At 71.8% G+C, this 57,671-nt stretch carries 41 protein-coding genes and 2 pseudogenes (2 of these 43 cut by a window edge); 25 read left to right on the plus strand and 18 right to left on the minus strand.

Going from position 1 to position 57,671, the window contains the following annotated elements:
- Both fxsT and QF037_RS12410 read left to right on the plus strand, forming a co-directional pair.
- Positions 1-2,114, plus strand: partial view of an FxSxx-COOH system tetratricopeptide repeat protein gene (gene fxsT, locus QF037_RS12405; RefSeq protein WP_307024569.1) — the 3' portion only. 1,216 nt of this gene lie to the left of the window's left edge; only the last 2,114 of its 3,330 coding nucleotides appear in the window; its start codon lies beyond the left edge, outside the window; the stop codon is at positions 2,112-2,114.
- Positions 2,115-2,293: 179 nt separating this feature from the next.
- Positions 2,294-4,378: an ArnT family glycosyltransferase gene (locus QF037_RS12410; protein WP_307024571.1), complete on the plus strand. Its 2,085-nt coding sequence runs from the start codon at positions 2,294-2,296 to the stop codon at positions 4,376-4,378.
- A 15-nt stretch (positions 4,379-4,393) separates the two neighbouring features.
- Here the strand turns inward: QF037_RS12410 and QF037_RS12415 are convergent, their stop codons facing one another.
- From QF037_RS12415 to QF037_RS12435, 5 genes are read right to left on the minus strand one after another with little or no spacing between them, the layout of a single operon-like run.
- Positions 4,394-4,936, minus strand: coding sequence for a hypothetical protein (locus QF037_RS12415; RefSeq protein WP_307024573.1), 543 nt, complete (start codon positions 4,934-4,936; stop codon positions 4,394-4,396).
- Positions 4,933-6,117, minus strand: a complete 1,185-nt coding sequence (locus QF037_RS12420) for a hypothetical protein (RefSeq protein WP_307024575.1) — start codon at positions 6,115-6,117, stop codon at positions 4,933-4,935. The genes QF037_RS12415 and QF037_RS12420 overlap by 4 nt, the downstream gene beginning before the upstream one ends.
- A gap of 57 nt (positions 6,118-6,174) precedes the next feature.
- Positions 6,175-8,157, minus strand: a complete 1,983-nt coding sequence (locus QF037_RS12425; RefSeq protein WP_307024577.1) for a hypothetical protein — start codon at positions 8,155-8,157, stop codon at positions 6,175-6,177.
- Positions 8,154-9,230: a hypothetical protein gene (locus tag QF037_RS12430; protein WP_307024579.1), complete on the minus strand. Its 1,077-nt coding sequence runs from the start codon at positions 9,228-9,230 to the stop codon at positions 8,154-8,156. The genes QF037_RS12425 and QF037_RS12430 overlap by 4 nt, the downstream gene beginning before the upstream one ends.
- A 10-nt stretch (positions 9,231-9,240) precedes the next feature.
- Positions 9,241-10,266, minus strand: coding sequence for a protein kinase domain-containing protein (locus tag QF037_RS12435; protein WP_307024580.1), 1,026 nt, complete (start codon positions 10,264-10,266; stop codon positions 9,241-9,243).
- A 204-nt stretch (positions 10,267-10,470) separates the two neighbouring features.
- Here QF037_RS12435 and QF037_RS12440 point away from each other — a divergent pair, with 204 nt between their 5' ends.
- The 13 genes and pseudogenes from QF037_RS12440 to QF037_RS12500 all read left to right on the plus strand — a co-directional run bounded on the left by QF037_RS12440 (position 10,471) and on the right by QF037_RS12500 (position 26,019).
- Positions 10,471-11,256: a CHAT domain-containing protein gene (locus QF037_RS12440; protein WP_307024582.1), complete on the plus strand. Its 786-nt coding sequence runs from the start codon at positions 10,471-10,473 to the stop codon at positions 11,254-11,256.
- Positions 11,253-11,906 (plus strand): hypothetical protein, encoded by a 654-nt coding sequence (locus QF037_RS12445; RefSeq protein ID WP_307024584.1) that lies wholly within the window; start codon positions 11,253-11,255, stop codon positions 11,904-11,906. Before QF037_RS12440 ends, QF037_RS12445 begins: the two co-directional genes overlap by 4 nt.
- A gap of 1 nt (position 11,907) precedes the next feature.
- On the plus strand, positions 11,908-12,921 hold the full coding sequence (locus tag QF037_RS12450; protein WP_307024586.1) for a ThiF family adenylyltransferase: 1,014 nt from the start codon (positions 11,908-11,910) through the stop codon (positions 12,919-12,921).
- Entirely contained in the window at positions 12,918-14,426 is a 1,509-nt protein-coding gene (locus QF037_RS12455; RefSeq protein ID WP_307024588.1) for an effector-associated domain EAD1-containing protein, read from the plus strand. Before QF037_RS12450 ends, QF037_RS12455 begins: the two co-directional genes overlap by 4 nt.
- Positions 14,416-15,495: a JAB N-terminal domain-containing protein gene (locus QF037_RS12460; RefSeq protein WP_307024590.1), complete on the plus strand. Its 1,080-nt coding sequence runs from the start codon at positions 14,416-14,418 to the stop codon at positions 15,493-15,495. The genes QF037_RS12455 and QF037_RS12460 overlap by 11 nt, the downstream gene beginning before the upstream one ends.
- A complete protein-coding gene (locus tag QF037_RS12465) occupies positions 15,443-16,300 on the plus strand; it encodes a hypothetical protein (protein ID WP_307024592.1) in 858 nt (285 codons plus the stop codon). Before QF037_RS12460 ends, QF037_RS12465 begins: the two co-directional genes overlap by 53 nt.
- Positions 16,297-18,225, plus strand: a complete 1,929-nt coding sequence (locus QF037_RS12470) for an ATP-binding protein (RefSeq protein ID WP_307024594.1) — start codon at positions 16,297-16,299, stop codon at positions 18,223-18,225. Before QF037_RS12465 ends, QF037_RS12470 begins: the two co-directional genes overlap by 4 nt.
- A 39-nt stretch (positions 18,226-18,264) precedes the next feature.
- Positions 18,265-19,155 (plus strand): annotated as a pseudogene (locus QF037_RS12475) (AAA family ATPase); the annotation flags it as partial.
- A gap of 352 nt (positions 19,156-19,507) precedes the next feature.
- Positions 19,508-20,251, plus strand: coding sequence for a hypothetical protein (locus QF037_RS12480; protein ID WP_307024596.1), 744 nt, complete (start codon positions 19,508-19,510; stop codon positions 20,249-20,251).
- Positions 20,252-20,512, plus strand: coding sequence for a hypothetical protein (locus QF037_RS12485; protein ID WP_307024598.1), 261 nt, complete (start codon positions 20,252-20,254; stop codon positions 20,510-20,512).
- Positions 20,509-21,177: a hypothetical protein gene (locus QF037_RS12490; protein WP_307024600.1), complete on the plus strand. Its 669-nt coding sequence runs from the start codon at positions 20,509-20,511 to the stop codon at positions 21,175-21,177. The genes QF037_RS12485 and QF037_RS12490 overlap by 4 nt, the downstream gene beginning before the upstream one ends.
- Positions 21,178-21,325: 148 nt before the next feature.
- On the plus strand, positions 21,326-22,858 hold the full coding sequence (locus tag QF037_RS12495; protein WP_307024601.1) for a hypothetical protein: 1,533 nt from the start codon (positions 21,326-21,328) through the stop codon (positions 22,856-22,858).
- Positions 22,855-26,019: a WD40 repeat domain-containing protein gene (locus tag QF037_RS12500; protein WP_307024603.1), complete on the plus strand. Its 3,165-nt coding sequence runs from the start codon at positions 22,855-22,857 to the stop codon at positions 26,017-26,019. Before QF037_RS12495 ends, QF037_RS12500 begins: the two co-directional genes overlap by 4 nt.
- 9 nt (positions 26,020-26,028) lie before the next feature.
- Here QF037_RS12500 and QF037_RS12505 read toward each other — a convergent pair whose 3' ends face one another.
- From QF037_RS12505 to QF037_RS12535, 7 genes are all read right to left on the minus strand, one after another.
- Positions 26,029-26,250 carry a radical SAM-modified peptide, FtsH ternary system-associated gene (locus QF037_RS12505; protein ID WP_266821138.1) on the minus strand — a complete coding sequence of 74 codons (222 nt, stop codon included), beginning with the start codon at positions 26,248-26,250 and terminating at the stop codon, positions 26,029-26,031.
- A 4-nt stretch (positions 26,251-26,254) separates the two neighbouring features.
- Positions 26,255-27,328 (minus strand): AmmeMemoRadiSam system radical SAM enzyme, encoded by a 1,074-nt coding sequence (gene amrS / locus QF037_RS12510; protein WP_307024606.1) that lies wholly within the window; start codon positions 27,326-27,328, stop codon positions 26,255-26,257.
- A complete protein-coding gene (locus tag QF037_RS12515; protein ID WP_307024608.1) occupies positions 27,325-28,587 on the minus strand; it encodes a hypothetical protein in 1,263 nt (420 codons plus the stop codon). The genes amrS and QF037_RS12515 overlap by 4 nt, the downstream gene beginning before the upstream one ends.
- Before the next feature lie 41 nt (positions 28,588-28,628).
- Positions 28,629-29,495, minus strand: coding sequence for a hypothetical protein (locus tag QF037_RS12520; RefSeq protein WP_307024611.1), 867 nt, complete (start codon positions 29,493-29,495; stop codon positions 28,629-28,631).
- A gap of 130 nt (positions 29,496-29,625) precedes the next feature.
- A complete protein-coding gene (locus QF037_RS12525; protein WP_307024613.1) occupies positions 29,626-30,369 on the minus strand; it encodes an FAD:protein FMN transferase in 744 nt (247 codons plus the stop codon).
- A 2-nt stretch (positions 30,370-30,371) separates the two neighbouring features.
- On the minus strand, positions 30,372-31,088 hold the full coding sequence (locus QF037_RS12530; protein WP_307024616.1) for an FMN-binding protein: 717 nt from the start codon (positions 31,086-31,088) through the stop codon (positions 30,372-30,374).
- A gap of 10 nt (positions 31,089-31,098) precedes the next feature.
- Entirely contained in the window at positions 31,099-32,439 is a 1,341-nt protein-coding gene (locus QF037_RS12535; protein ID WP_307024618.1) for a ferredoxin reductase family protein, read from the minus strand.
- Between the two features lie 150 nt (positions 32,440-32,589).
- Between QF037_RS12535 and QF037_RS12540 the strand changes: the two genes are divergently transcribed.
- The 3 genes from QF037_RS12540 (at position 32,590) to QF037_RS12550 (ending at position 37,432) form a co-directional block, all read left to right on the plus strand.
- Positions 32,590-33,279 carry a response regulator transcription factor gene (locus QF037_RS12540; protein ID WP_307024620.1) on the plus strand — a complete coding sequence of 230 codons (690 nt, stop codon included), beginning with the start codon at positions 32,590-32,592 and terminating at the stop codon, positions 33,277-33,279.
- Positions 33,276-34,733 carry a sensor histidine kinase gene (locus tag QF037_RS12545; protein ID WP_307024622.1) on the plus strand — a complete coding sequence of 486 codons (1,458 nt, stop codon included), beginning with the start codon at positions 33,276-33,278 and terminating at the stop codon, positions 34,731-34,733. Before QF037_RS12540 ends, QF037_RS12545 begins: the two co-directional genes overlap by 4 nt.
- 800 nt (positions 34,734-35,533) lie before the next feature.
- On the plus strand, positions 35,534-37,432 hold the full coding sequence (locus QF037_RS12550) for an ATP-binding SpoIIE family protein phosphatase (RefSeq protein WP_373463953.1): 1,899 nt from the start codon (positions 35,534-35,536) through the stop codon (positions 37,430-37,432).
- A gap of 79 nt (positions 37,433-37,511) precedes the next feature.
- Here QF037_RS12550 and QF037_RS12555 read toward each other — a convergent pair.
- From QF037_RS12555 to QF037_RS12575, 5 genes and pseudogenes are all read right to left on the minus strand, one after another.
- Positions 37,512-37,850 (minus strand): annotated as a pseudogene (locus QF037_RS12555) (MFS transporter); the annotation flags it as partial.
- A gap of 65 nt (positions 37,851-37,915) precedes the next feature.
- Complete coding sequence (locus tag QF037_RS12560) at positions 37,916-38,983, minus strand: LacI family DNA-binding transcriptional regulator (protein ID WP_307024624.1); 1,068 nt, start codon at positions 38,981-38,983, stop codon at positions 37,916-37,918.
- A gap of 153 nt (positions 38,984-39,136) precedes the next feature.
- Positions 39,137-41,464 (minus strand): beta-galactosidase, encoded by a 2,328-nt coding sequence (locus QF037_RS12565; protein WP_307024626.1) that lies wholly within the window; start codon positions 41,462-41,464, stop codon positions 39,137-39,139.
- Positions 41,464-43,227, minus strand: a complete 1,764-nt coding sequence (locus QF037_RS12570) for a glycoside hydrolase family 35 protein (RefSeq protein ID WP_307024628.1) — start codon at positions 43,225-43,227, stop codon at positions 41,464-41,466. The genes QF037_RS12565 and QF037_RS12570 overlap by 1 nt, the downstream gene beginning before the upstream one ends.
- Positions 43,228-43,241: 14 nt before the next feature.
- Positions 43,242-44,414: an MFS transporter gene (locus QF037_RS12575; RefSeq protein ID WP_307024630.1), complete on the minus strand. Its 1,173-nt coding sequence runs from the start codon at positions 44,412-44,414 to the stop codon at positions 43,242-43,244.
- A 91-nt stretch (positions 44,415-44,505) separates the two neighbouring features.
- Here QF037_RS12575 and QF037_RS12580 point away from each other — a divergent pair, with 91 nt between their 5' ends.
- Positions 44,506-47,592, plus strand: a complete 3,087-nt coding sequence (locus QF037_RS12580; RefSeq protein ID WP_444972113.1) for a beta-N-acetylglucosaminidase domain-containing protein — start codon at positions 44,506-44,508, stop codon at positions 47,590-47,592.
- Positions 47,593-47,695: 103 nt separating this feature from the next.
- Here the strand turns inward: QF037_RS12580 and QF037_RS12585 are convergent, their stop codons facing one another.
- Entirely contained in the window at positions 47,696-48,460 is a 765-nt protein-coding gene (locus QF037_RS12585; RefSeq protein WP_307024632.1) for an SIS domain-containing protein, read from the minus strand.
- A 186-nt stretch (positions 48,461-48,646) separates the two neighbouring features.
- On the opposite strand from QF037_RS12585, the gene QF037_RS12590 reads away from it, so the two are divergent.
- From QF037_RS12590 to QF037_RS12615, 6 genes are all read left to right on the plus strand, one after another.
- A complete protein-coding gene (locus QF037_RS12590; protein WP_307024634.1) occupies positions 48,647-49,528 on the plus strand; it encodes a MurR/RpiR family transcriptional regulator in 882 nt (293 codons plus the stop codon).
- A gap of 109 nt (positions 49,529-49,637) precedes the next feature.
- Positions 49,638-53,864: a glycoside hydrolase family 38 N-terminal domain-containing protein gene (locus QF037_RS12595; RefSeq protein WP_307024637.1), complete on the plus strand. Its 4,227-nt coding sequence runs from the start codon at positions 49,638-49,640 to the stop codon at positions 53,862-53,864.
- Positions 53,861-54,523: a peptidyl-prolyl cis-trans isomerase gene (locus QF037_RS12600; RefSeq protein WP_307024640.1), complete on the plus strand. Its 663-nt coding sequence runs from the start codon at positions 53,861-53,863 to the stop codon at positions 54,521-54,523. The genes QF037_RS12595 and QF037_RS12600 overlap by 4 nt, the downstream gene beginning before the upstream one ends.
- A gap of 164 nt (positions 54,524-54,687) precedes the next feature.
- Positions 54,688-56,064: an extracellular solute-binding protein gene (locus QF037_RS12605; protein ID WP_307024641.1), complete on the plus strand. Its 1,377-nt coding sequence runs from the start codon at positions 54,688-54,690 to the stop codon at positions 56,062-56,064.
- A 2-nt stretch (positions 56,065-56,066) separates the two neighbouring features.
- On the plus strand, positions 56,067-57,074 hold the full coding sequence (locus tag QF037_RS12610) for a carbohydrate ABC transporter permease (protein ID WP_307024643.1): 1,008 nt from the start codon (positions 56,067-56,069) through the stop codon (positions 57,072-57,074).
- Positions 57,071-57,671: the 5' portion of a carbohydrate ABC transporter permease gene (locus QF037_RS12615; protein WP_307024645.1), read on the plus strand. Its footprint extends 281 nt past the window's final position; only the first 601 of its 882 coding nucleotides appear in the window; the start codon lies at positions 57,071-57,073; its stop codon lies off the right edge, out of view. The genes QF037_RS12610 and QF037_RS12615 overlap by 4 nt, the downstream gene beginning before the upstream one ends.

Here is a 57,671-nt window from a genome sequence, read left to right on the forward strand (position 1 = left end):
GGGCGCTGGGCGAGCGGGTGCGCGCGGTGCGCGAGGCCTTGCGCACCGGTCGCCGGCGCTGGCTGCTCATCGTGGACAGCGCCGACGACATGGAACAGGTCGACGACCTGCTCCCGGAGAGCGGCGGCCATGTCGCGATCACCACCCTCACCCGCGGCTGGGCGGCCTCGGGCGGGGTCGCGGAGATCCAGGTGGACCGGTTCACCCGGGCGGAGAGCATCAGCTACGCCCGCCGGCACGTGGAGCGGCTCACCGAGGAGGAGGCCGACCAACTCGCCGAGGCGGTGGAGGACTTCCCGCTGCTGCTCGGGCAGACCGCGGCCTGGCTGGAGGCCAACAGCCCGGTGCCGGCCGCCGATTACATCGCCCGGCTGCGCGGGGCCGACGCGGACGTCATCGGCATCCAGGTCTCCTCCGACTACCCGATCGGCTTCAGGACCAGCTGGGCCATCACCCTCGACTCCCTGGAGCAGGACAACCCCAAGACGACGGAACTGCTGCGCCTGTTCGCCATGTTCTCGCCCGGCTCGATCCCGGTGCGCCAGCTCCAGCACGCCCGCCCCGGCGACCTGCCGCCCCATCTGGCGGAGCTGGCCGCGGACCCGGTGCGCTGGCAGAACGCGCTGGCCCGGCTGGCCGAGTCCACCGCCGTCCGCAGGGACTTCGTGCAGACCTCGGACGGCGAGACCTACGTCGACAGCGTGGAGATGCACCGCCTCTACCACCGCTTCCTGCGCCGTACGCTCTCCCCCGCCGACCGGGACGAACTGTCCGCGGTCGCCTGCCGGGTGCTGGTCTCGGCCGATCCGCAGCGCCCCTCGGACGTGCGCGCCTGGCCGACGTACGCCGGACTGCTGCCGCATCTGTATCCGTCCGGGGCGCTGGAGAGCGCCGAGGACTCGGTGCGCGAACTCGTCCTGAACTGCATCGAGTACCTGCGGCTGCGGGACGAGGAGAGCACCGGGCTCACGCTGTGCGAACAGGTGCTGGCGCGCTGGCGGGTACGGCTGGCGCCGACCCATCCGTCGATGCTGGTACTGGTCCACCAGCACGCCAACATGCTGCGGCGCTGCGGGCGTTACCGGGAGGCGGAGGCCGTCGGGCGGGCCGTCGTGGAGCAGCTGGAGTACGAGCGGGCGCCCGACGACGCGGACCTGCTGCGGGCGCAGGTCGGACTCGGCGGGACCTTGATGGCGCTGGGCCTGTTCGAGGAGGCGCACCAGCTCTGCGACCGGGTGTGGCGCGCGTACGACGCCCTGGAGGGGCCGGAGGCGCCGCACACCCAGGGGTCGCTGCACAATCTCGGGGTGGCCCTCGGGCTGCTGGGCCGCTATCTGGAGGCGGCCGCCGTCCATCGCGAACTGCTGGCCCTGCGGGAGCGGTTGCTGCCCCGCAACCATCGGCTGACCCTGCTCACCGGTCTCACCTACGCCCGTTCCCTCAGGCTCCTGGGACGCCACCAAGAGGCCGCCGCGCTCCAGGACGCCAACACCCGGCTGCACCGCGAGGCCATGGGCGAGTACCACACCCAGACCTTGCTGGCCCTGCACAACCAGGCTCTGTGCCTGCGCCGTTCGGGCGACTACCGGAGCGCCGGTGATTTGTTGCGCGGTCTCGTGGAGCAGTGCCGCCAGTTGCAGGGCGCACGGCATCCGATGACGTTGATGATCCAGTCGGACCGCGCGTCCTTCCTGCGCTCCCACGGTGACCCGGTCGAGTCCGCCGATCTCACGCTCCAGGTCTGCGAGGACTACCGGCACCTGCTCGGTGACGACCATCCGAACACGCTGGGCGTGCTGGGCAATCTGGGGTTGGTGTACTGGCGTCTGGGCAACCACGACGACGCCCGGAGCCTGATCGAGCAGGCCCTGCGCGGAATGCGGACGGCGGTGGGCGCCGACCACCCCTGGTTCTTGGGCTGTGCCCTGAACGTGGCGGCGGTGCGCCATCTCTCGGGCCGGCAGGAGGAGGCCGCCGCGCTGCGCGAGGACACCCTGCGGCGGGCCCGGCAGGTCGTGGACGAGGGGCATCCGCTGCTGCTGGCGTGCACGCAGGCGCTGACGACGGCGGCCGACGATCCCCCGGACTCCGACTTCGAACCGCAGCCCATCTGAACCGCCGTTCCGGAGTTGAGCCTTGGGCTCGGGCGTGGGCCTTCTTTGAGCAACCTGTGAGTCCGCTGATTCTCACTCTTCCCTCAGCAACGGCTCAGGGTTCCCCCAGACACCGCCCCGATCGTCACTGCCAGGGCGCCCGCCCCACACCTCGCCCCGGACCACCTGGAGTACGCGTCATGACGACTCTCGCCCCGCCGCCCGTCCAGGAGGCCCGGCACCGGGCCGAACCGCCCGCCGCGCGCGGCCGTGTGCGCCGGCTGTTCACCGGTGCCCCCGGGGACCCCCGCTGGGCCCGGCCCGCCCTGTGGGCGATCCTGGTGCTGGCCACGGCCCTGTACGCCTGGAACCTGTCCTCGGTCACCGGCAACACCTTCTACAACGCGGCCGTCTACTCCGGCACCAAGAGCTGGAAGGCGTTCTTCTTCGGCGCGTTGGACTCCGGCAGCTTCATCACCGTCGACAAACCGCCGTTCGCCCTGTGGGTGATGGGGCTCTCGGCCCGCGTCCTCGGTTACGGCACCTGGCAGTTGGCGCTGCCGATGGTCGCGCTCGGCACCGGGTCGGTGGCTCTGCTGTACCGCATGGTGAAGCGGGACTTCGGCGCGGTGGCGGCGACGATCGCCGCGCTGGCACTGACGCTGACCCCGATCACCGTCGCCATCAACCGGGACACCAACCCGGACCCGGTCCTCGTCTTCCTGATGCTGCTCGGCGCGGCCGCCCTGATGCGGGCCGTGCGCACGGGCCGGCTGATGCCGCTGGTGTGGTCCGGGGTCGCGATCGGTTTCGCGTTCAACACGAAGATGATGCAGGCGTACGTGGTGCTGCCGGCGTTCTTCCTGGTCTATCTGTGGGCCGCGAACACGCCGCTGGGCCGTCGTGTCCGCAATCTCGCCGTCGGCACGGTCGCCCTGGTGGCCAGTTCGGCGTGGTGGATGGTGGTCGTCGACCTCATCCCCGCCTCCTCCCGCCCCTACATCGGTGGCTCCACGGACAACACCGTCTGGGACCTCGTCATCGGCTACAACGGCTTCGGCCGGATCTTCGGGGCGAGTTCGTCGGTGGGTTCGCAGGGCAACGGGGCGAGCTTCGGCGGCGAGGCGGGCCTGTACCGGTTGTTCAACAGCATCATGGGCGGCCAGATCTCCTGGCTGATCCCGTTCGCGCTGATCGCCCTCGTCGGCGGGCTGGTGCTGCGGGGCCGGGCGCCGCGGACCGACGCCAAGCGGGCGGCGCTGCTGCTGTGGGGCGGCTGGTTCGTCCTGCACTATCTGACGTTCGCGCTCGCCGAGGGCACGTTCCACCCGTACTACGTCACCGCCATGGCGCCCGGTGTCGCGGCGCTGGCCGGTATCGGCGCAGTGGTGCTGTACCGGGCCTTCGTGGAGGGTTCGGCGGCGGTGGGGGTCCCCCCGCGTGAGCGTATTCGAGCGTGGGGGAGGGGCTGGGTGCTGCCGGCGGCGGTCGCGGTGAGCACGGTGTGGGCGGTCGTGCTGCTCCAGCGGGTGTCGGGTTCGGGGACGCTGTACACGGTGGCGGAGGTCGTGGCCGGCGTGGCCGGTGCGGTCGCGGTGATCGGGCTGCTGCTGGGGCGGTTCACCAGGCGCCAGCGGCTGACCGGGCTGGCGGCGCTGGCGGCCGTGGTCGCCCTGCTGGCCGGTCCCGCGGCGTACTCGGTGTCGGCGGCCGCTTCCAGCACGAACGGCACCAACCCGACGGCAGGCCCGAGCACCGGTGGCGGCATGGGCGGCGGTGGACAGCGGCCCAGCGGCGGCCCTGGCGGCAGCACCAGCCAGAGCGGGACCGGCCAGAGCGGTTCGGACGGGCAGTCCGCGGGGCAGCCGACGTCCGGCACGGAAAGCGGCGGCACCGAGTCCGACAGCGCGTCCCGGACCGGTGGGTCCGCTGGAGGCATGGGCGGCGGCACTCAGGTCTCGTCCGCGATGATCACGTATCTGAAGAAGAACCAGGACGGTGCCACCTGGCTGGTCGCGGTGGCCACCGACCAGACGGCTTCCTCGATCATCCTGGAGTCCGGTGAGCCGGTCATCTCGATGGGCGGCTGGTCCGGCAGCGACGACGCGATGACGCTCGCCAAGCTCAAGAGCCTGGTCAAGGCGGGCAAGCTGCACTACATCGTGATCAGCGACAGCGGCCAGGGTTCCTCGAACACCGAGATCTCCACCTGGGTCAAGAAGAACGGCACGGCGGTCTCCGACTACAGCGGCCTCTACCGCCTGGACGCGGCGGACGTCGGCTGACGTCGGCTGACGGTCTCAGTCGTCCGAGGAACGGCAGCCCTTCGGGAACTCGGTGTCACCGTCAGGAGTGGCCAGGAAGAACACGTCGATCCTGACGTTCCCGGAGGGGCCGCCCTTCCAGTAGCCCCGCTTCGGAGCAACTCTGAAGCGGGGCATCTCCTTGGTGATGACGGAGTTGACCCGCTCGGCGGCCGCCTGCCCCGGGCCCGGCTCCGGTGCCGTGCCGAAGGAGAGCACAAAGCCCGCCGTACGGCCGTCGACGCCGGCCGCGCGGAGCTGCTTGGCGAACTGGCCGCGCACGGAGGCGGCACTGCCCGTCTTCACGGTGAAGCTGCAGGGCTTGAGCACCAGCCCCTGCTCCGCGACCTGGGCGCTCTGGGAGGGGCTCGCCGTCGCCGTATCGGACGGTGTCGGGGAGGGGTTCGGAGGCTTGTGCCGTTCCTCCTTGGGCAGGGAGCCGAGCGCGATGACGAGCAACAGCAGCAGGAGGTCGGCGAAGAGCCAGCCCGCGAGCAGGACGGTACGCCCCACTCCGGCCCGCCCAGGTCGGTAGGTCATGGCCGGCCCCCGCCCGGAGGCGGTCCATAGCCCCCTCCGCGCGGCGGGTCGGCGTTACGCCGGTGGCCGTTGGAGCTCTCCAGCCGGTCGACGACCTGCCACATGCTGTGTGTGGAGTCCACCAGGTTCTCCGCCCGTTCGGTGAACACCATCAGCGAGTCCCCGAGGCGTTGGGCCAGTTCACGGACCGCGGCGACGGCGAGGTCGTGCCGGTGGATCTCCTGGCCGGTGGTCTCCTGGACGCGCCGCAGATCGGTGACGAGCGCGTCGAGAGCGGACCTCAGCTGCTCCCCCTCCCGGGCTGTCTGTTCCCTGATCGTGATCAGTTCCCGTGCCAGCTCGCTCGGCGGGATCAGCGACCTGACCAGTTGTGTGAGCTCGGCGACCGTCTGCGTCCAGCCGTCCAGCGACGTCTGGATCCGACTGCCGGGTCCGGTCTCCAGGACCGTCACGATCTCTTCCGACGTGCGACGCAACGCGGTTTCCAGATTGACGCTGCTGGCCAGCAATTGGGCGGCCAGGCGGTCGGCGCTGCTGTTGTCCAGCGGTTTGCCCGCCGGGCGGGCGGCGGGCGCCGCCAGCAGGAGCGTCGCCAGGGCGAGCTGTGTGCCCAGCCGCCCGCGGTCGGCCTCGCGCGAGAGCTGCTTCTCCCGGATGTTCTGCAGGATGTGCAGCCCGAGTGTCAGCGCCACGACCAGGACGATGAACAGGGTGACATGGATCGCGGACGTCCCCAGCGTCACGGTGGTCGGCTCGGGCGGGGTGCCGTGCGGGAAGCCGCGGGCCCAGCCGAGCAGGAAGGGGTCGGTGCTCTGTTGCGCGTCATAGGCGTCGAGGGCGTCCTGCAGCCGCCACCAGGTGAGCGCGATGGGCGCGAACACCAGCACGTCGCGCAGCACCCCGAGCCACCCCTCCACGCTCGACCACCGCTTCGGCGGCGCGTCGGGGAGCAGCACCTCGGGCGGGTAGGCCACGACCAGGTCCGTGCCGGCGAGCGTGACACCACCGGTGTCCAGGTCGTCCGCAATGAGGTCCAGGACCAAGGGGTCCGTGCCGTCGGCCCGGGCCACGGCGGCGAATGCTCTGATCTCGCGGGCGACATCACCCAGTCCCGTGCCGGGTGCGGACCTGGGTGCCGGGACGGTCGCGTTCACGCTCATGGTCTCTTCACTCGATGTCATGCGGAGTCATTCGATGTCATTCGGTGTCATCCGGTCGGGGTCGGGCGCGAGCAGGGATCAGACGGACGTCCAGACGATGTAGCCCATTGCGGCGGCGATGACGGTGAGGATGATGATCACGAAGGCCGTGTTCACGGGGTCCAGTCCGCCGAGCCAGGACCGCTCCGCCGACTGCGGGTCGGCTCGCCGCTCAGGGTCGTGCCCTCGCTCGTCCGGCCGGGCATGCGGTGGCCAGGGCTCCGGAGGGCGGGCCTGAGGATCGGTGACGGGCCTCGGCGGGGCCCATGCGGCCGCCCGGCCCGCGCTCCGGACGGACGGGGCGGTGAGCGCGTAGCCCTCGTCCCGCAGCAGGAGATCGGACAGGGCGTGCCGGATGCGGGGCTCGGCTTCCTCCTCCGCCTGCCACAGCGCGGCGGTGAGCAGTCCCAACGGTGCGTCGTCCCCGGCGCGTTCCACTACGGCCGCGGCGTCCGCGCGGCTGAGCCGGGGGCCGTAGGCGGCGGTGAGCAGTCCCGTGTAGCAGTCGACCTCCTTCGCCTTGTCCCCGCGTGCGACGAGTTCGACCTCGGTGCGCAGCAGACCGCGCTCGAACCATGCTCGAGCGGCCTTCTCGCGTGCCTTCTTGTCGGTTCCGGCGCCCAGATGGCGGCGCAGGACGAGGGCGGCGGCGTCGGGGTGGTGGCCTGCGCTCCACCGGACGAACTCCAGTAGGGCGGACGCGGAGGACGGGGAGAACAGCCCCTCGTGGTCCAGGTGGGACGCGTCCAGCCCGAGTGTCAGGGCCATGCCCATCAGATACATCTGCCGGGAATCGGACAGGTCGAGGCCCTTGTTCGGCACCTGCTTCAGGAACACGTCGGCCACCAGCTCCAGCCGTGGCCGCGCCTGTGCCGTCTCCTGGATCAGCTCCTCCGGACAGGACCGGGTGAGACAGACGACCACGGCCTCGCGCAGGACGGCCTCCCTCAGCCCGGGATGGCGCCAGGACCGCGACTCGTCGTTCCCCCACCGCCTCACCACGTCGATCAGCAGATGGTCGGGCTGTTCACGCAGCTCTCCGGCGAGGCGTGCGGCCGCGCCGGGGACGAGGCCGCGGTTCGCAGCCCGGCCCAGCAGCTCGTCGTCGAGGAGGAGATCGAGCGGGAGCCCGGTGTCGACGATCCGGCCGTCGACGAGCGGTACCGAGCGCCGCCACGCCTTCACGTCGTCGGCCGTGGCGATCCCGGTCCGCGGCCGCACCCGGCCCACCGCCGCGTGCCCGGCCTCCAGATACAGCTCCACCAGTTGCGCGGCGAAACCGGTGCCGTCCGGGTCGGTCGGTGCGGCGGCGGGCTCGACGCTTCGGCGCCGGTTGACGTAGGACGACTGCGGCGGCCGGGCGGAGAGGAAGACCACCCGCGGCTGGTGGCCGCCCACATCAGTGGTCTCCCGGCCGGTGAAGGTCCATGGCCGGTCGCGTACCGGTCCCACGATGTCGTGCACCGCGGTCATCATCGGCAGGGCGTATTCCGGCCGGGTGATGAAGGTGAAGTCGGCGTCGGGCGCGCCGAGTACGTGGGCGACGGCCGCGGTCAGCTGATCCTTCGGGATGTCCCGCACCGCCGCGCGCAGGGCGGCCAGGCCCGTCCCCGCCGCGGCGCGCAGTTCCTCGATGTCGAGGGGGACCATCCGGGCGTCCGGTCCCCGCGCTTCCCGATCGCGCCAGCCGGACCAGTCGTGCAGTCCCAGGGCCAGGGCCGCGTCGATCAGGCGCGGGTCGCCGACCAGGGCATGGGTCAGGGTGGCGCCGGCCCGGCCGTACGTGTTGTGCGTGGGGAGTTTGCGCAGTACGGCGGCCTCGTCCTCGAAGACCAGGTGGACCAGGCCGGCCCGGGTCTCGCCCGGGTCGTCCGCGTCGTCCTTGGCGGCCCAGACACTCGGCAGCCGCCCGGTCCAGCGGTCCAGGCTCGGCGCTCCGGAGTCCGCCACGGGGCGCACCCCGGCGTTGCCTGCGCTGTCCCGTTCGGCCCAGCCGAAGAGGATCTGATGGACGGTGGTCATCCGACGGCTCCCTGACCGAGGTCGGTGGGGCCGAGGACCCCGCACATGGCGAACAGAGCGAGCAAGGGTTTGAGGGTGCGACGCGGGGCGAAGCCTCCCTGAGGAGAGCGCTGGACGCCTTCCTCGTCGACGGCCCCGTGGCCGGTCGCGGTGGCGAAGTGCAGGGTCGAGGGCGCGCAGCGGGCGAACGGCGCGAGCCAGCCGCGGGCGCCCCGGGAGCTGAGGAAGGCGTAGGCGTCCTCGCTCTCCGCCTCCACGGTGCGCAGGTCCAGTTCCTCCTCCGGCGAGGTGTCCTTGAACCACCGTTCCACCAGGATCTCGTGGTGCCTGAGCAGGTCGCTCTTGCCCACGACGACGGCGGCGGGCAGCGGCATGAACTCCTCCCCCTCGAACCCTCGCAGTCGCGCGATCTTGTTCAGTACGACGTCGAAGGACGGATCGCCCGTGACGCTTCCGGAGGCACCGGTGAGGCCGCGGATCCGGGTCGGGTCGACCACGAAGACCAGGGCGCTGGCCGCGCCGAGGAACGGCACCTGGGCGTCGTGGTTGGCGAGCCACTCGCCGGAGACGTCGAAGAAGGCGACGGCGAAGCTGCGCTGGATCCTGCTGCTGTGGATCCACAGGGCGTCGGTGAACTCGGGCGGTCCGGCGGGGGTGCCGTCGATGCCCTTGCCCTGGTCGAGGAAGGGGCGGACGACGTTCCGCAGATACGTCTGATGTCTTTTCAGGTCGAGTCCGCCGACCACCAGCCCGAGCCGTGACATCCGGTCCACGTCCGACAGCATGCCCAGCATCGCGGCGAGCAGATGGCTCTTGCCGGCCGCGGACTCGCCCACCACTCCGATCACGAGCGGCTGGCCGAAGTCGCCGTACTTGCCGGGCAGGACGTGCGGTTCGCCGCCGCCCTCACACTGCCGGTAGGCGTTGAGCGTGCGCTGACTCCAGACCACGTCGTCCTCGCCGTCACGGCGGACGAGGGGTTCCGTACGGTTGTCGTCGGTCATGGTGACGATCTGGGCCCGCGCCCAGTCCACCATGTTCAGGCAGATGGGGCACCTCACCTGTGCTGCCATGTCGTCCTCCTCACCACACCAGCACGGCGACGATCGCCAGAACGGCCACCACCAGCACGAGCACTCCGGTCACGGTGGCCCCACGGGTGGTGGCGAGGCCCAGGTACGGACGAGCGGGGGCGCGCGGCACCCGGGGCGGTGGCGGTGGGGCCAGGGCGCGGTGGGTGTAGGCCCGCTGCCGGGCGCGCAGTTCGTGGAAGCGTCTGCGCGCTTCCATCTCCACCTCGACCGGCGTGTGGGGGCGAGCCGTCTCCGGCTTGGCCGGGACCCCCTCCCAGCGTCTGCGCAGGGCGAACCCGGTGATCCGGTGCCGGGCGGCGTCGGTGAAGACGCCTTCCAGGAGGTTGCGCAGGCTGCTGTCGAGGAGTCTGACCCGGCCCCGCATGTCCGGGGTCGCGGCGGCGTCCTCGCCCGTCGCCAGGTGGAAGATCACCGCTCCGGCGGAGTACACGTCGTCCCGGCAGTCGGCCTTGCCCAGGCCCGCCGCCTGTTCGGGGGACCGCCACGGGTCGGTGCCCACCGCCGCGCCGCGCTCATCGCCCTCGTGCACGGCGAGACCGAAGTCGGCCAGCTGGACGGAGCCGCCGTCCCACAGCAGTGTCTCGGGCCGGATGTCACGGTGCACCAGGCGCAGTTCGTTCAACTGGGTGAGGACGGCGATGATGCCGTCCACCGCGCTCCACAGCTCCCCGGGAGGGAGCGGGAGTTCGTCGCGGAGCTCGGACAGCGGGCGCCCTCTGCGGGTGGCTACCAGGAAGGGGGCCCGGCCGTCAGCCCGGTGGCCTATGACCCGGCTCAGCTCGGACGGATAGCGGGTGACGCCGAGCCGGCGGACCAGCAGATCCGCGTTCCTGACAGCACGGCCCAGTTCGCGGCGGGCCTGGTCGGTATAAGCGATGCGCTGTACGACGCGCTCTCCGCCCCCGTGCACCAGGACACCCCGGCGTTCCCGGAATCCGTCCTTGGTTTTCTCCCCCTGGTCGAAATCGATCTCGAAGATCGACTTCTCGGCACCGCGGCCACCACAGGTGATCATTTCAAGACGCTCGATCAAGCCCGCCCCCGATAAGTGTGCTGCGCATTCCGAAAGTACACCCACGGGACGGCACTGCAAGTACTCTTCTTTCGAACCACCGCACACACAGGGGAAGTTGGCTCGGGGGACGAGATGGCCGGTTCGACCTGGAGACAATTGCGCGACGACGGCGCATTCGAATTGTTGGGCGAATTATTTCCGGATGTGACGAGCAGTCACGCCCTTTTGGAAGACCTGGGTGTCAATCCGGCGATCCTGATGCCCTTCGCCCCGCCGCTGGCCGCCGCCGACTGGTGGCGCACCACCTGTCAGGCCCTGCACCGGGGCCGGGTCGACGGGGTGGACCCGTGCCATCTGTTCGCGGCGGCCTCGGCCCGATACCCCGGGCACGCGAAGCTGCGGAGCCTGGCCGGCGATGCCGCCCCGGCCGTGACGGTGCGGGTGCTGTGCCTGATGTCCGCGCCGCTCGACGAGGCCAGGATGCGGCTCGGCGCCGAACAGCGCGTCATCCGGGAGGCCGAGGCGCGCTCCGGTGGGCGGCTGGCCGTGACGGTCCACTCCGCCACCCGGATCTCCGACATCCTCCCGCAGCTCGATGCCGTACTCCCCCGGATCGTGCACTTCGCCGGGCACGGCACCGACGACGGCCGGCTGCTCTTCGAGGACGAGACGGGCGCCTCGGCGGCGGTGCCCGTCGAGGCGCTGACCCCCGCACTCGGCCTGCACGCCCCGCTCGACTGTGTGGTCCTCAACTCCTGCTGGACGGCGGCGTACGCGGAGGGACTCCTCAAGTGCGCGCACACCGTGGTGGGCACCGTGAGCGAACTCGACGACGACGCGGGGCTCGCCTTCGCCGAGGGCTTCTACACCTCGCTCGCCCACTCCCCCGACATCGAGCGGGCCTGCGCGGCCGGGCGCGCGACGCTGCGGCTGAACGGCCACGACCCGGACGATCTGCGTCACATCTCCCGTACGGGAAACGGCATATGACGGGCTCTCAGCAGAGCGGCGCCTTCGACGGGGCCGCCACCTCCGCCTCGCCCGAAGTGGCCAGCGCCTTCGACCGCGGTCAGCAGCGCGGCGAGAACCCCCAGGTCGCCGGCGCCGACGGGCCGGCCTCCACCACGCTGGACTCACGCTGGCTCGGTACCTGGCGGCGGCCGGGCGACCGGCGCCGGGCGCCCTGCCGGGTGTGCGGACACACCTTCCGTCTGGACGACACGGTCTTTCTGCGCCACTCGGCGGACGGCAAACTGGCCGACGTCACCCATCACCTGCGCTATCTCCCGTGCAGCGGGCACGCGACACCGTCGGAGCTGCCCGACCCCCGGGCACAAGCCGCGTTCTTCCGCGGGGTGGACTCCGCCGATCCGTCGCCGGACTCCCTGCACACCGTGCGCCTGATGCCCGACGACCCGGCCCTGGGACACCCCCGCCAGCGCAACGCCTGTTTCGTGTGCCGGCACACGTTCCGGCTCTTCGAGACGGTCGTCGTCTGCCCCTGCTCACCGGAGGAGCGCGGTTGCCTCAAGGCGGTCCACCAGGATCCGGCCCGCGGACTCGGCTGCTTCGAGCAGTGGCGCAGCGACCTCACGGTCGTCCAGTGCCCCATGAACTTCCGCACCTTGAAGCGGAGTTGACGTGGGACGCTTCGAACGCCACGAGCTCATCCCGGGCTGGGACCAACAGCAGCTCGCCGCGGCCACCGTCGTGGTGGTCGGAGTCGGCGCCCTGGGCAGCCAGCTTGCCCAGCAGCTGGCCCTGGCAGGCATCGGGCGCCTGGTGCTGTGCGACCCCGACTCCGTCTCGGAGGGCAACCTCAGCCGGGCCCCGCTGTTCCGCGCCGACGACATCGGCCGCCCGAAGGCTCCGATCGCCGCGCGCCGGCTCGGCGAGCTCTCCCCGGTGACGTGTGTGGATGCCCGGACCGCTCCCCTGGTCAGCGGGGTGGGGCTGGCCGAGCTGCGCGATGCCTCGCTCGTCGTCGGCTGTCTGGACAGCCTGGCCGCACGGCTCCAGCTCGCCGGGCGCTGTCAGCTCGTCGGTGTCCCGCTGCTCGACGGCGGCACCAGCCCCTGGGGCGGGGAGATCCGGCTCTACGATCCGTCGGGCGCCTGCTTCGGCTGTGGCCTCACCCCCAGGGACCGGGCCGCCCAGGACGATCCCTGGGCCTGCGCGGACGCCACCACGACCGACGCCGGAGCCTCCGCCCCGGTCTCGGCGCTGATCGGTGCCTGGCTGGCGGTGACCGTCGTACGGCTGCTCTGCGGGGCCGAGACCACGCCCGGCCTGGTCCGGGTGGACGCGGCGAGCGGTACGGCGAGCCCGGTCCGGGTGCACCGCGATCCGGACTGCCCGCTGCACGCCCGGATCCCCGCCTCCCTGGTGTCCCCGACACCGCACACCGTCCTTTCCACCCCTGCCGACCTCGCCGCCCATCTCGCCCCGGAGGAGACCGTGATGACCTGGGCGCCCTTGCCCGGATCCCCGCCGACGCAGCAGTCCACCCGGCTCACGGACGCGTCCCCGCACACCCCGCTCGCCGAACTCGACGTGGCCCCGCGCGAGATCCTGCCGGTCCTCGGGACCGGAGGTACCCGAAGAATCCGCTACCTGGAACTCTCCGAGGCCGGCGGGAAAGGAAGATCCCGGTGAACAACGACGCGGGCAAACTGCCCACCGAGATCAAGCAGGTTCTGGCCGACACCCTGGCCGACCTCTACCGCACCCAGACGCAGGCCGAGGAGCTCCTGGACGATATGGACTTCCCGCCGCACACCCGGCCCCCCTGGGGCGCGGCGGGCCAGGATGTCGTCACCTTCTGGCGACAGACCGTACGCGCCCTCGAACTCGGCGCCGTACAACGCGAAGGGGTCCCTCGGCTGGTGGAGACCGCGTTGCGGCGCTGGCCCGGCAACCATGAGCTGCTGAAGATCAGGGAGTTCCTGCGCACCGAACAGCGCGAGCACGCCGGAGCCGGCGGGAACGCGGACACGCTGTACCGGACCATCGAGTTCGTCGGCAGCGAGGCCTACCCGGAGTTCCACCGGCTCGTCCGTGAGCTGGTCGACCACGAGGCCGTGCAGCTCTACGCCACCAACCAGCAGGCCGCGTTCCGGGTCGCCGAGATGCCACAGGGCCGGCTCCAGCAACTCCAGGACCGGGCGGCACGGATCGCGCCCGGCGTCGAAGTCCTCTACGGCGAGCACGACTTCCGTCCGGCCCTGTACACCCGCCTCCAGGTCATGGGACCCGACCGCCAGCTGTACGAGATCCAGTACGTCCCGAACACGACCCTGCCCAGCGAGCTCGTGCCCGCCGTCTGGGCGCAGTACCGCGCGGAGGTGTCCCGGGACGCCAACGGCCAGCTGCGCCGGGCCGTCGTCGACTACCGCGACGAGAACGACGAGGCCCGGCGGCTGGATCCGGAGGTTCCGCTGTTCAACCAGGGCATCCGCGACGGCGGTCAGCTGGAGGTATCGGGCGAGGCGACGGCGGGTGTCGACAGCCTGCTGCGCCTCGAAGCCATCGCGGATGCCCGCGAGGACATCGCCGACTTCGCCGACCAGCACGAGGAGTTCACGCTGGTCGGCATGGACGACGACCGGCTGCCGCTGCGGTTCGAGGTGGAGCTGCACGTCCCGGGCTTCGCCCCGCCGGAGGATCTGGAGGCCTGGCCGCTGGAGCCCCGGCCGATCGACCGGCACGAACTCGTCATAGGGCTGCCGGCCGAGTTCCCCATCCAGGCGCCCCGGGTGCTGTGGCGGTCGGAGGTGTTCCACCCGAACATCGCCCGGGACGAGGAGCTCGGCAAGGGCTCCGTGTGTCTGGGGCCGCTGATGACCGACTACACGCCCGACCTGAGCCTGTACGTGCTGTGCCAGATGCTCATCGACATGGCCCGCTACCGCAACTACGAGATCCTCCCGCACGACTACCAGATGGCCCTGGACTTCGACAGCGTGGTGCGGGACATGCTGGAGCGCGGCGGCTACCTCGACCGGGCGGCGGCCGCCTGGGCTTTCTCCTTCGAGGGCCAGGAACGCATCAAGGAGATCGGCGGCACCACCTGGCTGGCCCGGGCGGGGCTGACGGCCAGGGCCGATCGCTCCAGGTCCCTGACCGTCCATCGTGTGGAGGCGAGCCCGGATGAGTACTGAGTACCGGACCGGTGCGGCCAAAGTGCTGCTCTACAAGAGCACGTCCTTCGATCTGCTGGGCCAGATGTCCCTGACGTCGCTGCTCGTCGAGGCGTTCCGGCGAGAGCTGGAGACCGGCGATCCGGAGGACGAGGTCGACTTTCGGCTGCGGTATGTGCGCAGGCCCGATCCACGGCTGATGGACGGGCCGCGCACCATCCACAATCTGCGCAGTCAGATCGGCAGGCTCGGGGTGACCATCTCACGGCGCGGCGACACCGTGGTGGACCGGGAGTTCTCCGTCCGGGAACTGCTCGGACCCGTGCTGCAGCATGTGGTCAAGCAGATCGATCCGGAGGAGGAGGTCTGGGGCTTCTGCCTGGACCACCCCGACCTGGCCACGGTGGCGCTCGCGCGTTCCACCCCCGAGGTCGAGGGCACCATGGACCTCAATCTGCGCGAACCCCGGCGCAACTTCGCCATCCGCAAGGTGGAGGAGCCGCCGGTGCCCCGGATCGACCCCGGGGACCTGGGCATCGACCCGGCCTGCCTGGGACCGGTGACCGTCCTCATCCCCGGCGAGACGTACGAGCATCTGTATCTGATGAAGCTCTCGCGCCGACTGGAGGAAGGCGGCTTCCTCCTCGGCAAGGTGCGCCGGGTCCTCGAACCGGAGCCGGCCGAACAGGAGGGCGAGGAGTCCGCCGAACGCTATCTGGTCGAGATCACGGAGGTCACTCCGGCGGAGCACGCGGGCGCCGGCGCCCTGCACTTCACCTTCACCGGCGACTCCTTCCGTGAGGTGAACCGGCAGCTGTCCGCCTCCGAGGACAAACAGCTGATGGGCTGGTACCACACGCACCTGTTCTCCGGGAAGGAGTCGGGTCTGTCGGGCATCGACGTGGACCTGCACCTGGGTACCTTCCGACAGCCCTGGCAGGTGGCCGGACTAGTCAACATCACCAGCGCCGAGCGGCTGCTGCGTTTCTACGCACGCTTCGGCGACGGTGTGCGCGAAGTCGAACAGTGGGTGGGGGATGAGCGCGGCCGATACCGCCTTGAGCGTGCTGCTGTGGTCGAGGAACTGTGACACGGACCGGTCGGCGCCGCCGGAAGGGGACTTGAGGGACCTTCAGGACCTGGCCGCCCCGCCGCCGGACGTGACGGACGAGGTCGTCAGGGTGGCTGTGTACGGCGCCGCCCGGCTGCGTCTGGACCGGCTGGCAGAGCAGGAGCGCCGCCCGCTGGGTGCCGGAGCGGTGCTGTTGGCGGCGGCGATCGGCGCCCGCGGGCAGGCCGATCTGGCCGCCGAGGCCGTCCGGGCGGTCCCGGGCGCCCGTTCGCTGTGGGACGTCCTGGCCCACCATGCCGTGGTCGCTCCCGCCCTGCCGCACTGTGCGAGCGCCCCGCTGCTGGCCGAGCGGCTGCGGGACGCCTCGCCGCTCACCGCGCTCCTGGACCGGCCGAACCCGCCCGGCGAGTCGGCGGCCGAACTCCTCCTGGAGGACACGTTTCTGACGCATCCTCAGGGGCGTCGTCTGCTCACCAGCGTCTGGTGCGAGGCCCCGGCCTCCCCCGCACAGGCCCTGTGGCGCGGTCGGCTCCTGGACCAACTGCGGATGCAGGACCGCGAGTTGGTGCTGGATGTGTACGAGGCCGCGCTGCTGCGCCACCAGGCCGAGCACCTCCTGCTGATCCAGCAGGCCCAGCTCTGTCTCACCGTGCCGCCCGACCTGCCCTCGGCCCGCCCGGTCGCCCGGTGGTGGGCCGCACTGGCCCGGCTGGAGCGTTCGCATCCCCGACTGCTCCGGGCCCGGACCGGCATCACCCGGCAGTACCTGGCGGGCGTGAGCCTGTACCGACAGGTCGAACGACTGGAGGCGATCACCGCATGACCACCGCCACGCGCCGTATCTGCGTCATCGCCCCCGACGAGGCGTCCCTGCGGGCCCTGCGCCGGCAGCCCTCCGACGTCACGGTCTCCGAGGCACTGGCGTCGGGCCCCTATTTGCTGCGCGCCCCGCTGGAGCCGGGCTGGGGCCTGCTGCGCTGGGAGTCCGTCTCTCCCGAACTGCTGCTCCAGTCCGAGTTGCCCTACGGCACACCGGTCTATCCGCCGACGTACTCACCGGCATCGTCACCGGCGTCCGAGACCACCACCGCTCCCGCCACGTCCTCGCTGTCCAAGCAGCCGTCGGGCCCGGGCCCGGATGCCGAGGCCGCGCCGCAGGAGCCGGAGTACCGGCACCCGCAGCCCGAGCAGCTGCACGAGGCCGAGTCCACGGTCCTGGCCTACGGCCGCGACATCGCCCAGGTCTCCTCGCTGCTCAGGGCGGGCCTGTCCGTGCTGGTCGTGGCCGAGAAGCCGGTCGTACCGCATCTGTGGCGGGAGATGGCGATCCGGGCCGGGCTGCGGGCGGAGGTGCTGGAGGACGCCGAGGAACTCCAGGACGCCCAGGAGGCCTCGCCGCGGGAGCAGCCGCCGGATCTGATCCCGGTCCAGCAGAATCCGCGCCAGCGGCTGCTGGCCCGGCTGCGGGAGCTGATCCGCGGGCTCAACGACGACCAGGTGCTGGTCGTCCAGCATCTCGATCTGCTCGCCGGGGGCAGCGACGGCTCCCTGTCGGCGGAGGCCCGTGAGGTGACCGAGCTGCTGCACGGGGCGCCGGAGCGGGTGATGCTCGCCTTCGCGGCGCCCTCGCTCTCGGTACCCGAGGTGCTGGCCGAGCGGTTCAGCACCCGGGTGTCGATCACCGGCGTGCCGCGGACGGTGTGGTTCCGGGACGACGACGAGGAACAGCCGCTGGGCCGGGCCCTGGTGACGGTGAGCGAGGCGGCACGGTACGACCGGTACGACCCCATCGAGTTCTACAAGCACGTCGCGGGCATGAACCCGGTCCTGCTGCGCCAGGCGATGCGGTACGCGATGAGTGTGCACCTGGATCACGAGGCGCCGAGCGCGCGCGATCTGTACGCCACCATCCGGGCTTTCAAGGCCCAGATGTCGAGCAACTTCGAGGTCCCGGACGTCAGTTTCGACGACATCGCGGGCTACGACGAGGTGAAGGAACAGATCCAGCGGGCGATCGACATCGTGATCGGCCACCACCGGCTGCCACCGGAGTACGACCATCTGCGCACCAAGCTGATCCCGCGGGGCTTCATCTTCCACGGTCCGCCGGGCACCGGTAAGACGCTGTTCGCCAAGGCCATCGCCAACCGGATGAACGCCACGATCCTGGTGGTCTCGGGCCCGGAGATCATGGGCACCTACGTCGGTGAGAGCGAGCGCAACGTCCGGGAGATCTTCGCCGAGGCCCGGCGCAACGCCCCCTCGGTGGTCGTCTTCGACGAGTTCGACTCCATCGCCTCGCGTCGCTCGGACCACTCCGACGGCGGCTCCCGGGCCGGCAACGCCGTGGTCGCACAGATCCTCACCGAGATGGACGGCTTCCGCCCCGAGGTACCGACCCTGGTGATCGGCACCACCAACCGGCTGAACCTGATCGACGAGGCGCTGCTGCGGCCCAGCCGCTTCGAGACCATCAGCATCGACGTACCCAACGACGAGGCCCGGCTGAAGATGATCAGTCTGCACGCACGGAAGTTCGGGATCGATGTCAGCGGCGGGGTCGACGAGCTGATCGCGGCGGCGCTGAAGGGCCGCAACGGCGACGACATCCACTCCGTGTTCCGTGACGCCTTCGTCGCCGCCCACTTCCAGGACCCGCCGGTGTCGCCCACGCCCGAGCAGCTCGGCCAGATCGTGGGCCAGCTCCAGCGCACCCGCCGCCAGCAGCGGCGCTCCAGCAGGCTCTGACCGGCACGACAGACCCGACAGCAGAGGGAGGAGGCCACGGTGAGCTGGGGCCAGGAGACCGTCGACACCATCAGGGACCTGGAGTACGTACGGCGGCAGCTGGGCGACGAGTTCGTCGGCCGGGAGCGCGCCGTCAAACTGCTGCAGCTCGCCGTGGTCTGCCGGGAGCACGCGCTGCTGCTCGGACCGACCGGCACCGCCAAGAGCGAGCTGATCTCCGCGCTGGCCCGACAGATCGAAGCCCGGCACTTCAGCTATCTGCTGACCCGGTTCACCGAGCCGTCGGAGATCTTCGGGGCACTGGACTTCGACCGGTTCCGCCAGGGCACCTACCACGTGAACACCGAGGGAATGCTGCCACAGGCCGAACTCGTCTTCCTGGACGAGGTGTTCCAGGGCAGCAGCGCCATCCTCAACACGCTGCTGACACTGCTCAATGAACGCCGGTACCACAACGGCGCACGGGCGGAGAGTGCCCCGTTGGTCAGTCTCCTGGGCGCGACCAACGACATCCCCGACGACCCGGGGCTGACCGCGTTCTCGGACCGGTTCCTGATCCGGCTCCTGGTGGAGCCCGTGGGCGGCACCGACCTGGAGCGGCTGCTGCTGGTCGGCTGGCGGCACGAGGCGCGGCGGCTGGCGGCGGGGAGCGAGGCGGCCCCGGACCGCGGCGGCACCCTGACGGTCGACCGTCTCACCCGGCTCTCTCTGCGGCTGCGGGACATCGACCTGGACTCGGCTCTCGGTGAACACCGGGAACTGGTACGCCAGTTGCTGATCCAGGGGGTCAAGCTGTCGGACCGGCGGCTGGTGCGCAGTCTCAAGCTGGTCGCCGGTGCCGCGCTGTTGCGCGAGTCGCAGACGGCCCAGCCGGTGGACCTGTGGCCGCTGGCCCACATCTGGACCGACCCCGCGGACCGCACCACGGTGGAGGAGGCCGTGCACGCCGTGGTGGAGAAGCACGGCGGGGAGCCCCGCCCGGCGGCGCCGGCCCGACCACGAGATCCTGCTGGACGCCCGCGAGGTCAGCGCCCCGCTCACCCCCGAACGACGACCCAGCGAGTGGAGCGTGATCGACGGCCTGCACAAACTCGGCGACCTGTCACGGGAGTTGAGGGAGCATCAGCCGGTGAACTCACAGACCGAGGCAGAGCTGACTCGTATCATTGCCGAAGTGAACGTGCTCCTCGACCAGTTCGCATGAGCACGGGATACACGAAGGGGTACCCCCATGTGCAATCCCCGACGGGTCCGGGTCCGGGCCTCCAGCCGACTCACCCGCATGTGGCAGGAGGAAGTGCGCCGGACAGGCCGGGCGAGCGCCGATGTGACCGGCGAGGCAACGCTGCGCCAGGAGTTCGGGACGCTGCTCGGCGCGGCTGCCCGGCGCGCGTTCGAGGCGGCGCTCGGATCCGACACCCGCTGGGCGTGGCAGGACGGCACCTACCGGATGGAGCTGGACGGCGGCACGGTCGCCTACCACCTCGACACCGGTGAGATCGAGATGACCGCGCGGCTGATCGATGTGGTGAGCGCCGAGGCGGAGGTGACCCGCACGGTCGAGGGCACGGTCGACGTCCACACCACGGCCGAGCGGACCGAGCGCTACTACGACGACAGCTGGGGCGGCCTGAGCAAGTCGGTCGCCGAGCGCACCGCCCGTCTGGAGGCGCAGGAGCGCGCCGACCGCAAGGCCGCCGAGCAGGCCGCCCGCCAGGAGGAGAAGGCCCGCCTGGCCGGCCAGGCCCGTCTGGCCGGCCAGGGAGCGGAGCTGGACGCCGAGGCCCGCGAGGAGGCCGAGCGGCGGGTCGTGGCCACGGCCGAGCAGCGGCGGGAGGAGCTCGCCCGGGACGCCGCCGACCGGCTCGCGGACGCCCGTACGGACTTTCTGCGTCCGGTGCACGAGGTACTGGCCGTGGCCTACCGCGACGCCATCGTCGAATACGCACGTGCGAACGGGGCGCAGGGCCTGCAGGTCGACGAGACGGACGGGATGCTCAACATCCAGTTCGAGATGGAGGCCTGAATGCGGGTCAGGGTCGAGTTCCGTTACAACGCGGAGACCGGCGAGGTCGAGCTGTTCCAGATCGACGACATCGGCCGGACCACCCGGTTGCAGGACCACGACGCCGCGCACGACGACATCGCGTACGCGATCGGCCGGGTCCTGGACCGCAGGCCGGGCGTACAGGAGGTCGTCGACGACGGCCGTACGGGTCCCGCCGTCGCGCTGACCGTGCCCGACGAGCCCGAGCAGACCCCCGAGCGGGAGCGGCTCCAGGAATGACGAGATCGCCCGAACTCCTGGTACGCGCCGCCTTCTGCTACGCGGAGGCGGGCGACTACGCCCAGGCCGCCCGGTGCCATGAGGAGGCGGGGCACCGGCTGAAGGCGGCCGAGCTGTGGGAGCAGGCCAAGGATCCGGCACGCGCCGCCGAGTGCTGGCTGCGCGAGGGCCGGCCGGGCCGGGCCGCCGAGTGCTGGCTGTCGATCGGGCGGTACGAGGCGGCCGCCGAGTGCTTCGAGGGGGCCGGCGATCTGCTGCGGGCGGGCTGGACCCTGGTCACCAGGACCCGCTCCTTCGCCACCGCCGAGCAGCTGTTCACCGCCGCCCGGACGGATCCCGGGGGGCAGGAGCTGCGCCGCCGGATCGGCCGTCGCCTCGCCGCGGCACGTGCGTACGGCGAGACCGCCGCCCTGGTCGAGACCCTGGCCGGGGCGGCTGAACGGCTGGGCGACCTCTCCCCCGCCCGAGAGCGGGAGCAGGTCGAGCTGTGGGCGGTGACCGCGGCGGAGCTGGTGGGCCGTCCGGATCTCGGCGCCCTGGTCTTCGCGGCCTCCTACCGGGCCGGCGTGACCGGGTGCGCCGACCGCTGGCAGCAGTGGGCGGCCCGGGTCCTGGGCGACACCACCGGTGTTCCCACCGGACCCGCGCCCCCGCCTGCCCCGTAGGACCGCACCACACTCGGATCCACGCATCGGGGGACGGATGAACACTCCAAAGCGGACCAAGAGAAGGATCTTCCCTTCCGCGCGTCCCGCCCAGACCGGCTACCCTCCCGCGCCCAGCGAGCCACCGAAGCCCCCGCGCTTCGCGGCGGTGCCCGTGCAGAACCGGGCCGGCCCGCCGCCGGTCGAACCATCGCCGGCCGAGTACGAACCGCAGCCGCCGGACTGGTCGGCCGCCGCCCGCTTCCCGTCCCCTCGGGCCGCCCTGGGGCATGTCGCGGCGACCGCCGGCCTCGGGCCGCCGGGGCTGCGCAGATCACCGCACGACAACGCGGTCTGGGCGCTGCTCGGCCCGGGGCACCGGCCGGGCATCCCCCTGGTGGCGGGCTACGGCGGAACGGTCTATCAGACCGATGCCGACGGCGTGTTGTGGCCCGAGGACCGGTCGGCGCCCGGGACGTTGCCCGCGGGCCCGATCACCGCGGTCGTCGGCTGGGACGTCGTCACGCTCGCCGAACTGGCCGCACACAGCCCGGTCGTCGCCCCGCCGCCCGGGCTGCGGGAGATCGCCGTACTGGCCCCGGGAGCGCTGGCCCGCTGGCTGCTGCGGCGCGCTCTGGCCACCGGTGTGCACACCACGTTCACGCCGGTGGAACGCCTCGGTCCGGACGGCCGGACCGACACGGGCTGGCTGCTGCTGCAACTGCACGCCACGGACGGTGCCGTACCCGCCGGCCTGGTGGAGGCCTGCGGGCGGCTGCCAGGGACGGTCGCCTGCCGGCCGGCCGATCCGGACTGCCGGGTGCTGATCGATCTGCGGCTCCAACTCCCCCTGGACGACTCCCTTTTGCTCGACGAGCAGGCGGACGGCCCCCATGTGGTGGTGGAGTGTGCGACGGTCGGCCCGCCCTGGCGGTGGCGGCCGTTGGGCAAACCGGCGACGGGTGCGCTGCTGGACGCCGGTCCGGTCCTGAACACGGCCGAGCCGGAGCGCACGCCGGTGCCCGTGCCCGCCCTGGGCCCGCCGCTGCCGGTCCGTCTGGTCCCGAGCCCCAGGGCACCCAACCGGGTGGACGCCGTGCTGATCTCGGACGCCGAACTCGACGGTCTGCGCCGGTTCCTGCGTTCCCGCCCGCTGCACGAGACCGCCGTCGTGGCCTTCGGTCCTGGGCGCCATCTGGTGACCGAGCCACCGGGGCTGCTGGAGTCCCTGCCCTTCGGGATCTGCGTCTACCAGGCCGGTCCTGGCGCCCTGTACCTGGAGAGCGGCTGCGTACTCAGTCCACCGCTGCCCGACCCGGCCCGTGAGGAGGTCCTCGGCCTCGGCGGCGACGTCATCAAGGTGCTGTGCCGGGACGGAGCCTGGGAGCTGCGGTTCGACGAGGTGCGGCCGGCCTGGCATCTGTGGGTGCCGCGGGCGCCGGTCTTCGCGACGGGTGTCTCGCAGTCCGCCCGTGAGCTGCTGGGGCGGCTGGCCGGGCTGGTACCGGAACCGGTACCTTCGGCGCCCGCGGCCGTCCGCACCCCGGAGACGGAGCGCCGGCGGCTGAACCAGGCGGCCATGGAGCACTCCTTGCGCGGCGAGTACCGCGAGGCCGCCGAACTGCTCGAACAGGCAGGGCACTTCCAGCGGGCCGCGCAACTGTACGAGCGGGCCGCTGCCCAGCTCGACGAGGCGCAGTGACCACGCCGGCGCCGGGGGTCCGGCATGCCCAGCGGATCCTCACCGTGCCCGCCGAGGACACGCACTGTCTGTGTCTGTCGCCCGACGGCACGGGCCTGGTGATCGTCCACGGCGGCGAGGTCGTGCGGTACGACGACGAGGGCCGCCCGGTATGGCGGCTGCCCTGGCCGGGCCCGGCACCGGCCGACCGGCCGACCGAGGGCACCGACGCTGCGGTGTGGAGTCCGGACGGCGACCGGCTGATGCTGCTCGGCGCGGGCCGGCTGGTCCTGGTCGACGCGGACACCGGACAGGTGCTGGACCTCCCCGCCCAGCTGCACGCCGAGGGCGAGGTCACCGCCGTGGGCCTGTCGCCCGACGAACGGCTGCTGGCCGCCGGGCTGTACTCCGGCGACGTACTGCTGGTGGACCGCGCGGGCGACTCGGTGACCCGGTTGCGCGGTCTCGACCCGGTGGCGGAGGTGTGCTGGATTCCGGGGTCGCCGGACATCCTGTGCGTGGCCACCTCGACCTCCGCACAGCTGTGGGAGCCCCAGGGGCGCACCATGACCGGAACGCTGGGCGGCCCCTTCGACGGGCTGCGCCGGGTGGCCTGTTCGCCGGAGGGGCGGGTCGTCGCCGTCGAGGACTACGCGGGTATCAGGCTGCTGGATCCCGGTTCCGGCCGGGAGCTCGGGCGGGAGTTCTTCCCGCACCGGATGAACGGGCTGTCGTTCAGCCACGACGGCTCCCTGCTGATCGCCGGTTCGGCCCTGGGCGGGCTGCGGATCCTGGGCTCGCAGCTGGACCCGCTGGGGCAGCTGCCGGGGCAGGTGGCCGGTCCCGGCGAGCTCAGCCTCTCCGCGAGCGGTCTGTTCGCGGCCCGGCTGGATCCGCGCACGGTCGCCGTGTGGGAGCCGCCCGGTGCGGTGCCCCGCCCGCACCGGCAGCGGGATCCCGCCGCACTGCGCCGCTGGGCCAACGCGATGGGCGTCACCGTCGGCAAGGTGCACACCCATTCAATGGACCGTGCGCAGGCGGTGCTGCGCCCGACGCGGGTCCCGGAGGCCGGCACGGGCTGTGTGGCGCCCGCCTTCGCCTGGTCCCCCGACGGGGCCCGCCACTGGTGCGAGTCGGGGCCCGGCCGGCTCCTCGAACACGCCGCCGACGCGCCGGAGCACATCCATGAGCAGCCGGTGTCGAGCTTCCCGCACGGCTGGTACGACGCGGCCTGTCTGGCCGGCCGCCGACCGCTCCTGGTGCTGGCGGCGCACTACGAGACGGGCGTCAACCGGCTGGTGGACCCCCGCACCGGCGAGGTGCTGGCCGAACGGCCCGCGGGTCAGGCAGTGGCCGCCGATCCGGTGCGCCCGCTGCGCTGGGCCGCCCCCGAGCCCGGGGCGGATCCGATACGGCTGCTGGTCCACGACCTGGGTCAGGACGTCGGCGGGTTGCAGCGGCTGCCCGCCGAGGCGGGAGTGCGCCGCCCCGCGTGGTCGCCGGACGGGGCACTGATCGCCGCCGGAACCCGCGGGCGGGTGATCGTGTGGGAGCCGGGGCCGACCGGGCGGCTGCAGCGGACCAGGGTGCTGGACTGGCCGGACCCGAACACCATGGTCTGCCGGGTGGCCTGGTCCCCCGACGGACGCCGGGTCGCCGCGACGGCCGGCAGCGAGGGCGGTCCGGTGGTGGTGTGGGACACCGGCAGCTGGATCCGGCTGCGTGTCTTCGGACAGGCCGGCGGCCGGGACTGGGCGCCGGCGCTGTCCTGGTGCGCGGACTCGCGGCTGCTGGCCTTCCCGTCCGCGGACCAGGACTCCGTGGCCGAGGTGTGGGACGCCGAGGAGCCACGCAGGGTCCGGGTGATACTGCCGCCGGACGGAGCGGGCGGTCATCTGTGGACCCTGCGCTGGTCTCCGGTCGGCGACCAGCTGGCGGCCACCTACAACTCCGGGGCCGCCGTGCTCTGGGATCTGTTCACCGGGCGCTCGCACGCACAGTCGGCGGCGCTGCCGAGCGGTCAGGAGGAGCTGATCCGGATCGGCACGGCCGCCGCCGGCGACGGGTTCGGAACGCCGCTGGACCTGCTGGCCGATCTCCTCGCGTTGTTGCGTGGCTCCACTCCGCCCCGGCTGCGCACGCTGGCCGACCACCGTGGTCTGCACGCGCTGCGTGAACTGGGCTGGCCCGCGCCCGCGTTGGCCGGGCTCGTCCTGCTGCTGGTCGCGGATCTCACCCCCGACCCGGCGTATCTGGCACCGCCGGAGGTCACACCCGACGATCTGGCCCGGGCGCTGGGCCGGGTCCTGGCGGGATCCTCCGTACCGGACCGCAGGACCGCGCCCCCGCTCACCGAGCTCACGGCGGCCCTCGGGACGGTGGACGAACGGCTGCTCGTGTTGCTGCGCATCCTCGGTCCCGAGGCGGTGGCCGCCGACCTCACGCTGCCGGCCCGGATGCGCCGGCTGCGGCTGTCGCTGACTCCGCCCGGGCCGGCCCAGCGGGCGCTGCTGGGTCTGCGGCTCCTTGACGGCGACGCCGGGCTCGCCACCGGCGGCCTGGGCGGCACCGGGCGTACGGGGCTGGCCCGGCACGGCCCGGCCCACCGGCTGCTGCCCACTCAACTCGCCTTGCCGACCGCGCTGTTGCGGTCCCGGCACGCCCGCGACGAGTTGCTGTACCGCACCAGCAGCGGCCGGCTGCCACGCGATCCGCACGGTGTCGTCCTGCTGTTGGACGACACACCCGCCACCCACGGCAAGGTGGGGTCCGTCCTGCGGCTCGCCGCGCATCTGCTGACCACCGCCTCGCTCCGCCTCCAACGCCCTTGCGCGCTGGTGCCGTTGAGCGAGCCGTGGCGCTCCCGGCTGCTGGTGGGCCCGGAGGATCTGGTGCAGGTGTGGGCCGCCGGCTCACTGCAGGCCGGCGACGTGCGGACCGCGTTCCGGGAGGCGGAGGTGGTGGCCGGCCGTCTGACCGCCGACATGGCGGGACCACCGCGGGTGATCCTGTTGTCCCACCCGTATCTCCAGCCGGTCCCCATCCCCGGGCTGCGCGAGCTGCGGGTGCACTATCCGCGGATCCCGTGGCGGGAGCCCGCCCGGCACCGTCATGTGCTGCCGCCCGACCCCTCACCCGAGGAACTGCGGGAGTCGCTCACGGCGTTGCTGCTGGAGGAGTAGGCGCCACGGTCACCCGCAGAGCATCTGCTCGATCGCGTCGGGGCCCAGCGCCTCCAGCAGCCCCTCCAGCAGGTCAGGGCGGAAGGCGTCGCCGATCACCTGAACCCCTTCGCCGTCGGTCCTGATGCTGATGCGCACCAGGCGGCCCTCGGGGTGGTCCTCGTACTCCTCGGGCTGGATGAGGTCGGGAATGTGCTCGACCATGCGGTACCCGGGAGAGTCGTCGGCCATGGGGTCACCATCTTCCTTCCAGCGCGGTGCCGCAGTGCGGGCACCTTCCGTGGTCGAGCAGGCTGTCGCCGAGAGCCCAGACGTCGCGTTCGACGACGGTGGTACGGCAGGCGGGGCACCGGGTGGCGCGGCCCTCGGCGCCCAGGGCGCGTTCCACGTAGACGTGCCGCAGGCCTTCCTCGTGCCCGGTGCGCACCCCGGCCTCCAGGGCGGCCACCGAGGTGGGGGCGTGGCCGGTGCGGCGGTGGGCCGGGGTGGCCCGCACCAGGTGCCAGGGGACGGCGGGACCCAGCGCGGCCAGCGCGCGGGCGATCGGGCGCAACGTCTCCTCGCCGGCCGTGAGGCCGGGGATCAGGGGCGTCGACACCTCGACCCAGACACCGCGTTCGCGCAGCCCGGTGAGCGCGTCGAGGACGGGGCCGGGGCGGGCACCGGTGAGCTCCCGGTGGTCGTGTTCGTCCAGCGTCTTGAGGTCGACGTTGACGGCGGCGACATGCGGGGCGACCAGTTCGACGGCTTCGGGGGTGAGGAAGCCGTTGCTCTTCCAGACGATGTCCACGCCGTGCGCGCGGCCCGACTCCGCAAGGGCGACGGTGAGTTCGAGCGCCAGAGAGGGTTCGGTGTACGAGATAGCCACGCACCCGGAGCGGGCGGCGGCCTCCCGGACCACCTCGTCGGGATCGACGGGCTCGGCGTCCCAGCCGACGGAGTCCTCCCGGCCGTACTGGGACATGCGGTGGTTGATGCAGTAGTCGCAGGCGAAGGTGCAGCCGGGGGCCGCGAGGGTGAGGCAGGGGGTGCCCGGGCGGAAGTGGTAGAGCGGCTTGCGCTCGACGGTGTCCCAGTGCCGTACGGACGATGCGAAGGTCGCGGTCTCCATCCGGTCGCCCGCTCGGCGGCGGACCCCGCACAGACCGGTCTCCCCGTCCTTGAGCGAGCAGCGGAAGGGACACAGCACGCACTGCACACGTCCGTGCCGCTGCCGGTGCAGGACCGCCGGCGTCCACTGCAACCCCATCGTGGTCCCCCGTCCGATCGGCGCGCCCTCGTCAGGGTAGCTCCGGTTCGGTGAACTCATGGGCTGATGTCCCCACTTGACTCCCGGGCGGCATCGAGGGCCCGCAGCAGCAGCGCACCCGCCTCGGCGCGGTCACGCAACCGGTTCTCCTCGACCGCCCCTTGCTCCTCCGCGCGCTGTGCGGTGCGGGAGCCGGCGGTCCGCAGCCGCAGCACCTCCGCCTCGGCTCGCTGCGCCACGCCCCGTTGCTCGTAGCCGGCCGGGTCGCTCTGGAAGGCGAGGGCGGCGGCGGCGAGCACCGTGGCCGCGCGACCGCACCCGGACGGCCTGCGGTGCAGCAGTCGTTCCGCCCCGGCGTACACGTCCGCGGCGTCGGGCGGGACCAGCAGGTCGGTGAGGCGCCGGCCGTCGAGTCCGTCGTAGCCGGTGTCGAGCAAGGCGGAGACCACGGCCGTGATCTCGGGGTCCTCCAGGCCGTCCGGGCTGTGCGTGGCGTCGGCGCCCCGAGGAGGTCCGACCGCCACGGCGGCGGCGCGGGCCAGCCGTACCCGGGTCGCGGGCGGTGGATGCGGCCCGTCGGAGAAGTCGTCGGCCCCGGCGGACCCGGCCTCCAGCAGTTCCGCCAGGACGTCCGCGTACGCCGTGCCGCAGACGACGGCGGCGCAGATGTCGGCGAACGCCTCGCCCGTCCAGCGTTCCCAGTGGGTGACGCGGTCCGGTGACAGTCCCGCGCCGAGGATCCGCAGGCGGAGTTCGTCGCCGAGTCCGCAGTCGTCCTCGATGTGGTGTCCGGTCTCGTGGGCCACGGTCAGCAGCGCGGGAAGCTGTACGTCGTAGTGCCAGGGCACGTCGATGACGGGGAACGGCAGCCGGGCGGCGGCGGTGCGGCCCTCGCGGGTGTGGATGCCGCCGCGGGGCAGCAGGTCGTGGTAGGCGCTGCCGCGGCGGTGCGCGCGCGGCGAGGCCGTCCTGCTGAAGCCGACCAGCGGTGGCTCCTTGGGGCGGCTGCCGGGCAGGTCGAGGACGGGCCGGTAGCACTCCCAGGCCAGTTCGTCAGCGATGTCCAGGGTGCGCCGGTAGCCACGGACGCGGCGCAGCAGGAACCGGCCGCGGAAGAAGTCCCAGACGTGGTGGAGGTCCAGGATCCGGGCCGGCACCTCGTGTCCCCGGCCGTCCGCCAGCCGCTCCCGGGCGTCGGCGACTCCCGCGTCGAGCAGGGCGAGGGCGGCGTCGATCTGGGTGCGGTGCTTCTCCAGCGGGCCACCGCCGCGGCTGACCGCCTCCCACTGCCGCAACTCGTCGACCAGCCCGTCGACCATGTGCCGTCGGACGGCCGCACGGCGGTCGGGGAGCGAAGCGGTCAGGGTGTCTCCCCCGCCGACGAGTCGCCCTCGGCTACGGACGGTTCGCTCTCGGGGGCCGACGGGTCGTCCTCGGGTGGGCTCGGGTACTCCAGCACCGCCGACGGATCGTCGAGCGCCTCCTCCAGCAGCACCTCGGGCACGGGTTCACCGTCCAGCCCACGGCCGGGCTGGACGGGCCCGAACTCCTCGCGCACTCCGCCGAGCCATTTGCGGCGCAGCCTGACGACCCGGTACAGCGGGGTCACGGTGTCCCCGATCCACTGGAATCCCAGGTGCCGGCTGAGCGCCACCTCGGCGCCGCCGGCCAGGTCGATCAGCTGCACCGGCCCGGCACCCACGGAGGTGGCCAGTCTGAGCTCGACGGCCGCGTCCGACCCGGCCGTGACCAGGACGGCGGCGGCATCGGCGCGCACGGTCTGGGTGACCGCGAGCAGGTCCTGGTCCCATCTCCCCTGCCAGTAACGGCCGATGAGGTGCACGGCGAGCTGCCGGGTGTCCGGTACGGCGGTCTCCGTCAGGCCCCGGTAGGCGACGAGAGCACCGGTCTGCCGACCGAACCGCAGCAGGGCCCCGGCGTCCGCCTCCGCGAGTGCGGCGAACAGCGGATCGGTGGTGCCGGCCGCCTTGAACCGAAGATCGATCCCGCCCCCGGCGTCGTAGACGAACTCACCGCGCGCCTGGGGAGAGGTCACCTCGTGGTCGATCCGCCGTTCGGCGAGCGTCCCGGCGGGGCGCACGCTGCCCCGGGAGTTCTGCAGTACGTCTCCGACGGCGACGCGCTGGAGCAGTGGCCACGCCAGCCACCAGTCCTCGCCCCATGCCGCCCGCATGGCGTCCCGGTACACGGCGAAAGGCTGGACCACCGCGCTCAGCTCCTTCCCCCATCTGTGCGACGACCTGGGCGCAGGCTAGCAGCGGCTGGCTGTCACCAGCGTCGGAACTCCGCTGATTCACCCGGGTGTTGACACACCGACGAGCGACCCGCGGATCTGGTTACGCCGCCGACGACGCGGGTGCCGACGCCGTAGGGAAGCCCGGAGTCCGCAGCACCCGTCGGTCCGCGTCGACCGCGAAGACCTCGCAACCGTCGAGCGAGGCCGCCCAGTCGACGCCCTCCGCGCCCATGGCGAAGGCGGCCGTGGCGACCGAGTCGGCCTCGGTCAGGGTGTCGGCCACCACCGTGAGGCTGAGCAGTCCCGTGGCCGGGCGGCCGGTGCGGCCGTCGATGATGTGGTCGCCGCGTTCGTAGCGGGCGGAGGTGGCGACCGCGCCGTGCGTGAGCTCCAGGACCGTGCACAGTCGGTCGGCGTGTTCGGGGTGGCGTACGCCCACCCGCCAGGGCCCGCCGGCGGCGACCACGTCACCGCCGGCGTTGAGGACGAAGCGCCGGGCGCCGACCGCCGTCAGGAGCTCGGCGGCGCGCTGCACCGACCAGCCCTTGACCACCGCGCAGGGGTCGAGGCCCCGGCCCGGCAGCCGTATGTCGAACGCGCCGGCCGTCGCGACCCGGTAGTGCTCGCACAGGTCGAGCACGGTCCGCAGATCCGCGCTCACCGCCCCCTCGGCGAGCTCGCCCCGGCTCAGCCGCGACACCTCGCTGTCGGGCTTGAACGGGCTGAACCGGGCGTCGACCTCGCGCAGCCACGCGAAGACGGCGTCCGCGGTCTCCTCGCCCACGTGCGCGTCGTCGACCCGCAGCGAGACCGGGAACCCCATGACGTGTTCGACCCTGTGCATGGTCAGCCCTTCGCGTCGATCGCGGCCTGGAGGGACTCCCTGTAGCCGTCGCTGGTGATCGTCGCACCGGACACGGTGTCGATGTCCGCGCTCTGCGCCTCCAGCGTCTCCGCGATCAGCTTCGGCACGGCCGCCGTCGTCTGGGGGTGATTCGGCTGCTGGAGCATCTTCACCGTGGAGATCTCGTCGCCCTCGAAGGTCACCTGCACCTGCACGGTGCCCTTCGCGGTGTTCACCGCCGGGCCGTCGACGGTCCGCGCCGCCGAGGCGGTGGAGGCCGAGGCGGACGGCGAGGGCGAGGCGGCCGCCGCCTCGGCGTTCGCGTCGATCGCGGCCTGGAGGGACTCCTTGTAGCCCTCGGTGGTGATCGTCGCGCCGGACACGGTGTCGATGTCCGCGCTCTGCGCCTCCAGCGTCTCCGCGATCAGCTTCGGCACCGCGGCCGTGGTCTGGGGGTGATTCGGCTGCTGGAGCATCCTCACCGCGGTGATCTTGTCGCCCTGGAAGGTCACCTGGACCTGCACAGGGCCCTTCTCGGTGGTGACCGTCGTGCCCTTGACGACGGTGCCCGACGACGCACCCGGACCCGAGGACGAGGAGGCCGACGGCGTCGAGGCCGCCTCCGTGGTGGTCGTGCTGCCGCCGATGGACGGCTCGTAGCGCCAGATGGGGACCAGGCCCGCGATGCTGAGGACGACTACAGGTATGGCTCGCTTCACGATCTCTTCCTCATCCCGCCAGGCTGAAGCGCTCGAAGTGGGTCTGCGCCTTGGGCACGTTCAGCTCACGGAGGCTGCCGAGCACGGCGTTCATCATCGGGGGCGGTCCGCACAGGAAGACGTCCCGGTCGGTGATGTCGGGGACCAGCCGGAGCAGCTCGGCCGGGGCCAGCTTGTCGGGCACCGGCGGGCCGGTCACCAGGTGCAGCTCGGCGCCCTTGGCGTGGGCGAGCTCGCGCAGCTCCTCGTAGAGGACGGCGTCCCGGTCGGTGGCGACGCGGTAGATGACGACGGCGTGCCCGTGCAGCTCCTCCAGGAGCGCCCGGATCGGGGTGACGCCGACACCGCCGGCGATGAGGACGGCCTCGGGGCGGGTGCGGTGCAGCGCGGTGAAGGCGCCGTAGGGGCCCTCGGCGAAGACGCGCGTGCCGGGCTTCAGGTGGCGCAGGGCGGCGGTGCCGTCACCGGCGACCTTCGCGGTGAGCCGCAGGGTGCGGCCGTCGGGGGCCGCCGAGAGGGAGAAGGGGTTCGCCTGCCACCAGCGGTCCTTGGTCAGGAAGCGCCACAGGAAGAACTGGCCGGCCTGGGCGGGCAGCTTGTCCAGGTCACGGCCGGTGACGTAGATCGAGACGACGTTGTCGGACTCGGGGACGACGGCCTGGATACGGAACTGGTGGCGCAGGTTGCGCCACAGCGGCAGCACCATCCGGCCCAGGACCACCGAGCCGAGGGCGACGGTCCACAGTCCGTACCAGTACGTCTTCGCGGCGTTCGACGAGGTGAACGTCGTGCCGACCGCGACCTGGTGGGTGAAGGCCAGCAGCACCGCGACGTAGGTGTACAGGTGGATGAAGTGCCAGGTCTCGTAGGCCAGCCGGCGGCGGGCGTAGCGGGCCGAGACACAGCCCACCACGAGGATGATCGCGAAGGCGGTGAGCGCGCGGAGCACGCCCTCGGTGGTCTCGGCGAGGTCGACGACCGTGCCGATCGGGCCCACCTCGGTGCCCTGGGCGTAGCCGAAGGCGATGAAGACGAGGTGCGCGAGGAGCGTCCACAGGATGCCGAAGCCGGTCCAGCGGTGCCAGGAGGTCAGCCGGTCCATGCCGATGCGGCGGTCGAGCCACGGGAGGCGGGCCACCAGGAGCAGCTGGAAGGCCATGAACAGGGCGCCGTAGAGACCGGCGAGCCGGCCGATCACGATCAGTGCGTTGGAGGCGAACCCGGCCTGGGCGAAGAAGAGGGCGACCAGGGCCGCGTTCGCGGCGAGCACGGCGTACAGGCCGGTGCGGGCCACCACTTTGGGCCGTGTCGCCGTGGGGGGCGCGGTGGGCGGTTTGACGGTCGTCGTCACGGACGGAGCTCCTTGATCGGGGCCTGGGTAATCGAGCTTCGCTTGAGCGACCTGTCGATATACTGTCGTAGAACTTTCAAGTGGTTATCGATGTGGCCGCGAGGAAGCATCGGCTCTGGAGTCGGGGCCCGCGTGACGCACTATGAACGGGTGGAAAAAGTACGCCTCCTCGTCGTGGACGACGACCCGCCCATCGCCGACCTCGTGGCGACCGTCGCCCGCTACGAGGGCTGGGACGCGGTGACGGCGAACTCCGGGGAGGAGGCGCTGAGCCGTGCCGCGTCGTTCCGTCCGGACATCGTGGTCCTCGATCTCATGCTGCCCGACATCGACGGCTTCGGCGTCCTGGAGCGGCTGCGCAGCTCGGGCACGATGGTGCCCGTGGTGTTCCTCACCGCCCGGGACGCGGTCGCCGACCGGGTGGCGGGGCTGACCCGGGGCGGCGACGACTATCTGGTGAAGCCGTTCGCGGTGGAGGAGCTGATGGCCCGGCTGCGGACCGTGCTGCGGCGCTCCGCGGGGCCCGGCTTCCAGCGATCGGTGCTGCGGGTGGCCGATCTGACGATGGACGAGGACACCCGCGAGGTGCGCCGCGGTGACAAACTGCTCACGCTCACCCCGACCGAGTACGAGGTACTGCGCTACCTCATGCGCAAGTCACCGACCGTGCTCACCAAGGCGCAGATCCTCGACCATGTGTGGGAGTACGGCTTCGGCGGCCGTTCCAACGTCGTCGAGCTGGTCGTCAGCCGGCTGCGCCGCAAGCTGGACGACACGGGTGATCCGCTCATCCACACCGTCCGGGGCTTCGGCTATGTGATCCGGCAGGCGGCCGAGTGATCCGGCGGTTCCGTCAGGCGTATCGCCGACTCCGGCTCGGCACCCGGCTGGCGCTCGGCCTCGGCGTGCTGGCGCTGCTGGTGTTCGGTGTCGTGGGCACCGCGCTGACCACGTACATGCGGGACTATCTGTCGGCCCAGCTCAACGAGCAGCTCCAGATCGCCCAGGTCGCCCAGTCCAAGAGCATCGTGGACCACGGCTCACTGGCGGGCAAGAAGTACTGGCGCTGGTACTACGCCGTGTACGACGTGAAGGACGGCACCGCCCAGCTCCGTACCCCCGAGGACGCCACCGACCTGCCGGAGGACGTCGACGACTTCACGTCCCTGGCGCAGGCGCAGACCAGCGCCGGCAGCGAGCTGCTGCGCACCGCGCATCTCAGGGGCGCGGGCGACTACCGGCTGCGGGCCTGCGAGGTCGAGCCCGGTGTGGTCCTGGTCAGCGCGGCACCCATGGACGAGATCGACGAGACCGTGGGGCAGCTGATCACGATCCAGGTCGTCACGTTCGGTCTCGCGCTGCTGGCGCTGGTGCTGTTCGGGCGGAAGGTGCTGCGCAAGGGCCTGAAACCGCTGAGCGACATGGCGTACACCGCGCACGGCATCTCCTCGCACAACCTCACCGACCCGGAGGCCCGGCTGCCGCTGCGCGCGGACCGCAAGGGCGGCGGCCCGGAGGTCGAGGAGCTGCGCACCGCGTTCAACACGATGCTGGAGCACATCGACGACTCGCTCGCGGTGCGCGCGGAGGCCGAGCAGCGGCTGCGCCGGTTCGTCGCGGACGCCTCGCACGAGCTCCGTACGCCTTTGATGTCCGTACGGGGCTATGCGGACCTCTTCCAGTACGCCGCCGCGAACGAGCCCGAGGAGCGGGACCGGCATCTGGCGAGGCTGCGCGCGGAGGCGGCCCGGATGGGTGTCCTGCTGGACGACCTGCTGATGCTCGCCCGGCTCGACGCCGCGGAGGTGGACACCCCGCTGCGGCCCAAGGACACGGACCTGGTGGAACTGGTCCACGACGCGGCCGACGCCTTCCGCGCCGCACACCGGGACCGCCCGTTGACACTGACAAAGGGCCCGGAGTCCTTGGTGCTGCGCCTGGACCCGCACCGCATCCGCCAGGTCCTGGACAACCTCCTCACCAACGCGGCCGTGCACACTCCGGCCGGCACCCCGGTGTCGGTGGCGGTCACGGTCGTCTCCGCCCGGGTCCTGGTCCGTGTGACGGACGCCGGCCCCGGCATCCCGGCCGCCGACCAGGAGAAGGTCTTCGACCGCTTCTACCGCGTCGACAAGGCCCGCAGTCGCGACCGCGGCGGCAGCGGCCTGGGCCTGGCGGTGGCCCGCGCCCTGGTATGGGCCCACGGCGGCACGGTGGAGGTGAGCAGCGAGCCGGGCCGGACGGTGTTCACGGTGTCGCTGCCGCTGGGACGGGGCGGCGCGGCGGACGGCTGAACGGACCGGGCCGGGCCCGCGGGCGGCGAAATGTCACCGGACGGGCAAGTCTCGTTTGCGGAAGCCAAGTTGGCAGGCCCGGCTCGCCATGAACGGCTGGACAGATCTTCCGGGCTCCCCCAGGATGGCAGTCGCCGGGCTGTGGAGTCCGTGCCCTGGGAGGCAACCCCCGTGGTCACCTGCGCGGAGAGGCGATGCGGTCCGATCCCCAACGTTTGCTTGCCACGGCAGTTCGCCGCATCGCCCGCGCCGAGGACCGTGCGGAGGTCGTCCATGAACTCTGTGCGGTGGGCGTGGAGCACTTCGCGGACGCGGTTCTCGTCTACCTCGCGCCCGGCCCCGGTGCCTCGTACGAGCGGGAAACGGTCCCCGGCCGACTCCACCTGACCGCGAGCCGGTTCCCGGAAGGCGGACCGGACCTGGCCGGGTCGACCGGCGCACCGGTGCCGGTTCTCGCCCTGGTGGCGCGCTCAGGTGACCTGGCCGAAGTCCTGCGTGCGGGAGAGACGTTGAGCCGGATCTCCCCGGCGATCGACCCGGCGCTCCGCGAACTGCTGGGCTCGGCTCTCGTTCTGCCGGGGGGTCATCGCGTCCTCCTCGCCCCCCTGTCCGACGCGCGGGGCGTACTCGGCGCGGCCGTGTTCCTCCGCCGCCCCGACCGCGAGGCCTTCGACGCCGACGACGTGCTGACGGCCGACCGGCTCTCGGCACAGGCCGCACTCGGCGTGAGCGAGGCGACAGCCTCACCCCGGACGACCGCCGCACCGTCCACGAGCGCCACGACCGACACGGCGGACTCACTGTCTACGGCCTCCGCACCCCCGACGGCCGCCTCACCTTCCACAGCTGACTCATCGGCCGCGGCTGACCCACCACCCACGATCTCCGCACCCTCCACGACCGACTCACCCTCGACGGCCGCCTCACCACCCCCCGCCGCCGAAACGCACAAGCCGTTCCCACGATCCCCGGCCTCCGCAACCATCCCCACCCCCATGAGCCGCGAGGGCGACCGGCTGCGCTTCGCCGGGGCGGCGACCCGCCGGATCGCTCGCGGCATCGACCTGGACGAGATCGTGATCGGGCTGTGCCGGGCCAGCGTGCCGACCTTCTCGGACGCGATCCTCGTGTACCTCCGCGAACCGCTGCCGGTCGGCGACGAACGTCCCGTCGAACCGCTCGTCCTGCGACTGCACCGGACCGACCGGATCCCGCACGAAGAAGACGGTCTCCGACCCGTGGACGACCCACGGCCCAGGCCACCCGCGCTGGACGAACTCGTCGCCGAGCGCTGCACCGTGCCGGGCGGCGGCGCGCTCGCCGAGGTGCTGCGAGGCGTACGCCCCGTCTTCACCAACTCTCCGGCGGCCCAGGCCGCCCTGCCCGAACTCCTCGGCAAGGGCAGCGAGTCGGTGACCCCCGCCGGACAGCACGCCATCCTCGCCCCCCTGCGCGGGCGCCGCCGCGTCATCGGCGCCGCCCTCTTCCTGCGCAGCCCCGAACGCCCCGCCTTCGAACAGGACGATCTCCTGCTCGCCGCCCAGCTCGCCACCCACAGTGCCCTCGGCATCGACAAGGCGGCCCTGTACGGCCGTGAGGCGTACATCGCCGACGAACTCCAGCGCGCCATGCTCCCCGAGACCCTGCCCCGCCCGACCGGCGTCCGGCTGGCGTCCCGCTACCTCCCGGCCGCCGAGACGGCCCGTGTCGGCGGCGACTGGTACGACGCGATCCCCCTGCCGGGCAGCCGGGTCGCGCTGGTCGTCGGCGATGTCATGGGCCACTCCATGACCTCCGCCGCGGTGATGGGCCAGCTGCGGACGACGGCCCAGACGCTCGCCGGTCTCGACATGCCGCCGCAGGAGGTACTGCACCATCTCGACGAGCAGGCCCAGCGGCTGGGCGCCGACCGCATGGCGACCTGCCTCTACGCCGTCTACGACCCGGTCGCGCACCGCATCACCATCGCCAACGCCGGCCACCCCCCGCCCATCCTGGTGCACCTGGGCGGCCGCACCGAGGTGCTGCGGGTGCCCCCGGGCGCACCCATCGGAGTCGGCGGCGTCGCCTTCGAAGCCGTGGAACTGGACGCCCCGGCCGACGCCACCCTGCTCCTCTACACGGACGGGCTCGTCGAGTCACGCCTGCGGGACGTGTGGACCGGTATCGAGCAACTGCGCGAGAAGCTCGCCGCGACCGCGCGGCTGACCGGCCCCGAGCGCCCACCGCCGCTGGAGGAGCTGTGCGACGAGGTGCTCGACATGCTCGGACCGGGCGACCGGGACGACGACATCGCACTGCTCGCCGCCCGCTTCGAGGGGATCGCGCCGAGCGACGTGGCGTACTGGTTCCTGGAGCCGTCGGAGGCGACACCCGGCCGGGCCCGCCGACTGGTCCGGCGCACCTTGTCCCGCTGGGGTCTTGAGGAGCTCAGCGACTCCGCGGAGCTGCTGGTCAGCGAGATCGTCACCAATGCCGTGCGGTACGCGTCCCGGCCCATCACCGTGCGGCTGCTGCGCACCCACGTGCTGCGCTGCGAGGTCACCGACGACGAGCCCCGGCTCCCGGTGCTCGGGCAGGCGCGGGCCACGGACGAGGGCGGGCGGGGCCTGTACCTGGTGAACAGGGTGGCCCGGCACTGGGGAGCGTCCCGGCTGAGCACCGGCAAGATCGTCTGGTTCGAGCTCGACCGGCCGTGACCGGGTCCGTCACGGCAACGCCAGCTCCGTCCAGATGATTCCCGCCGAGCCCGAGCGGCAGGGCGGACGGCAGGTCGACGACCCCGCTGAGCACGGACGCCGCGAGCAGCACCGCCAGTCCGTCGCCGAGCGCGAACAGCGCGAACCCGACCGTCCGCAGGGCGCAGCCGGCGATGATCATGCCGCGTGCGCCGAGCCGGTCGGAGGCCGAGCCGCCGATGAGGAACAGGCCCTGCCGGCTGAGGTTGCGCACCCCGAGGACGACGCCGACGACGGCCGCCGACATGCCCGGGTTCTCGCCGAGATGGGTGGCGAGGTACGGGACGAGGAGGTAGAAGCCGGTGTTGACACCGAGCTGGTTGACCAGCAGGAGCCGCACGGCGAACGGAAGACTCCGCACCTCATGCCACGTCTTCAATCGGTCCCGCCCCCTCGATGACCACCGGCTCGACGCGGCACAAGGGGCGAGGCGGAAGCGGGCTGTCAGCCGCGCGGCGGCCGGCCGCAGCTGCGGCGGACGATGACCTCGACGGGGATCAGCGGCTCGACCCGCTCCTCGGTCCGCCCGTCGATCCGGTCCAGCAGGAGCCGCAGCGAACGCCTGCCGATCGCGGCGAAGTCGGTGCGGACGGTGGTGAGCGGCGGCAGCAGATGGGCCGCCTCGGGGATGTCGTCGTATCCGACGACGCTCACGTCCTCGGGGACCCGGCGTCCCGCCTCGTGGAGGGCGTGCAGCAGACCGAGGGCCATCTGGTCGTTGGAGGCGAACACGGCGGTGACGTCCGGGCGCCGGGCCAGCCGCCGGCCGAGCTCGTACCCGGAGTCCGCGCTCCAGTCGCCGATGAGCAGCTCGGGCACCTCGGCGCCCGCCGCCTTCAGGGTGTCCTGCCAGCTGATGAGGCGCTGGTCGGCGGAGGTCCAGCCGGTGGGCCCCGCGATGTGCCACACGGTGGGGTGTCCGAGGCGCAGCAGGTGCTCGACGGCCTTGCGGGCGCCGTTGCGGGAGTCGGCGGTGACCAGCTGGGTGCCGCCCCTGATCTCGTTCTCCAGGACCACCAGCGGGGTGTCGAGATGGGTGTCGGCCAGCGCCTGCCCCACCCGGTGCTGGGGCGCGATGGCGATGACGCCGTCCGCCCCCTCGGCCGACAGCCGGTCCACGGCCTCGGCGACCGTGGCGTGATCGGCGGTGTCGTCCAGGGCCATGGAGCTCAGCAGGTAACCGGCCTTCTGGGCGGCGGTGTTGATGGCGGTCAGGGTACTGGCGGGCCCGTAGCGGGCGGCGTCGAAGGAGATGACCCCGAGCATCCGCGTCCGCCCGCTGGCCAGCGACCGCGCACTGCGGCTGGGCCGGTAGCCGAGGCTCCGCATGGCGGCCTGCACGACTTCACGCGTCTCGGGACGGACGGCCGGGTTGTCGTTCAGCACCCGCGAAACGGTCTGCTTGGACACCCCGGCCAGCCGCGCCACGTCGTCCATGACCGGCCGCGAACCCGCGAAGTTGCGTCGACTGCGCCCCTTGGGGGCGGGGGCGTCGGCGGCGCGAGGGTCCATCGCGGGTGCTTCTCTCAGCATCTCTTCGGGGGCTGGGTGGGCCCCAGCATAGGTCGCAGGCCCAGCCCGCGCCCCTAGGGGCGCGGGGCTGTCTCAATCTGCGGCTACCGCCGCGTGGGCGCGACCAGCCCCCACGCACCCGCAGCCGACACGTCACCCCACAGCCCTGCGGCGAACAGTCACCAGCTCCACCCGCTCGACACCCGCCCTCCCCCAGCCGTCCCCGGCCTCCGGCGGAACGTACACGTCGGCACCCTCAGAGCCAGGAAGCACCCGCAGCCGCAGCGGCCCCGCCGGGATCCGGTCCAGCCCGATGTCCCACACCCGTCCCGAGAAGAACTGGTCGGCGACAAGGGTGTCCCCCACGTAGGCGCGCCCCACGTCCCCGGTCCAGTGGATACGCAGCAGTGTCCCCGGTGGCACCTCCTCCGGCAGGTCGACCCGGTACTCGGCGGCCGCCGTGTCGAAGTACTTGTCGGCCGGCGCACTGGCCCGCCCCTGCACCCCGGTGGCGGGCTCGGGCGCGGGACCGGCGGGTCTGAGGAGCGTGACCGACGCCTCCCCGGCACCGGTGCCGTCCGCCGGCAGGGTGTACCGGGCGAACACCCCGTCCGGCACCCCCTCCCGGGCGGGCGGCGCGGGGAACACGGCGTACGAGGGCCGTTCCACGGTGCTGTGCAGCCGTACCTCACCCCGGTCGAAGACCACACCGGCGTCGGACAGCACCAGCCGCTCGGCACCCCAGCTCTCCCCCCGGTAGGCGGTCCGTGCCGTGGCCGCGTCCAGCACCAGCAGCCCGACGCGGCCGCCCGCCGCCGTCTCCACCTCGACCAGGGCGTCGGTACCGGGCCGCAGCCCGGTGACCAGGACCCGGCCGCCGGTGTGCGTGACCTGCCCGGACGGCGTGCTCAGTGAGTCCACCGTGCCCTCGTCCAGGGCGAGTTCGGGCGCGATGCCCGCCACCGCGGCGAGCACCAGCACGGTACGGCCGCCGTCCTGGACCGTGCACACCGGCTGCGCCGTCGCCCACTCCACGCGCAGCCCGGCCACGTCGAGCCGCAGCGGCCAGCAGAAGGCGGCCCCCGACGGGACGGTCACGGGAGCGCTCGGGAGGCTCACCGGGCCGCCCTCGGGGAACTCCACCGTGAACGACGTCCCCACGTGATCCGGCAACGGCTCGTGGGGCTGGTGGTTGTTGACGAACAGAAATCCCGAACCGCTGTCACCGCGTACGGCCCAGCGCAGTGTGTCCCGGTCGTCCTGCCCGAGCGGCCGCGTAGAGGGCAGCACCGACTCCATCGGCGCGATCAGATGCCCGAAGTCGGCCAACAGCAGGTGCTGGAGCCGGAGTTCGTCGTACGTGGCCCGGTACTGCCCGTACTCGCCGAGCGGTGCCTGGAAGTCGTACGTCAGGACGGGCAGGTCGTTCGGGTAGCCGGTGGCGTGGGACTCCTGGAGCGAGGTCAGTTCGCCCGCGGGATTCGTGCCGCCGTGGAACATGTAGTAGCCCTGCCACGCCGAGCCGCACCCGATCTTGGTGAGCCCGAGCGCGGCGATGTCGGCGGCGTCCACGCGCGGGCGCCGGTGGTAGGAGACGGCCATGCCGCCGCCCAACTCGCAGGTGGCCCAGGGGAATCGGTCCGCACTGGCGTCCGGGGCGCTGCCGCGGACGTGCACCGGGCGCAGGTCGGATCCGATGCCCTCGTCGTCGCGCTGGTGGGTGAAGAAGAAGTGCTTGCGGCAGGTGTCGGGCCAGCCGCCGTCGGCCTCGGTCCAGAAGGTCTCGGTGTAGCCGCCGTACAGCGGAAGCAGTTCGTCGGGCGGGAGCTGGACACCGCCCCAGGCGGTCGAGGTCCACAGGGGGGCGCTCAGACCGGCCGCCTGGGCCATGCGTTTGAGGGTGAGCAGGTGGCCGGGCTGGTCGTAGAGCTCGTTCTCGATCTGGACGGCGACGATCGGGCCGCCGTGCGCCCGGTCGAGACCGCGCAGCTGCTCGGCGACGGCCTCGAACCAGGCTCCCACCGCCTCCAGATAGACCGGGTCGTCGGTACGCGGCACGCAGTCGCGGGCCGACACCCAGTCCGGCAGGCCGCCGTTGCGGACCTCGGCGTGCACCCAGGGGCCGATGCGGGGGATGAAGTCCAGGCCGTGGCGGGCGCAGAGTTCGGCGAAGCGGCGCAGGTCGCGGTCGCCGTCGAAGCGGACGCGGCCCTCGATCTCCTCGTGGTGGATCCAGATGACGTAGCTGGCGACGACGGTGACACCGCCGGCCTTCATCTTGAGGAGCTCCTCCTCCCACTCCCCGGCCGGATAGCGGGTGTAGTGGAACTCTCCGGAGACCGGGAACCAGGGACGCCCGCCGCGGGTGAGACAGCGGCTGGTGACCTCGATCGGGTCGGGCACGCCCGGCGCGTCGGCGAAGGGGAGGTGGCCGGTGAGGGGTGGGCCGGGGGGCGCGGGAACGCGCAGATGGTGCGGCATCAGGAGATCTCCGGTCCGAGGTCGGGGGTGTCCGTGAGCCGGGCGGTCGTGCCGGTGGTGGCGTGCAGTTCGAACAGGACCAGGTCGTTGGTGCCGGGGCGCAGGACCGGTGCGGGCACGTAGAGGGTGTGCTGGGGGCCGCGGTTCCAGTAGCGGCCGAGGTGGAAGCCGTTGACCCAGGCCTGCCCCTTGGTCCAGCCGGGCAGGGCGAGGAAGGCGTCGGCCGGCTCCGCCACCTCGAAGGTGCCCCGGTGGAAGGCGGGTACGGCGTCCGTGGTGGCGTCCGACGGGGTGAAGGGCACGGCCGTGAGGTCGGTCAGGGGCAGCGGGTGGTTGTCCCAGGCGCGCAGGACGGTGCCGCTGAAGGAGACCGGACCGAGCAGACCCTTGGGGGCGCCGATGCGGGGGCCGTAGTTGACGCCGCCCATGTTCTCCACGAGCACGTCCAGCGTGGCGCCGGGGCGGGGCACGAGGACGGGCAGGGCCTCGTCGTGGTGACGCCGTTCGAGTACGCCGACGGGGGCGCCGTCCAGGAAGACCTGAGCGCGGTCGCCGACCCCGCCCGCGAAGTGCAGCAGACCCTGGCCGGACGTGGGGACGGTGGTCCGGTAGAGCGCGTATCCGAAGCTGAGGCCCAACTCGTCCATCATCGCGGGGTCTTCGGTGCGCAGCGGGGCGGCGAGGGCGTCGGCGTGCGGGAGCAGTGCCGCGCGGTGGGTCAACTCGACGGTGGCCGACGGCAGTTTGGGGCCCGGGGCCGGGACCGGCTCGTCGGGGACGGACGCGTGGCGGGCGATGACCTCGCGGAAGGCGTGGTACTTGGGGCCGGGGTCGCCGGACTCGGTGAGCGGGGCGTCGTAGTCGTAGGACGTGACGGTGGGTTCGTAGGCGTGCTTGTGGTTGGCGCCGTTGCTGAAGCCGAAGTTGGTGCCGCCGTGGAACATGTAGATGTTGACGGAGGCGCCCGCGGAGAGCAGCCGGTCCAGGTCGGCGGCGGCGTCGGCGGCGTCCCGGGTGTGGTGCGGGCCGCCCCAGTGGTCGAACCAGCCGATCCAGAACTCCGCGCACATCAGCGGGTCTTCGGGCCGGTGCGCACGGTACTGGTCCAGCGCGGCGTCGATCCGTCCGCCGAAGGTGCCGGCGGCCAGCACCCCGGGAAGGCTGCCGGCGGCCAGGTGCTCGGGGTCGGCCTGGTCGCAGGTGAAGAGGAACTCCTCGACTCCCCTGTTCCGGAAGGCCTGTTCGAGGTGTTTCAGGTAGGCGCTGTCGTCGCCGTAGGCGCCGTACTCGTTCTCCACCTGGACGGCGATGACGGGACCGCCCGCCTCGGCCATGTGGGGCAGCAGCGGGGGCAGCAGCAGGTCGAGGTAGCGGTCGACGGCGCCGGTGAAGCGGGGGTCGGAGCTGCGCAGCCGGATGTCCGGGTCCGAGGTGAGCCAGCCGGGCAGACCGCCGCCGTCCCACTCGGCGCAGATGAACGGGCCGGGCCGGAGCAGAACGTGCAGCCCCTCCTCCTTGGCGAGGCTCAGATAGCGGGGCAGGTCGAGGAGGCCGTCCAGGACCAGCTCGCCCTCCGGATCGGGCTGGTGGACGTTCCACGGCACATAGGTCTCGACGGTGTTGAGGCCCATCAGACGGGCCTTGCGCAGCCGGTCGGCCCACTGGTCGGGGTGGACGCGGAAGTAGTGCATGGCGCCGGACAGGATGCGGAACGGCTTGCCGTGCAGCAGGAAACCGTCGGACGTCGTCGTCAGTGCGGGCATGCGGGTGTTCCCCTTCAGTGCGAGCGGGATGGAGTACTGCGGATCAGCCAAAGGGTCGCGGCCAGGCACAGCGCCGAAACCCCTCCGAGCAGCAGCGGTACGGCCTTGATGTCGGACCACTCGATGACCTTGCCGAGGGCCGGTCCGGCCACCACACCGCCGGCCATCGACGCCGCGATGACCAGGGCTCCGGCCCGCCGGGCCTGCGGGGCGGCCTGGTGGAGCCAGGGCAGTCCGGTGGGAAAGATCGGCGCGATGAACAGACCGACGCCGGCATAGGCGTAGGGCGCCAACTCGCCGATGGACGCGAGAAGGAGACAGACCGTCATTCCGGCGCACGAGACCGTGATGATCGCCTGCGCCGAGAAACGCAGCGCGAGAGGCGCGACCAGGAACCGGCCCACGGTCATCATCAGCCAGTACACGGAGGTGGCGGTGGCGGCGACCCCGGCGCCGTAGCCGACGGTCTCCAGATGGGTGGGCTCCCAGCCGCCGACGCCGGCCTCGATGCCGACGTGCAGGACGTACAGCGCGACGAACACGGCGAGCACCGAGCCGAGGCTGCGGCCGAGGACGGCACCGGAGCCGGGGGCCGTGCCGGACGGCTGCGGCGCCTTGTCCCGTACGCCCTTCAGGCACCACAGCAGCGGCAGGTCGACCAGCGCGAAGGTGAGGAAGACGGCCGGGTAGTGCTCGGCGCCGACCGCGCCGATCACGGCCGGCCCGAGGATCGCGCCGATGCCGAAGTGGGCGTTGAGGATGTTCAGCATCGCCGTCGAGCGATGTCCGAAGCCGACGGCGAACAGCTGGTTGAGCCCGTAGTCGATACCACCGAAGCCGAGCCCGGCCAACAGGGCGGCGGCGAGGGCGAGCGGCCAGTCGGGGGCGAGCGCGAAGCCCGCCGCGCCGACGGCCATCAGGAGGTACGAGGCGCCGAGGATCCGCCGGTTGCCGATCCGCCCGAACCACCGGTCGAAGAGCAGCACCCCGGCCACCCCACCGACGAAGTGCGCGCTCAGCCCCAGCCCGGCGGCCGACGGGGACAGCCCGAACTCCTCACGGAAGGCGGGGATGGCGGGCCCGTAGAGGGCCTGGAGCGCACCGATCAGAACGAAGCCGACGCACGAGGCGACGACGGCGGCCGGGCTGAACACCGGGGCTTCGACTACACGGGTTTCTCGGAGCACGACAGGAAATGTTACCGGTAACATCCAGCGCGTCAAGATTGCCGACAGGGGCACTATTGAATGATTGAATCAGCATCAATAGACTCCACCGGTGGATGAATTCACCTTGCGTTCGAGACTCTCCAGGAGATCGGCGGGGGTGGCCGCCGTGCTGCTGATGGCCGCCGGTCTCACCACCCCGTCCCTGTCATCGGCGTCGGCCGCACCCCGGCACCACACCCCCGAGGTCTGGCCGAAACCCCAGAGCACGCAGGCCGGCCCCGGCCGGTTCACGGTCCCCGACCGGGTCGTGGAGGTCGTCGGCCCGGACACGGACGCCTCGGCCCGCGAGGTCGTCGAGGCCGCCCTCCGCGAGGCCGGCGCCGACCGGATCGTCGCGGTCGACAAGCCGCCCGCGTCGGCCGCCTTCACGGTCTATCTCGACGGCCCCGGCACCGCCGCGGCACTGAAACGCCTGGGCGCCCGGCCCCCGGCCGGACTCCCTTCCGGCGGTTACGCCCTGGCGTCCGGGCGCCGGGACGGCCGTACCCTTCTCGCCCTCTCCGGATCCGACGCCACCGGCACCTTCTACGCCGCCCAGACCCTGCGCCAACTCCTCGGCACCTCGGGCAAGCTGCCCGAGACCACGATCCGCGACTGGCCCACCGCCGCGCTGCGCGGAGTCGTCGAGGGCTTCTACGGCACTCCCTGGACGCATGCCGAGCGTCTGAGCCAGCTCGACTTCTACGGCCGCACCAAGCAGAACGTGTACGTCTACTCCCCCAAGGACGACCCGTATCTGCGCGACCGGTGGCGCGACGAGTACCCGTCCGCGGAACTGGCCCGGCTCGAGGAACTGGTCGACCGCGCCGCCGCCAACCACGTCCGCTTCACCTACGCCCTCTCCCCCGGCCTGTCGGTCTGCTACTCGTCCGACTCCGACATCGCTGCCCTCACCCGCAAGTTCGACTCGCTGTACGCGATCGGCGTGCGGTCCTTCGCGGTCCCGCTGGACGACATCAGCTACACGAAATGGAACTGCGCCGCCGACGAGCGGGAGTTCGGCACGGGCGGAGGAGCGGCGGGCACGGCCCAGGCCCACCTCCTCAACGAGGCGTGGAAGTCGTTCTCGGCCGGCCACACCGGCCTCGACCCCCTGGAGATGGTCCCCACCGAGTACTCCGACCTCGCCGACTCCCCCTACAAGACGGCCCTGCGCGAGAAGCTGGACCCGTCCGTGGTCGTCGAGTGGACCGGCACGGGAGTGATCGCGCCGACCATCACCGCCGCGCAGGTCGCCCAGGCCCGTGAGGTGTTCGGCCACCCGATCCTGATCTGGGACAACTACCCGGTCAACGACTACGTCACCAGCCGCCTCCTGCTCGGCCCCTACACGGGACGGGAGGCCGGCGTGGCCAAGGCGGCGACCGGCGTCACCGCCAACCCGATGGTCCAGGGCGAGGCGAGCAGGCTCGCGCTGTTCACCTCGGCCGCCTACCTCTGGAACCCGGACTCCTACGACCCCCGGGCCACCTTCCTCGCCTCGGTCCGCGACCTCGCCGGTCCCGGCGCCGCCAGATGGCTGCGGATCTTCGCCGAGAACAACTACTCCTCCCAGCTCGACCCGACCGAGTCCCCCACCCTGACCGAGCTCATCGCCGACTTCCGCACGGCGTACGAGCAGGACCGCGGGCTCGACCGGGCCGCCGCCGCGCTGCGCTCGTACTTCACCGACATGGCGGCCACACCCGCCGAGTTGCGCGCCCGGCTCGACAACCCGGGGTTCCTCGACGAGACGTCCGCCTGGCTGGACAAGCTCGGCCAGTACGGGGGCGCGGGGCGGACGGCCGTGGATCTGCTGCTCGCCAACAAGCGGGGCGACGCGGCGGCGGTGTCGACGTACTGGTCCCAACTCCGCGACGCGCGCAAGGGATTGGACGCCATACCCGAGCAGGTCTCGCCGGGCGTGATGGACCGGTTCCTCTATACGACGATGCTGGAGAACGCTCCCGATCCGGGCGTCGACGCCGCCTTCTCCCCGCGCTCGCTCTCCCTGAAGCCGGGCGCCTCCGAGACGGTGACGCTCGACTTCTCGGACAAGGAAGCCCGCACGGTCACCTGGAAACTGGCCGTTCCGGACGGCGTCACCGCCTCGCCGGACCAGGGCACCGTGACGGTCCCGGCCGGGGGCAGCGCCTCGGCCACCGTCACGCTGACCGGGATCACCGAGGGCGTCCACTCGGTCGTGGTGTCGGGTACGGGCATCCTCGATCGGGCGATCCCGGTCCAGGTCACCGAGAAGACCGGTTCGCTGACAGCCCTGACTGCCAACTTCAGTGGCGCATCCGTGAGTTCCATCGATCTGGGTGCCGGTACGACCAAGAACATCGCCGTGGGCGCCAACCCCGGCGAGGTCGTGGTCAGCGCCGACGGTCGTACCGCCTACGCCGCCAACCAGGGCTCGAACACCGTCAGCGTCATCGACGTGGCGAGCGGCTCGGTCAGCGGCACGGTCGCCGTGGGCCGCGTTCCCGCCGGGCTCGCGCTGACGCCGGACGGCGGGACGCTGTGGGTGGCCAACTACACGGACGGGACGGTCCAGCCGGTGAACACCTCGACCCTGGTGGCCGGTACGCCGGTCACGGTGGGCGACGGTCCCGAGAACATGGCGATCACCCCGGACGGCACGACCCTGTACGTGGCCAACATCCACGACAACACGGTCAGCCCGGTCGACCTGGCCACCGCGAAGGCGGGTACCGCGATCCCCGTGGGCCCGAGGCCCTTCAACGTCGTCGCCGCGCCCGACGGCAGGACGGTCTACGTGTCCAACTCCGGCGGCTCGACGGTGACCCCGATCGACACGGCCACGAACGACACCGAACCGACCCTCCTGGTCACCGGCCAGGCATACGGACTCGGCCTGTCACCGGACGGCCGGACACTGTGGGTCAGCCCCAGCACCGGGGACTACGTCACTCCCGTCGACACGGTGACCGGCGCCCCGGGCACCAAGGTCACGGTAGGCAGGTCGGCCTTCGACGTGGGCCTGGACTGGAGCGGCAGCACGGCGTACGTCACGACAGCCGACGGAAACAAACTGATCCCGGTCGACACAGCAACCGGAACCCCGGGCACACCACTGACAACCGGCGCCTATCCATTGGCCGTAGCACTGACACCAGTACCGATCAACTAACAGCCGGCTTCCCCACCCAGGGGCGCGGGGCCGCGTCGATTTGCGGCTCCGCCGCGTGGGCGCGACCAGCCCCCACCGGCCCGCAGTTTCCCCGCGGCCTTCCCTAACTCGCCGTTCGCCGGATCCGCCCCGCATACCGATTCTCCAGCTCCAGATTCCCCTCGAAGCCCCCCGGCACATTGGCCGAGACATACACCGGCGGCCGCTCCCCGGCGGCCAGCAGCACAGCCGACGCCTCCGCCACCGCCATCTGCACCAGCATCACCCCCGTCAACGTGGACAACGCACACACCGCACCCCCACCCGGCAGCTCCAGCAACGCGTCCCCGCGCGGAGCCGCGTTGTCGAGGACCACGTCGGCAAGGTCGACGAGCTTCTTGCCACTGGAGTGGCCGGCCGGGACGGCATGGGTGTGGGCGAGGGAGGTGATGGCGAGCAGCTTGTGGCCCTGCCGCTTGGCGTGGAGGGCCATCTCGACGATGACGTTGTTCACGCCGGAGTTGGAGATGATCACGAAGAGGTCCTGGGGGCGGGGGGCCGCGAGGTCGTACAGCCGCTCGGCGACGCCCGGCTGCCGCTCCAGGAGCGGGTCGTCGAGGACGGAGGGGGCGTCACCGCCGTACAGGACGAGGTCGGCGATGCTCAGCCGGTTCGTGGGCACCAACCCGCCCGCCCGGCCCGCGACTTCCAGGACCATCGCCTGGGAGTGGCCGGTGCCGAAGGCCTGGATGACGCCGTCGGCGCGTACGCAGTCGGCGATCAGTTCCGCGGCGCGGGCCACGTCGGCGCGGGCGGACTCGGTGATCTGCTGAAGGACGGCCAGGCTCTGCTGCGCGAAGCCCTGGGCGCTGACGGACTCGACGGACACGTGGCACTCACTCCCCACTGATGGATTGAACCACCCTATACATCTCCATCGGTGAATCAATAAACCATGAGAGGGCTGCTGCATTCAATCGCCTCCCCGTCGCTCTCGATCTCACCCCGTGCCTCGTCGTGAGTCCGGTCCTGGTATTCACTGAGTGGCGTGAACGGTGGCTGGTACCTTCTTCTCATGCCTCCGACGGACGTCACGACACTGATCCGCACCGAGCTGCCCCGGCTGGCCGGCTCCCTGCGCAAGGTCGGCGAGCTGATCCTGGAGGATCCGGCCGCCGTCACCCACTGCTCGGCCGCCGAGCTGGGCCGCCGCACCGGCACCTCGCAGGCCACGGTGACCCGCTTCTGCCGGGCCATCGGCCTGGACTCCTATCAGCATCTGCTGATCGAGCTGGCCAAGGAGCACGGTCGCGGCGAGGTCTCCGACTGGGGCACCGCCGAGATCGGCCCGGACATCTCCCCGGACGACAGCCTGGAGCGGGTCGTGCAGGTCGTGGGCAACGCCGACCTGCGGGCCGTCCAGCAGACCATCGAGCGGATCGACCTCGACGCGATCGAGCGCGCGGCCCAGGCCATGGCCCGGGCCCGCCGTATCGACCTCTACGGCACCGGCGGCAGCGGGGCGGTGGCGCTGGAGACGGAGACCCGGCTGTTCCGCATCGGCTGCTCGGTGCGGGGCTGGACCGAGGTGCACGGCGCGGTCACGTCCGCGGCCCTGCTCACCCCGGCGGACGTCGCCGTGGGCATCTCGCACTCGGGGGCCACCCGGGAGACCATCGAGCCGTTCGAGCTGGCCAAGGAGCGCGGCGCGACCACCGTGGCGATCACCTCCGATCCGCGCTCACCGCTCGCCAAGGCCGCCGACATCCGGCTCGTCTCCTCCGCCTCGGAGACCAACTTCCTCACCGGCATCGGCGGCCGGCACTCCGTCCTGGTGCTCCTCGACTGCCTCTACGTCCGGGTCGCGCAGCTCTCCTACCAGCGCGCGAGCGCCTCCCTCGCGCTGACCGACCACATCGTGCCGCAGCACTCGGCGAAGGGTCGGCGCACTCGCTGACGGCAGTGATATTGCATAGATGATTCACCGAGAACACGCGTAGATGGTTGTTTGAACCATCCCTGCGGTGCCAGGATGGTGCTCCGCCGAGCATCCTCGTAGGAGACCCATGCGCGTCACCTCTGTCGAGTCGACCGAGCTTTTCGTCGGAACCGTCGAGCAGCCGCACCAGGTGGTGGTCGCCGAGATCAGCCACGTCCCGGGCCGCACGGTCCGCCTCACGGCCGAGGGCCCGGGCGGTCTCCGCAGTGTCGGGGAGACGCTGGTCACCACCGCCGACGACGGCACCGCACGCGCCGAGATACCCGTGACCGGCGAGGGCGACGAGATCACGGTCGTGGCCGTCGACGGTGAGTTGAGCGACCGGCACACCGCCCCCTTCACTGCCGCCGAGCCCGGCTGGACCATGTTCATGGTCAGCCACTTCCACTACGACCCCGTCTGGTGGAACACCCAGGCCGCCTACACCGAGACCTGGGACGTCGCCGACGACCCGGCCGCCTCCGGCCTCCCGGCCCGCACCTTCGACTCGCGCGGCCAGTCCGGGATGAGCCTGGTGCGCGCCCACTGCGACCTCGCGCGGCGCGACCCGGCGTACACCTTCGTGCTCGCGGAGGTCGACTATCTCAAGCCGTACTGGGACGCCTTCCCGGAGGAGCGCGCCTTCCTGCGCCAGCTGATCCGCTCCGGCCGCGTCGAGATCATGGGCGGTACGTACAACGAGCCGAACACCAATCTCACCGGCGCCGAGGCCACCGTACGGAACGCGCTGTACGGCGACGGATACCAGCGCGGGATCATGGGGGCGTCGCCCGAGACCGCCTGGCAGCTGGACGCGTTCGGGCACGATCCGCAGTTCCCCGGGCTGATGGCGGACGCCGGGGTCACCTCCAGCTCCTGGGCGCGCGGGCCGTTTCACCAGTGGGGGCCGACGCTCTCCGTGTTCGGCGAGGAGCCCCGGGATCCCCGACGGATGCAGTTCCCGGCCGAGTTCGACTGGATCGCCCCCTCGGGGCGCGGCATCCTCACCGCGTACATGGTCAACCACTACGGCGCGGGCTGGGCGATCGACAACGCGCCCACCCTGCCGGCGGCCGAACAGGCCGCGCTCAAGCTGTTCAAGGGCCTGAAGAAGGTCGCGCTCACGCGGAACGTCCTGCTGCCCGTCGGCGGGGACTACGCGCCGCCCTGCCGCTGGGTGATGGGCATCCACCGTGACTGGAACGCCCGTTACGTCTGGCCACGGTTCATCAGCGCGATACCCCGGGACTTCTTCGCCGCCGTACGGGCGGAGTTGGCGGCGGAGGGCCGCAAGGCCTCCCCGCAGACCCGGGACATGAACCCGGTCTACACCGGCAAGGACGTCTCCTACATCGACACCAAGCAGGCCCAACGGTACGGCGAGAGCCTCCTCGCCGACGCGGAGGCCTGGGCGACCCTCGCCTCCCTCACCACCGGGCACCCCTACCCGGACGCGGCGCTCGACAAGGCGTGGCGCCAACTCGTCTACGGCGCCCATCACGACGCCATCACCGGTTCGGAGTCGGACCAGGTCTACATCGATCTCCTCACCGGATGGCGGGAGTTGTACGATCTCGCCGAGACCGTCCACGCCGACGCGACGCAGGCCCTCGCGGACCGGGTCGTCCCGCTGCCGGGCGACGGCGCCGACCTGGTGGTCTTCAACTCCGCGACCTGGACGCGCAGGGACGTGCTGAGCGTCCGCGACGAGGGGCTCCTGCCCGTCGACGAGAGCACCGGGCTTCCCCTGCCCGCCGTGCGCGAGGAGGACGGCCGGCTGAGCGTCGTCGTACCGGACGTGCCCGGACTGGGCCTCAAGGCCGTCCCGCTCGCCGAGGGCACCGCTTCCGGGTGGACACCGGCCGAAGGGGCCGCGATCCGCAACGAGTTCTACGAGCTGACCGTCGACCCCGCGCGCGGCGGCGGCGTCAGCAGCCTGCGGGCCCTTCGGGAAGGGGCCCGGGAACTGCTGCGCGCCGGTGACATCGGCAACGAACTCGTCGTGCAGGAGGAGTACCCGAGGCACCCGCGCTTCGGCGAGGGCCCCTGGCACCTCACGCCGACCGGCACAACCGCCGCGCGCAGCAGGGATGTCAGGGCGGACATCGAGGTCGAGCACTCCCCCGCCGGACAGCGCGTCACGGTCCGCGCCGACCTCGGCCTTTTCACCTACACACAGCGGTTGACCCTGTGGAAGGGCGTCGACCGTCTGGACGTCTCCACGACCGTCGACGGGTACGACGGTGCCGACCGGCTCATCCGGGTGCGCTGGCCGTCCGACGTGCGCGGCGGGCTGCCGGTGCACGAGGTGGCGGACGCGGTGATCGGGCGCGGGTTCGGGTTCGTGGAGGTGGACAGCGAGCAGTTCCCGTGGACGTTGGACAACCCGGCCAACACCTGGTTCGGGCTGGGGTCCACCGCGCGGGTCGCCGTGCACGACGACACCGGCGCGCTCCTCGGGCACCGCTCGATCGGGGTCGCCGAACTGATCTACTGCGACTGGGACATGGCCGGTGAGCTGGGCGCCGGGCTCGCCGCCGCCCTCGTCCGCGCCGGGGTCACGGCGACCTCGACCATCGCGGGCGGGCCCCGTTACGGCGACCTGGAGGTCGACTCCAACCTTCCCGACATCCGGATCGCCGTCGGCGGTCCCGACCGCAACTCCGTGGTCGCCGAGGCCCTCGGCTGGGACCCGGCCGCCGGGCGCGAACTGCGGCGGCAGCTCGCCGAGGGGGACGTGGCGGCCGTGTGGGTCGCGCCGCGCGCCTCGCTGCGGGAGGAGTGGGTGCCGGGAGCCGATCTGCGGGACCTGGAGCGGCTGCCGCTGCTCGTCGTGGCGGGCGGTGAGGATGACGCCAAGGCGGTCGACGCCCTCGTCGCCGACCTGGACGACTTCACCGTCACGGCCACCGCGGCGGGCAGCGGCGAGGCCCTGCCGCCCGGAGACGCCTGGGACGGCCGGAGCTTCTCGGTCCTGAACCGGGGCACGCCCGGCTGTGTGGTCACCTCGTCCGGCGACCTCCACATGTCCCTCATGCGCTCCTGTACCGGCTGGCCCTCCGGCATCTGGGTCGACCCGCCGCGCCGCACAGCCCCGGACGGCTCCGCCTTCCAGCTCCAGCGCTGGTCGCACACCTTCGAGTACGCCGTCGTCGCCGGCGAGGGCGACTGGCGGGAGGGACAACTGCCCAAGCGCGGGCACGAGTTCAACCGCCCGCTCACCGCCAGGCTGCGGACCCGGCCCCAGGACGCGCTCCTGCCCCGGCACAGCTCCCTGCTCCAACTGGAGCCCGCGGGCGAGGTGTTGCTGGACGCACTCAAGCCGGCCGGCTCCCCGCTCGCCCGGGGCGGCACGGCACAGCCGGACCCGGGCAGCGGTGTCGTCGTCCGTGTGCACGAGGTCAACGGCCGTCCGGTGCGGGCACGTCTGTCGCGGCCTCGCGGGTGGACGGAGGGCGCCCGGGCAAACGTACTGGAGACGCCCGGGGAGCCCCTCGCACCGGATACGGACGGGATGCTGCGGGTCGACCTGGCCGGCTTCGAGGTGGCCACCGTCCTCGCCACGCCCGCAGATGCCCTGGCGACACCGCCGGGCCCCGGAATCGCCGCCGCCGAGCCCGCCCAGCCCGTCCACACCCGCTACTGGCTCCACAACTCCGGCCCCGCCCCGCGCGGCAACATGCCGGTCGCCGTATACGTCTCCCCCACCACACTCACCGTCTCCGGCCCCGTCACGGCGACCGTCCGGATCGGCTCGGAGCTCACCGACGCCCCGGTGTCGGGCACGGTGACCTTCGAGGCGCCTCCCGGCTGGTCCACCGAGCCCGCCGAACTGCCGTACACACTCGGCCCCGGCGGCTTCAGCCTCACCGAGGTCACGGTGACACCGCCGCCCGGGCCCGAACCGGGCCGACACTGGCTGGCCGCGCGGCTGTCGTACGGCGGGCAGACGTACGAGGACGTGGTGGCGCTGGACGTGCCGGACGGGCACACGGGGCCAACGCTGGTGTCACATCTAGGAGTTGACCGTGTCGTCGTACGACGAGACGAACGCGTCCGCGTGCCCGTGACCCTGCGCAACACCACCCGGGGCCCCGTCAGCGGCACCCTCTGGGCGGTGTCCTCCTGGGGCACATGGCCCGGGGTCGGGCCGGGCGCCCAGGGCTTCACCGTGGCCGGCGGAGCGGAGGCCGACTACGTGATCGAGGTGGACGGCTCGGCGGTGCCACCGGGTTCCTACTGGCTGATGGCAAAGGTGGGCTGGCACGGCTGCGTGGCGTACACGGAGGCCGTGGAACTGGAGGTGAAGCCGTGACCGAGGAATACGCGGCACAGGTACGCGGCAGGACGGTCCCCAAGGACCGCGTGGACGTCCTTCTGAAGGCCGTCCCGGCTCGCGACCGGGAAACGAGACCAGAGGCGTTGGCCAGGGCCGAACGGCAACGGCGCCGGTGGGCCACGCAAATCGTGGTGGTCGACGAGTTGGCCCGACAGGCCTGCGCGAAGCGCGGCCTGAGGGGCGCGGGGCTGTATCCATCAGCGGCTCCGCCGCGGGGCGCGACCAGCCACAACGGCGTCGCACCCGACAAACAACCCATCACGGCCTCCCCTGCGGAGCTGGGCAGCATCGTCGCAGTCGCTCTGGCCCACTCCCCGGCCGCACGCACCCTCCTCGAACAACTGGAACGCGAGCAAGTGATCCCCGAGGAGGCGGTGTACGACTACTACGACCGCAACCGTGACCGCTTCCTCACCCCCGCCGCGCTGAGGCACGGCGCCGACCCCTTTCACGAGACGGCGGACCTCCTGCCCTACCCCCAGGTCCGCGAGGCCATCGTCCTCGAACTGCGCCGCGCCGCAGGCCGTCGCGCCTTCTTCGACTGGCTGGACCGGGCACGGGCCGACGTCGTGTACGCACCGGGCTACGAGCACCCCGGCGACCCCTCGCACCCGGACCACGAGCACCGGCACTGATCGGGTCGTTGACCTCTCACGGAACCACCACGGAACCGAAAAGCAACACGGCTAGGCATTGACCTCCGATGAATTCTGGTCCACCTTTTCATCAATCGGAGTCGAAGTTGGTTGATTGAACCAGCCACATCCCTGACTCGCCCGGTCGCAGGAGGGCCCATCACATGCGTGCACACAGACTGACCCGCACCTTGACCTGTCTCGCCGTTCTGTCGCTGACCGCCGCCGGCTGCGGCCTGTCGGGCGGCGGTTCGGGCGACGGGGACGCCACGGCCGGCGGGTGCAAGGTCGACAAGGGCAACGTCGGGCCGGGCAAGCTGACCGGGGACGTCAAGGGCACGATCACCTTCCAGACGACGAATCTGAAGAAAGACTTCGGGGACTTCTTCAACGGAGTGATCGCCGACTTCGAGAAGGCCCACCCGGGCGCCAAGGTCAAGTGGATCGACGACCCCGGCGACAACACCTTCACCCGCCGCACGGTCGCCGACGCCCAGGCCTGCACGCTGGCGGACGTCATCAACGTCAACGCGCCGACGGCAACGGCCCTCACCAAGGCCGGCTACCTGCTCGACGTCGGAACCAAGGACCCCGACGCCTCCAAGCCCTTCGTCCCGTCGTTCTGGAAGTCCAGCACCTTCAACGGCGCCGACGGCAAGGCGATCCACACCACGCTGCCCTGGTACACCGGCGGTGTCCTCCTGACGTACAACAAGGATCTGCTGGCGAAGGCGGGCATCGACCCGGCGAAGCCGCCGACGAGCATCTTCGGGCTCTTCGCCGACTACGAGAAGATCGCCAAGGCCTCCGACGGCAAGTACTTCGCGACGATGGCCAACCCCATCTGGCGCATCCCCGCCGACTTCGACCAGATGGGCATCAAGGTCCTCTCCGCCGACGGCAAGTCCGCCGTCTTCGCCGACGACCCGCGCACCACCCAATGGGTCGCGTGGATGGCGAAGCTCTACAAGGCGGGCGCGATGCCGAAGGACTCGCTGTCCTCCAGCAACGACCCGTCCACGCTCTACAGCCAGGGCAAGGTGGCCTACGGTTCGACGAACCCGAGTTTCGTGCGGTTCGTGAAGCAGAACAGCCCGTCGGTCTACGACAAGACGGCCGTCGGCCAGCAGCCCTACGACGCGCTCGGCCGTGCCTCCGCCGGCGCCCCGCAGTACATCTCGGTCGCCGCGACCAGCAAGCACGCGCCCACGGCGCTGTCGTTCGCGGAGTTCCTCACCAACGCCGAGAACCAGACGGCCTGGTGCAAGGACCCGGCCGTGGTGATCTTCCCCACCACCACGGAATCGCTGAGTGACCCGTTCTTCCAGAATGCCACCGGCAGCGACCCGTTCTCCCAGGCCCGCAAGCTCGTCGCCGACCAGCTCAAGACGGCCGACACCAACCAGACCAACCTCTCCCCGGCCGTGCAGAACGCGATCGTCTCCCAGGTGCAGCTGGCCATGCAGGGCAAGAAGAGCGCGGCGGACGCGGTGAAGGACGCCCAGCAGAAGGCCGACGAGCTGCTGAAGCAGGCGGGCTGACCGTGACGGCTCAGATCACCAAGCCGGTAGCCGTGTCCGGCGCGGAGCGCACCCCCTCCGCGCCGGACGCGAAACCCTCCCGACTCCGGGCCCTGCTGCCGGGCCCGGCGGCCGGTGCCAACGGGGCGGCGATGTACCGCCGTTGGTGGCTGCCCTGGCTGTGGACGGCCCCCGCGATCGGCTGCGCGGTGGTGTTCGGCGTGTTCCCGTTCCTCAACACGCTCCTGCTGTCGTTCACCGACGCCAAGCCGCTGGGCGGCGCCGCGAGCTTCGTCGGGCTCGACAACTACACGCGGATGCTGGACGACTCCGACTTCTGGCTGGCGACGCGCAACAGCATCCTGTACGCCGTGATCGTCGTTCCGCTGATGGTCCTGCTGCCGCTGCTGCTGGCGGTCCTGGTGGAGAAGAACCTCCCCGGCATCGGCTTCTTCCGCTCGGCCTTCTACACGCCGGTGCTGGCCTCCAGCGTGGTCATCGGTCTGAGCTGGCAGTGGCTGCTCGCCGACGACGGTCTGGTCAACACCTGGCTCGAGAAAGCCCACGTGATCAGGTCGGCGATCCCCTTCCTGTCCGACCCGTGGCTGATCCTGCTGTCCGCGATGGGCCTGACGCTGTGGAAGGGCCTCGGCTGGTACATGGTCTTCTACCTGGCCGCGCTCGGGAACGTACCGAAGGAACTGCACGAGGCGGCGGCCATGGACGGCGCCGGCGCGGTCCGCCGCTTCTGGCACATCACCGTGCCCGGCGTACGGCAGGCCATGATGCTCGTCGGCACGCTCACCGGTATCGGCTCGCTCAGGGTGTTCACCGAGATCTACATGCTCGGCAGCTCCACCGGCGGCCCTGGCGGCGCCGACCGCACCCTGCCGTTCTACATCCGGGACGTCGGCCTGGACCCCATTACCGGCAACGCCGGTTACGGCTCCGCCGTCAGCGTGGCCCTGTTCCTGCTGACGCTGGGGCTGACCCTGCTGGCGCAGCGGCTGACGAAGGAGGACGAGTCGTGACGACCGCTGTTCCGGCCACGCGCCGGCGCCTGCTGCCACGCTGGCGGGACTACGGCCGCCCGCGCGAACTGGTCGTCCGCTACCTGCTGTTGTTCCTCGTGCTCGGCCTCACCGTGGGCCCTTTGGTCTGGCAGCTGCTGGCCTCCCTGAAGAGCACGAGCGAGGACGTCTTCGGCGCCGACGCCACCCTCCTGCCGCACGACCCGACCCTGCGCGCCTACCGCACGGTCTTCGACCAGGTCCCGGTGGCCTCGTACATCAAGAACAGCCTGATCGTGGTCGCCCTGTCGGTCACCAGCCAGCTGGTCTTCTCCACCACGGCCGGCTACATGCTCTCCAAGCCGGGCTGGAAGGGCCGCAAGGCGGTCTGGGTGGTGCTGATCGCCTCCATGATGTTCCCCTTCGAGTCGATCATGGTGTCGCTGTTCCTGAGCATCCGCGACCTCGGCCTGGTCGACAGCCTGGCCGGCGTCTGGCTGCCCGGCTTCGTCGGCGCCATCAACGTCCTGCTGATGCGCGCCGCGTTCCTCGCCGTCCCGCGCGAGATCGAGGACTCGGCGATGCTCGACGGCGCGAACGAGTGGCAGCGCTTCCGGT

It is taken from the genome of Streptomyces canus (genome assembly GCF_030815415.1).
GTDB classification, from domain to species: Bacteria; Actinomycetota; Actinomycetes; order Streptomycetales; family Streptomycetaceae; genus Streptomyces; species Streptomyces canus_F.

Excerpts from the sequence above, each read along its gene's own strand:
- QF037_RS12410 (WP_307024571.1), top strand. The coding sequence starts at position 2,294 with ATGACGACTCTCGCCCCGCCGCCCGTCCAGGAGGCCCGGCACCGGGCC.
- QF037_RS12415 (WP_307024573.1), bottom strand. The coding sequence starts at position 4,936 with ATGACCTACCGACCTGGGCGGGCCGGAGTGGGGCGTACCGTCCTGCTC.
- QF037_RS12420 (WP_307024575.1), bottom strand. The coding sequence starts at position 6,117 with ATGACATCGAGTGAAGAGACCATGAGCGTGAACGCGACCGTCCCGGCA.
- QF037_RS12425 (WP_307024577.1), bottom strand. The coding sequence starts at position 8,157 with ATGACCACCGTCCATCAGATCCTCTTCGGCTGGGCCGAACGGGACAGC.
- QF037_RS12430 (WP_307024579.1), bottom strand. The coding sequence starts at position 9,230 with ATGGCAGCACAGGTGAGGTGCCCCATCTGCCTGAACATGGTGGACTGG.
- QF037_RS12435 (WP_307024580.1), bottom strand. The coding sequence starts at position 10,266 with ATGATCACCTGTGGTGGCCGCGGTGCCGAGAAGTCGATCTTCGAGATC.
- QF037_RS12445 (WP_307024584.1), top strand. The coding sequence starts at position 11,253 with ATGACGGGCTCTCAGCAGAGCGGCGCCTTCGACGGGGCCGCCACCTCC.
- QF037_RS12460 (WP_307024590.1), top strand. The coding sequence starts at position 14,416 with ATGAGTACTGAGTACCGGACCGGTGCGGCCAAAGTGCTGCTCTACAAG.
- QF037_RS12465 (WP_307024592.1), top strand. The coding sequence starts at position 15,443 with ATGAGCGCGGCCGATACCGCCTTGAGCGTGCTGCTGTGGTCGAGGAAC.
- QF037_RS12470 (WP_307024594.1), top strand. The coding sequence starts at position 16,297 with ATGACCACCGCCACGCGCCGTATCTGCGTCATCGCCCCCGACGAGGCG.
- QF037_RS12480 (WP_307024596.1), top strand. The coding sequence starts at position 19,508 with ATGTGGCAGGAGGAAGTGCGCCGGACAGGCCGGGCGAGCGCCGATGTG.
- QF037_RS12485 (WP_307024598.1), top strand. The coding sequence starts at position 20,252 with ATGCGGGTCAGGGTCGAGTTCCGTTACAACGCGGAGACCGGCGAGGTC.
- QF037_RS12490 (WP_307024600.1), top strand. The coding sequence starts at position 20,509 with ATGACGAGATCGCCCGAACTCCTGGTACGCGCCGCCTTCTGCTACGCG.
- QF037_RS12505 (WP_266821138.1), bottom strand. The coding sequence starts at position 26,250 with ATGGCCGACGACTCTCCCGGGTACCGCATGGTCGAGCACATTCCCGAC.
- amrS (WP_307024606.1), bottom strand. The coding sequence starts at position 27,328 with ATGAGTTCACCGAACCGGAGCTACCCTGACGAGGGCGCGCCGATCGGA.
- QF037_RS12515 (WP_307024608.1), bottom strand. The coding sequence starts at position 28,587 with ATGGTCGACGGGCTGGTCGACGAGTTGCGGCAGTGGGAGGCGGTCAGC.
- QF037_RS12525 (WP_307024613.1), bottom strand. The coding sequence starts at position 30,369 with ATGCACAGGGTCGAACACGTCATGGGGTTCCCGGTCTCGCTGCGGGTC.
- QF037_RS12560 (WP_307024624.1), bottom strand. The coding sequence starts at position 38,983 with ATGGACCCTCGCGCCGCCGACGCCCCCGCCCCCAAGGGGCGCAGTCGA.
- QF037_RS12565 (WP_307024626.1), bottom strand. The coding sequence starts at position 41,464 with ATGCCGCACCATCTGCGCGTTCCCGCGCCCCCCGGCCCACCCCTCACC.
- QF037_RS12570 (WP_307024628.1), bottom strand. The coding sequence starts at position 43,227 with ATGCCCGCACTGACGACGACGTCCGACGGTTTCCTGCTGCACGGCAAG.
- QF037_RS12590 (WP_307024634.1), top strand. The coding sequence starts at position 48,647 with ATGCCTCCGACGGACGTCACGACACTGATCCGCACCGAGCTGCCCCGG.
- QF037_RS12595 (WP_307024637.1), top strand. The coding sequence starts at position 49,638 with ATGCGCGTCACCTCTGTCGAGTCGACCGAGCTTTTCGTCGGAACCGTC.
- QF037_RS12605 (WP_307024641.1), top strand. The coding sequence starts at position 54,688 with ATGCGTGCACACAGACTGACCCGCACCTTGACCTGTCTCGCCGTTCTG.